Annotated in this window: 56 protein-coding genes (2 of these 56 cut by a window edge); 19 read left to right on the top strand and 37 right to left on the bottom strand. The window is 60.5% G+C overall.

Annotated features, from left to right (window positions below; all coding sequences use genetic code 11):
* Nucleotides 1-839 carry the 5' portion of an AraC family transcriptional regulator gene (locus AC0IXA_RS18365; protein ID WP_471814234.1) on the bottom strand. Its footprint begins 88 nt before the window's first position, so 839 of the gene's 927 nt are visible here — the first part of the coding sequence; the start codon lies at nt 837-839; the stop codon falls past the left edge of the window.
* 87 nt (nt 840-926) lie between these two features.
* Between AC0IXA_RS18365 and AC0IXA_RS18360 the strand changes: the two genes are divergently transcribed.
* On the top strand, nt 927-1895 hold the full coding sequence (locus AC0IXA_RS18360) for an oxidoreductase (protein ID WP_471814232.1): 969 nt from the start codon (nt 927-929) through the stop codon (nt 1893-1895).
* Between the two features lie 179 nt (nt 1896-2074).
* On the opposite strand, the gene AC0IXA_RS18355 is transcribed toward AC0IXA_RS18360, so the two are convergent.
* A complete protein-coding gene (locus AC0IXA_RS18355; protein WP_024012581.1) occupies nt 2075-2950 on the bottom strand; it encodes a LysR family transcriptional regulator in 876 nt (291 codons plus the stop codon).
* Nucleotides 2951-3048: 98 nt separating this feature from the next.
* Between AC0IXA_RS18355 and AC0IXA_RS18350 the strand changes: the two genes are divergently transcribed.
* The 4 genes from AC0IXA_RS18350 to AC0IXA_RS18335 all read left to right on the top strand — a co-directional run bounded on the left by AC0IXA_RS18350 (nt 3049) and on the right by AC0IXA_RS18335 (nt 6998).
* The gene (locus AC0IXA_RS18350; RefSeq protein ID WP_024012582.1) at nt 3049-4218 is read left to right on the top strand and encodes a mandelate racemase/muconate lactonizing enzyme family protein; all 1170 of its coding nucleotides are present in this window, start codon (nt 3049-3051) and stop codon (nt 4216-4218) included.
* Between the two features lie 102 nt (nt 4219-4320).
* A complete protein-coding gene (gene dctA / locus AC0IXA_RS18345) occupies nt 4321-5628 on the top strand; it encodes a C4-dicarboxylate transporter DctA (RefSeq protein ID WP_071171927.1) in 1308 nt (435 codons plus the stop codon).
* A gap of 141 nt (nt 5629-5769) precedes the next feature.
* Entirely contained in the window at nt 5770-6201 is a 432-nt protein-coding gene (locus AC0IXA_RS18340; RefSeq protein WP_016774314.1) for a MarR family winged helix-turn-helix transcriptional regulator, read from the top strand.
* Nucleotides 6198-6998, top strand: a complete 801-nt coding sequence (locus tag AC0IXA_RS18335) for an NADPH-dependent F420 reductase (RefSeq protein WP_471814249.1) — start codon at nt 6198-6200, stop codon at nt 6996-6998. Before AC0IXA_RS18340 ends, AC0IXA_RS18335 begins: the two co-directional genes overlap by 4 nt.
* Here AC0IXA_RS18335 and AC0IXA_RS18330 read toward each other — a convergent pair whose 3' ends face one another.
* The 7 genes from AC0IXA_RS18330 to AC0IXA_RS18300 all read right to left on the bottom strand — a co-directional run bounded on the left by AC0IXA_RS18330 (nt 6999) and on the right by AC0IXA_RS18300 (nt 14746).
* A complete protein-coding gene (locus AC0IXA_RS18330; RefSeq protein ID WP_336341343.1) occupies nt 6999-7424 on the bottom strand; it encodes a DUF1850 domain-containing protein in 426 nt (141 codons plus the stop codon).
* Nucleotides 7421-9448 (bottom strand): TRAP transporter permease, encoded by a 2028-nt coding sequence (locus AC0IXA_RS18325; protein ID WP_471814228.1) that lies wholly within the window; start codon nt 9446-9448, stop codon nt 7421-7423. The genes AC0IXA_RS18330 and AC0IXA_RS18325 overlap by 4 nt, the downstream gene beginning before the upstream one ends.
* 71 nt (nt 9449-9519) lie before the next feature.
* Nucleotides 9520-10470, bottom strand: coding sequence for a TAXI family TRAP transporter solute-binding subunit (locus tag AC0IXA_RS18320; RefSeq protein WP_471814226.1), 951 nt, complete (start codon nt 10468-10470; stop codon nt 9520-9522).
* 80 nt (nt 10471-10550) lie between these two features.
* Entirely contained in the window at nt 10551-11834 is a 1284-nt protein-coding gene (gene dctM / locus AC0IXA_RS18315; RefSeq protein WP_073475087.1) for a C4-dicarboxylate TRAP transporter large permease protein DctM, read from the bottom strand.
* Nucleotides 11831-12463: a TRAP transporter small permease gene (locus AC0IXA_RS18310; protein WP_110599141.1), complete on the bottom strand. Its 633-nt coding sequence runs from the start codon at nt 12461-12463 to the stop codon at nt 11831-11833. The genes dctM and AC0IXA_RS18310 overlap by 4 nt, the downstream gene beginning before the upstream one ends.
* Nucleotides 12464-12525: 62 nt before the next feature.
* Nucleotides 12526-13521 (bottom strand): C4-dicarboxylate TRAP substrate-binding protein DctP, encoded by a 996-nt coding sequence (gene dctP, locus AC0IXA_RS18305; RefSeq protein WP_471814223.1) that lies wholly within the window; start codon nt 13519-13521, stop codon nt 12526-12528.
* A 199-nt stretch (nt 13522-13720) separates the two neighbouring features.
* Complete coding sequence (locus AC0IXA_RS18300; protein ID WP_471814221.1) at nt 13721-14746, bottom strand: LysR family transcriptional regulator; 1026 nt, start codon at nt 14744-14746, stop codon at nt 13721-13723.
* Between the two features lie 26 nt (nt 14747-14772).
* Between AC0IXA_RS18300 and AC0IXA_RS18295 the strand changes: the two genes are divergently transcribed.
* Both AC0IXA_RS18295 and AC0IXA_RS18290 read left to right on the top strand, forming a co-directional pair.
* Nucleotides 14773-15513 carry an SDR family oxidoreductase gene (locus AC0IXA_RS18295; protein ID WP_471814219.1) on the top strand — a complete coding sequence of 247 codons (741 nt, stop codon included), beginning with the start codon at nt 14773-14775 and terminating at the stop codon, nt 15511-15513.
* Between the two features lie 28 nt (nt 15514-15541).
* Nucleotides 15542-16624 carry an alkene reductase gene (locus tag AC0IXA_RS18290; RefSeq protein ID WP_471814217.1) on the top strand — a complete coding sequence of 361 codons (1083 nt, stop codon included), beginning with the start codon at nt 15542-15544 and terminating at the stop codon, nt 16622-16624.
* Between the two features lie 130 nt (nt 16625-16754).
* On the opposite strand, the gene AC0IXA_RS18285 is transcribed toward AC0IXA_RS18290, so the two are convergent.
* From AC0IXA_RS18285 to xylA, 6 genes are all read right to left on the bottom strand, one after another.
* Nucleotides 16755-18116, bottom strand: coding sequence for a purine-cytosine permease family protein (locus tag AC0IXA_RS18285; RefSeq protein ID WP_471814215.1), 1362 nt, complete (start codon nt 18114-18116; stop codon nt 16755-16757).
* Between the two features lie 13 nt (nt 18117-18129).
* Entirely contained in the window at nt 18130-18804 is a 675-nt protein-coding gene (locus AC0IXA_RS18280; protein WP_122746501.1) for a cysteine hydrolase family protein, read from the bottom strand.
* A gap of 521 nt (nt 18805-19325) precedes the next feature.
* Nucleotides 19326-20462, bottom strand: coding sequence for a sugar ABC transporter permease (locus tag AC0IXA_RS18275; RefSeq protein ID WP_471814213.1), 1137 nt, complete (start codon nt 20460-20462; stop codon nt 19326-19328).
* Nucleotides 20463-22019 carry a D-xylose ABC transporter ATP-binding protein gene (gene xylG / locus AC0IXA_RS18270; protein ID WP_110599153.1) on the bottom strand — a complete coding sequence of 519 codons (1557 nt, stop codon included), beginning with the start codon at nt 22017-22019 and terminating at the stop codon, nt 20463-20465. It lies immediately after the preceding gene.
* Nucleotides 22020-22176: 157 nt separating this feature from the next.
* Nucleotides 22177-23178, bottom strand: a complete 1002-nt coding sequence (gene xylF / locus AC0IXA_RS18265; protein WP_016774327.1) for a D-xylose ABC transporter substrate-binding protein — start codon at nt 23176-23178, stop codon at nt 22177-22179.
* Between the two features lie 147 nt (nt 23179-23325).
* The gene (xylA, locus tag AC0IXA_RS18260) at nt 23326-24642 is read right to left on the bottom strand and encodes a xylose isomerase (protein ID WP_041480538.1); all 1317 of its coding nucleotides are present in this window, start codon (nt 24640-24642) and stop codon (nt 23326-23328) included.
* Nucleotides 24643-24931: 289 nt separating this feature from the next.
* On the opposite strand from xylA, the gene AC0IXA_RS18255 reads away from it, so the two are divergent.
* Nucleotides 24932-26107, top strand: coding sequence for a XylR family transcriptional regulator (locus AC0IXA_RS18255; RefSeq protein WP_252877919.1), 1176 nt, complete (start codon nt 24932-24934; stop codon nt 26105-26107).
* A 12-nt stretch (nt 26108-26119) separates the two neighbouring features.
* Here AC0IXA_RS18255 and AC0IXA_RS18250 read toward each other — a convergent pair whose 3' ends face one another.
* The gene (locus tag AC0IXA_RS18250) at nt 26120-27286 is read right to left on the bottom strand and encodes an MFS transporter (RefSeq protein WP_016774330.1); all 1167 of its coding nucleotides are present in this window, start codon (nt 27284-27286) and stop codon (nt 26120-26122) included.
* Nucleotides 27287-27381: 95 nt separating this feature from the next.
* Between AC0IXA_RS18250 and AC0IXA_RS18245 the strand changes: the two genes are divergently transcribed.
* On the top strand, nt 27382-28275 hold the full coding sequence (locus AC0IXA_RS18245; protein WP_471814210.1) for a LysR family transcriptional regulator: 894 nt from the start codon (nt 27382-27384) through the stop codon (nt 28273-28275).
* A 48-nt stretch (nt 28276-28323) separates the two neighbouring features.
* On the opposite strand, the gene AC0IXA_RS18240 is transcribed toward AC0IXA_RS18245, so the two are convergent.
* Nucleotides 28324-29100 carry an SDR family oxidoreductase gene (locus AC0IXA_RS18240; RefSeq protein ID WP_130927615.1) on the bottom strand — a complete coding sequence of 259 codons (777 nt, stop codon included), beginning with the start codon at nt 29098-29100 and terminating at the stop codon, nt 28324-28326.
* Between the two features lie 208 nt (nt 29101-29308).
* Here AC0IXA_RS18240 and AC0IXA_RS18235 point away from each other — a divergent pair, with 208 nt between their 5' ends.
* Nucleotides 29309-30217, top strand: coding sequence for a LysR family transcriptional regulator (locus AC0IXA_RS18235; RefSeq protein ID WP_130903314.1), 909 nt, complete (start codon nt 29309-29311; stop codon nt 30215-30217).
* A gap of 10 nt (nt 30218-30227) precedes the next feature.
* Here AC0IXA_RS18235 and AC0IXA_RS18230 read toward each other — a convergent pair whose 3' ends face one another.
* A complete protein-coding gene (locus tag AC0IXA_RS18230; RefSeq protein ID WP_471814207.1) occupies nt 30228-31667 on the bottom strand; it encodes an HD domain-containing phosphohydrolase in 1440 nt (479 codons plus the stop codon).
* A gap of 88 nt (nt 31668-31755) precedes the next feature.
* Here AC0IXA_RS18230 and AC0IXA_RS18225 point away from each other — a divergent pair, with 88 nt between their 5' ends.
* Both AC0IXA_RS18225 and AC0IXA_RS18220 read left to right on the top strand, forming a co-directional pair.
* Nucleotides 31756-32529 carry an alpha/beta fold hydrolase gene (locus AC0IXA_RS18225; protein ID WP_341637778.1) on the top strand — a complete coding sequence of 258 codons (774 nt, stop codon included), beginning with the start codon at nt 31756-31758 and terminating at the stop codon, nt 32527-32529.
* Between the two features lie 26 nt (nt 32530-32555).
* Entirely contained in the window at nt 32556-34100 is a 1545-nt protein-coding gene (locus tag AC0IXA_RS18220) for a GMC family oxidoreductase (RefSeq protein ID WP_341637777.1), read from the top strand.
* Between the two features lie 35 nt (nt 34101-34135).
* Here the strand turns inward: AC0IXA_RS18220 and AC0IXA_RS18215 are convergent, their stop codons facing one another.
* Nucleotides 34136-35077 (bottom strand): aromatic alcohol reductase, encoded by a 942-nt coding sequence (locus tag AC0IXA_RS18215; protein ID WP_471814204.1) that lies wholly within the window; start codon nt 35075-35077, stop codon nt 34136-34138.
* A 93-nt stretch (nt 35078-35170) separates the two neighbouring features.
* Here AC0IXA_RS18215 and AC0IXA_RS18210 point away from each other — a divergent pair, with 93 nt between their 5' ends.
* Nucleotides 35171-35629: a winged helix-turn-helix transcriptional regulator gene (locus tag AC0IXA_RS18210; RefSeq protein WP_016774338.1), complete on the top strand. Its 459-nt coding sequence runs from the start codon at nt 35171-35173 to the stop codon at nt 35627-35629.
* Between the two features lie 11 nt (nt 35630-35640).
* On the opposite strand, the gene AC0IXA_RS18205 is transcribed toward AC0IXA_RS18210, so the two are convergent.
* From AC0IXA_RS18205 to AC0IXA_RS18185, 5 genes are all read right to left on the bottom strand, one after another.
* Nucleotides 35641-36054 (bottom strand): PaaI family thioesterase, encoded by a 414-nt coding sequence (locus tag AC0IXA_RS18205; RefSeq protein WP_130888041.1) that lies wholly within the window; start codon nt 36052-36054, stop codon nt 35641-35643.
* A gap of 131 nt (nt 36055-36185) precedes the next feature.
* Nucleotides 36186-36815: a DUF3885 domain-containing protein gene (locus AC0IXA_RS18200; protein WP_341637774.1), complete on the bottom strand. Its 630-nt coding sequence runs from the start codon at nt 36813-36815 to the stop codon at nt 36186-36188.
* 48 nt (nt 36816-36863) lie between these two features.
* A complete protein-coding gene (locus AC0IXA_RS18195; protein ID WP_341637773.1) occupies nt 36864-37805 on the bottom strand; it encodes an AraC family transcriptional regulator in 942 nt (313 codons plus the stop codon).
* Between the two features lie 18 nt (nt 37806-37823).
* Nucleotides 37824-38648: an oxidoreductase gene (locus tag AC0IXA_RS18190; RefSeq protein ID WP_471814201.1), complete on the bottom strand. Its 825-nt coding sequence runs from the start codon at nt 38646-38648 to the stop codon at nt 37824-37826.
* 186 nt (nt 38649-38834) lie between these two features.
* Nucleotides 38835-39167: a hypothetical protein gene (locus tag AC0IXA_RS18185; RefSeq protein ID WP_073475050.1), complete on the bottom strand. Its 333-nt coding sequence runs from the start codon at nt 39165-39167 to the stop codon at nt 38835-38837.
* Nucleotides 39168-39376: 209 nt separating this feature from the next.
* Between AC0IXA_RS18185 and AC0IXA_RS18180 the strand changes: the two genes are divergently transcribed.
* Together AC0IXA_RS18180 and AC0IXA_RS18175 are read left to right on the top strand one after the other, a co-directional pair.
* On the top strand, nt 39377-39763 hold the full coding sequence (locus AC0IXA_RS18180; RefSeq protein WP_016774345.1) for a MerR family transcriptional regulator: 387 nt from the start codon (nt 39377-39379) through the stop codon (nt 39761-39763).
* A 70-nt stretch (nt 39764-39833) separates the two neighbouring features.
* Nucleotides 39834-40226: a carboxymuconolactone decarboxylase family protein gene (locus AC0IXA_RS18175; protein ID WP_016774346.1), complete on the top strand. Its 393-nt coding sequence runs from the start codon at nt 39834-39836 to the stop codon at nt 40224-40226.
* Nucleotides 40227-40285: 59 nt separating this feature from the next.
* Here AC0IXA_RS18175 and AC0IXA_RS18170 read toward each other — a convergent pair whose 3' ends face one another.
* The 3 genes from AC0IXA_RS18170 to AC0IXA_RS18160 are packed head-to-tail and all read right to left on the bottom strand — an operon-like array spanning nt 40286 to nt 43068.
* Nucleotides 40286-41287, bottom strand: a complete 1002-nt coding sequence (locus AC0IXA_RS18170) for an NAD(P)H-quinone oxidoreductase (RefSeq protein WP_471814199.1) — start codon at nt 41285-41287, stop codon at nt 40286-40288.
* 1 nt (nt 41288) lies between these two features.
* Nucleotides 41289-41621, bottom strand: coding sequence for a carboxymuconolactone decarboxylase family protein (locus AC0IXA_RS18165; RefSeq protein ID WP_024012615.1), 333 nt, complete (start codon nt 41619-41621; stop codon nt 41289-41291).
* A 10-nt stretch (nt 41622-41631) separates the two neighbouring features.
* Nucleotides 41632-43068 (bottom strand): NAD-dependent succinate-semialdehyde dehydrogenase, encoded by a 1437-nt coding sequence (locus AC0IXA_RS18160; RefSeq protein WP_471814197.1) that lies wholly within the window; start codon nt 43066-43068, stop codon nt 41632-41634.
* Nucleotides 43069-43279: 211 nt separating this feature from the next.
* Here AC0IXA_RS18160 and AC0IXA_RS18155 point away from each other — a divergent pair, with 211 nt between their 5' ends.
* Entirely contained in the window at nt 43280-44206 is a 927-nt protein-coding gene (locus AC0IXA_RS18155) for a LysR family transcriptional regulator (RefSeq protein WP_281119402.1), read from the top strand.
* Nucleotides 44207-44276: 70 nt separating this feature from the next.
* Here the strand turns inward: AC0IXA_RS18155 and AC0IXA_RS18150 are convergent, their stop codons facing one another.
* From AC0IXA_RS18150 to tspO, 3 genes are all read right to left on the bottom strand, one after another.
* Nucleotides 44277-44528, bottom strand: coding sequence for a DUF2790 domain-containing protein (locus AC0IXA_RS18150; protein ID WP_016774351.1), 252 nt, complete (start codon nt 44526-44528; stop codon nt 44277-44279).
* Nucleotides 44529-44749: 221 nt separating this feature from the next.
* Nucleotides 44750-45733, bottom strand: coding sequence for an alpha/beta hydrolase fold domain-containing protein (locus AC0IXA_RS18145; RefSeq protein ID WP_471814195.1), 984 nt, complete (start codon nt 45731-45733; stop codon nt 44750-44752).
* On the bottom strand, nt 45730-46173 hold the full coding sequence (gene tspO, locus AC0IXA_RS18140) for a tryptophan-rich sensory protein TspO (RefSeq protein ID WP_039758892.1): 444 nt from the start codon (nt 46171-46173) through the stop codon (nt 45730-45732). The genes AC0IXA_RS18145 and tspO overlap by 4 nt, the downstream gene beginning before the upstream one ends.
* Before the next feature lie 163 nt (nt 46174-46336).
* Here tspO and AC0IXA_RS18135 point away from each other — a divergent pair, with 163 nt between their 5' ends.
* A complete protein-coding gene (locus AC0IXA_RS18135; RefSeq protein WP_016774354.1) occupies nt 46337-46573 on the top strand; it encodes a hypothetical protein in 237 nt (78 codons plus the stop codon).
* Nucleotides 46574-46615: 42 nt separating this feature from the next.
* Here the strand turns inward: AC0IXA_RS18135 and AC0IXA_RS18130 are convergent, their stop codons facing one another.
* Both AC0IXA_RS18130 and AC0IXA_RS18125 read right to left on the bottom strand, forming a co-directional pair.
* Entirely contained in the window at nt 46616-47527 is a 912-nt protein-coding gene (locus tag AC0IXA_RS18130) for a magnesium transporter CorA family protein (protein ID WP_471814192.1), read from the bottom strand.
* Between the two features lie 3 nt (nt 47528-47530).
* The gene (locus tag AC0IXA_RS18125) at nt 47531-49111 is read right to left on the bottom strand and encodes a RimK family protein (protein ID WP_471814190.1); all 1581 of its coding nucleotides are present in this window, start codon (nt 49109-49111) and stop codon (nt 47531-47533) included.
* Between the two features lie 94 nt (nt 49112-49205).
* On the opposite strand from AC0IXA_RS18125, the gene AC0IXA_RS18120 reads away from it, so the two are divergent.
* Nucleotides 49206-50300 (top strand): GNAT family N-acetyltransferase/peptidase C39 family protein, encoded by a 1095-nt coding sequence (locus tag AC0IXA_RS18120; protein WP_400503836.1) that lies wholly within the window; start codon nt 49206-49208, stop codon nt 50298-50300.
* 10 nt (nt 50301-50310) lie between these two features.
* Here AC0IXA_RS18120 and AC0IXA_RS18115 read toward each other — a convergent pair whose 3' ends face one another.
* On the bottom strand, nt 50311-51882 hold the full coding sequence (locus AC0IXA_RS18115; protein ID WP_160768932.1) for a sensor domain-containing diguanylate cyclase: 1572 nt from the start codon (nt 51880-51882) through the stop codon (nt 50311-50313).
* Between the two features lie 160 nt (nt 51883-52042).
* On the opposite strand from AC0IXA_RS18115, the gene AC0IXA_RS18110 reads away from it, so the two are divergent.
* Nucleotides 52043-52474, top strand: a complete 432-nt coding sequence (locus AC0IXA_RS18110; protein ID WP_471814188.1) for an HhH-GDP family DNA glycosylase — start codon at nt 52043-52045, stop codon at nt 52472-52474.
* Between the two features lie 23 nt (nt 52475-52497).
* Here the strand turns inward: AC0IXA_RS18110 and AC0IXA_RS18105 are convergent, their stop codons facing one another.
* The 4 genes from AC0IXA_RS18105 to AC0IXA_RS18090 all read right to left on the bottom strand — a co-directional run.
* Nucleotides 52498-52638: a hypothetical protein gene (locus AC0IXA_RS18105; protein WP_281880950.1), complete on the bottom strand. Its 141-nt coding sequence runs from the start codon at nt 52636-52638 to the stop codon at nt 52498-52500.
* 12 nt (nt 52639-52650) lie between these two features.
* Complete coding sequence (locus tag AC0IXA_RS18100; protein WP_471814186.1) at nt 52651-53013, bottom strand: hypothetical protein; 363 nt, start codon at nt 53011-53013, stop codon at nt 52651-52653.
* Nucleotides 53006-53887, bottom strand: coding sequence for a manganese catalase family protein (locus AC0IXA_RS18095; RefSeq protein WP_471814184.1), 882 nt, complete (start codon nt 53885-53887; stop codon nt 53006-53008). The genes AC0IXA_RS18100 and AC0IXA_RS18095 overlap by 8 nt, the downstream gene beginning before the upstream one ends.
* Before the next feature lie 219 nt (nt 53888-54106).
* Nucleotides 54107-55596: the 3' portion of a class I SAM-dependent methyltransferase gene (locus AC0IXA_RS18090; RefSeq protein WP_281119407.1), read on the bottom strand. 49 nt of this gene lie beyond the right edge of the window; only the last 1490 of its 1539 coding nucleotides appear in the window; its start codon lies off the right edge, out of view; the stop codon is at nt 54107-54109.

Below are 55596 nucleotides of genomic sequence, written 5' to 3'. Positions count from 1 at the left end.
AGATAGCCCAGTGACGCGGCGACAGTGGCCACATTGTCCCGAGCATTGCGCAAGCGGAACGCGGCCACGCGCATCCGCCAGCGCGTGGCGTACTCAACCGGCGCTACACCCATGCAATTTTTGAATAACGCGGCGAAACCCGATCGCGACATGCAGGCCATCTCGGCCATTTGCGTGAGTCGCCAGGCCTTTTCCGGAGCAGCGTGAATGGCGCGCAAGACGCCGGCAATCGCCGGTTCCCGCAGTCCGCCCAGCCAGGCCAGTTGTTCGGCATCCGCGCTGTTGATGTGGTGGCGCAACGCATGGATGAAGATCAGCCGCAGCAGGTCGTTGCACATCGCCTGCGAGCCGGCCTGATGTGACGGCCACTCGCGGCCAAGTTCATCAAGCAGCCAACCGAACGACGAGGCGCCTGCGGTTTCGGCACGAATGATCAGCGAGGCGGGCAGCACATCGAACAGCTCGGTTGCGCCGGGGGCCGACAGCGACACGCTGCCGCCCAGCAACTCAACGTCCTCGCCGACGCCAAAGGTTGCCGAGGCGCCGTCATGGGCGAAAACATCCGCTGCGTTAATCGCTTCGACATCGGCGCCGCTGGCCAGAATGAACGGCGTGCGCGACACCACAAAACAGTCGCCGGCCTGCAACAGGCGCGCCGGCATGCCTTGCATGCGCAGCCAGCATTCGCCTCGTCGCACAACGTTGAATTTAAGTTCGATGGGTTGGAAACGCAGCGCCCAGACACCGCCCGCTTGCAAGCGAACCGAGCAGGCTGCGCGCAGTTCCGAGAGTGCCAATACGGCAGAAAGTGGATCGCCAGCAGGATTTTGGATGATCACGACAGAAACCTGGATTTATCAGACTGGTTCGTCCGGAGAGCTTAGCCAAGAATGAAGGCCTTCGATAGCTCACTCAGGATTACGCCCATGGCCACGCTTCAACAACCTGTGCAATCACCGTTCAACGCCGCCAGCACAGCGGCTGAAGTCATGGCGGGCATCGATCTGCGCGGGCAGCTCGCTGTGGTCACCGGCGGCTATTCCGGCCTCGGTCTGCTGACGGTGAAAAGCCTCGCGGCGGCTGGGGCGCAGGTCATTGTGCCGGCCAGAGATACGGAGCGGGCAGAGGTGGCATTGGCCGGTGTTGAAGGTGTCCGCGTGATGCCCATGGATCTGATGCAGGCTGACTCGGTGGCAACGTTCAGCCAAGGCCTGGTCAGCGCGGGTCAGCCAGTGTCCTTGCTGATCAACTGCGCCGGAATCATGGCCGCCCCGTTGCTGCGCGATGCCGATGGCCATGAAAGTCAGTTCGCGACCAACCATCTCGGTCATTACCGCCTGACCTGCGGCCTCTGGCCCGCGCTGGTAAGGGCTGGGCAGGCGCGGGTGCTGTCGGTGTCCTCGCGCGGGCATCAGATTGCCGGGGTCGACTTTGATGACATTGATTTCTCGCAGCGGCCGTATGACAAATGGCTCGCCTATGGCCAGTCGAAAACGGCCAATGCCTTGTTTGCCATCGCACTCGACCAGCGCGGACGGCGCCATGGCGTTCGCGCGTTCTCGTTGCATCCCGGGCAGATTCTGACGGATCTGGCACGGCACCTCAGCACAGCGGAACTTGCCGCATTCGATGCGCTGGATGAGCAGGGCCGGCCACGGCTCGATGCGCAGAATGGGCTGAAAACGCTGGAGCAGGGCGCGGCGACGGGGTTGTGGTGCGCGACCAGTGCATTGCTTGCGGATTTGGGCGGCGTGTATTGCGAAGACTGCAATGTTGCGCCGGTCAATGAACCGGAAGCAGGCCGCAAGGGTGTTGCGCAATGGGCGGCGGATGCTGAGCTGGCTGAGCGACTTTGGGGGTTGTCGGAGCAATGGACGGGGCTGACGGTCGCATAAATCGAGTCAAAGGCCAAAAGCCCCTCACCCTAACCCTCTCCCGGAGGGAGAGGGGACTGACCGAGGTGTTTAGTGGAAATTCGCCGACCTGAAATACCGGGGCGAACTCAGTTCTTGAACAGCTCCCAAAGCGGCTCCCTCTCCCTCGGGAGAGGGCTGGGAGGGGCTGCTCGATAGAGTTACTCCCCCAGCTTCGCCCAGAATTCCTCGGCCGACGGACTGATCGGAGCCGTCGGGCGAGTCAGGTGTATTTCCAGGGGAATATCCCAACTTTCATCCAGTGCCCTGACCAGACGCCCGTCAGCCATTTCCTGTTCGGTCAGGCTTTTCGGCAGCCAGGCCACGCCTTTGCTTTCCAGCGCCATCGACATCAGCACTGCGGCCAAGTGGCTGCTGAACAATGGTTTCAAGTGCAGATAATCAGCCTTGCCATGCAACCTGTGGGCGACGATTCGGCCCAGGCCGGATTCGTGGGTGTAGGCCAGATAAGGCAGGGTTTCAGGCGACGTGCCGAACTGGGCTGAAGCGCTCGCCAGCGGCACAAGTACGTCCTCGCCAACCTTCTTGCCAATGAACTGATCAGGCGCCAGTAATGGCGGAACGTCGGGGTGGCGATGGCATAGCAGGAACTGCACCTGGCCATGAATCAGCATCTGTTCGCACACGGCCATGCTGTCGGAATGCAGGCGAACCGCATCGATCGGCGCGCCACTTTCGGCGCTGCGCAACCAGCGTGGGAAGAAGGTGAATGACAGCGAATGAGTGGCGGCGAACTGCAAGGTTTTCGCCGCCATGCCAGCCACTTCCTGGGCCTCGGAGCGCATGCGGTAAAGGCGTCTGGCCGCTTCCTGGGCGCTGGGCAGAATCTGCCGGCCGGCCTCGGTCAACGTCGCACCTTGCGGGGTGCGCACGAACAATTCCACACCCATCCAGTTCTCCAGCGAGCGCACTCGGCGACTGAACGCCGGCTGCGTCACATGGCGCGCTTCGGCGGCCCGGACGAAGCTGCCGTATTCGGCTAGCGCTGAAAAATCCTCAAGCCAAACCAGTTCCAAGGGCAATGCCTCCTGTGCATAGGGCGCGGCATTAATAGCATTGGGCGGGTGTCGTCGCAACGCATAACGTTGGGTCACCACAACAAGAGGAACCCGTCATGCGTATCGTCGATATCCGTGAAAAAACCGTCTCCATTGCTTCCCCGATCGCCAATGCCTACATCGATTTTTCGAAGATGACCTGCTCGGTCGTTGCGGTCATTACCGACGTGATTCGCGACGGCAAACCGGTCATCGGTTACGGCTTCAACTCCAACGGTCGCTACGGCCAGGGCGCGTTGATGCGCGATCGCTTTCTGGCGCGGATCACCGAGGCCGACCCGGAAACCCTGATCGATCACGAGAACAATAACCTCGATCCGTTCGCCATCTGGAAAACCCTGATGACCAACGAAAAACCGGGCGGGCATGGCGAGCGTTCAGTAGCGGTCGGCACCATCGATATGGCGGTGTGGGATGCGGTGGCGAAGATCGAAGGCAAGCCGCTGTATCGCCTGCTTGCCGATCGTTATCGCAACGGCGTCGCCGATGACAAAGTCTGGGTTTACGCGGCGGGCGGTTATTACTACCCGGGCAAGGACCAGAGCAAACTCAAGGCCGAAATGCAGAGCTACCTGGATCGTGGCTACGACGTAGTCAAGATGAAGATTGGCGCGGTGCCGCTGGACGAAGATATCCGCCGCATCGAAGCGGTGCTCGAAGTGGTGGGCGACGGCCAGCGCCTGGCCGTCGACGCCAACGGCCGCTTCGATCTGCAGACCGGTATTGCCTACGCCGAAGCGATCAAAAAGTACAACCTGTTCTGGTACGAAGAAGTCGGCGACCCGCTGGATTATGCGCTCCAGGCTGAGCTGGCCAATCACTACGAACTGCCGATGGCCACCGGCGAAAACCTCTTCTCTCACCAGGACGCCCGCAACCTGTTGCGCCACGGCGGCATGCGCCCGGACCGCGACTACCTGCAATTCGACTGCGCGTTGTCCTACGGGCTCGTTGAGTACATGCGCACCCTGAAAGTGATGGAAGAGCTGGGTTGGTCTTCGCGCCGCGTGGTGCCACATGGCGGTCACCAGATGTCGCTGAACATCGCCGCCGGTCTGCACCTGGGCGGCAACGAATCGTACCCGGACGTGTTCCAGCCATTCGGCGGGTTTGCCGATGGTATCCGCGTGGAAAACGGCTACGTCGGACTGCCGGATATCCCGGGCGTCGGCTTCGAAGCCAAATCTGCGCTGTATGCCGTCATGCGCGAACTGGGCGAGGGCTGATTCGGTTTCATCTGCGGCCTCGATTTCCGAGGCCGCATTTTCAGGCGTCATCCTCGACGCCAAAGCCACATGCCCACCACAACAATAAAATGAGGTGCTTCCGTGGAAACTTCAAAATCACGCTGGTACAGCCAGCTCTATGTGCAAGTGCTGATCGGCATCGTCATCGGCGCTGCCATCGGTTACTTCGTGCCCGACATCGGCGCCAAGCTGCAGCCGTTTGCCGACGGTTTCATCAAGCTGATCAAGATGCTGTTGGCGCCGATTATTTTCGGCACCGTGGTAGTCGGTATCGCCAAGATGGGCAGTATCAAGGAGGTCGGCCGCATCGGTGTGAAAGCGCTGATCTACTTCGAGATTCTTTCCACCATCGCTCTGGTGGTCGGCCTGATCGTAGTCAACGTGGTTAAGCCCGGCGCCGGCATGAATATCAACGCCGGCACCCTCGATGGCAGCGCTGTCAACAAATACAGCCAGGCGGCGAGCGAGCAGGGCGGCCTCGTCGAATTCTTCCTCAATATCATTCCGCACACCTTCCTCGGCGCTTTCTCCAATGGCGTCATGCTGCAGGTGATTCTGTTGTCGGTGCTGATGGGCGTCGCCTTGGTGCAAATGGGCGAAACCAGCAAACCGCTGATCAACACCATCGATCTGTTCCTGCAAGGCCTGTTCAAAATCGTCGCGATGGTCATGCGTCTGGCGCCGTTGGGCGCGGGGGCTGGCATGGCGTTCACTATCGGTAAATACGGCATCGGCACTCTGCTGTCGCTGGGGCAGTTGCTGGTCGCGCTGTACATCACCACGCTGATCTTCATCGTCGTGGTGCTGGGCGCGGTGGCGCGATGGTCGGGCATGCCGCTGATGCAGTTTCTGCGTTATTTCAAGGATGAAATCCTGATCACCCTGGGCACCTGTTCGACCGAAGCGGTGCTGCCGCGAATGATGGTCAAACTGGAAAAGCTCGGCTGCAAGAAATCCGTGGTCGGCATGGTCCTGCCGACGGGCTACACGTTCAACGCGGACGGCACCTGCATTTACCTGACCATGGCGGCGATCTTCATCGCCCAGGCGACCAACACGCCGCTGACCTTCATGGATCAGATGATCCTGCTCGGCGTGTTCCTGCTGACCTCCAAGGGCTCGGCCGGTGTGGCGGGAGCAGGGTTCGTGACCCTGGCGGCCACGCTCACCACCATTCACTCCATACCTCTGGTGGGCCTGGTGTTGCTGTTGGGCATCGACCGCTTCCTAAACGAGGCGCGAGCGGTGACCAACCTGATTGGCAACGGCATCGGCACCATTGCCATTGCCAAGTGGGACAACTCCTTCGATGTCGAAGCGTGCGAGCGGGAAATCGCCGCCATGAAGCACGATAAGGCTGCACGCAAGGCGCTGCTGGCGCACAAGTAAACCAAGCGTGGCGATCAGCACCTCTGTTGGCGATCCGGATCGCAGATAGAGGTGCTGAACGACACCGCACGGGCTGCCTGGGTTGACACCCCTTTCGTACTCATGAAATATATAGTGCACTATACAATAGCGAACTATGAAATGAGCTCGAACCGAAATCACGTGGGAACGCAGCTGTCGTTTGCACTCTACGCCGCTGCCAACCGTGTCGTGCGTTTGCACAAGCCGTATCTGGAACCACTGGGCTTAACCTTTCCGCAGTATCTGGTGATCCTGCAGCTTCTGGATGGCGCGCCATTGTCTGTGGGCGAACTCGGCACTTACCTGGCCATGGACGCGGGAACCATCACGCCGCTACTCAAACGTCTGGAAGGCGCCGGATTGGTCACGCGCAAGCGCGATCCGGCAGACGAGCGCCGCGTGCTGATCGACCTGACGCCCGAAAGCCGGGCCATGGAAGACGATATCAGAGCCATCACCGGCAAGATCAAGACGGCCTGCCAGCTTGATGAGCAGGGGATTGAGGCGCTTCGTCTGACGCTGGATGCGCTTGCCCATCCGGCGGCTGACTGAGCCCACCAGTCCAAAAGCGCGCTCAACCAGGCGATAACACACGTAACAGAGAGGGTTTTGAAATGAACATCGGAATTATCGGCGCCGGCCACATCGGCGCAACACTGGCGCGCAAGCTGGCTGCGTGCGGTCATAAGGTCAAACTGGCCAATTCGAAAGACCCGCAAACCATTCAGGCACTCGCTGAAGAAGTCGGTGCCAAGGCTGTCACCAAAGAGCAGTCCGTGTCCGATGTCGATGTGATCATCCTGTCGATTCCCTTCGCCCGATACCCTGATTTGAAGCAGACGCTGAGCCAGGTTCCCGAGCAAGTCGTGGTCATCGATACCTCCAATTACTACCCGCAGCGTGATGGGGCGATCAAGGAAGTGGACGACGGCAAGCCTGAAAGCGTCTGGGTCAGCGAGCAGATCGGCCGCCCGCTGATCAAAGCGTGGAATGCCGTACTCGCCGCTACGCTGGCCGATCAAGGTCAACCTGCCGAATCCGCAACTCGCATCGCCTTGCCAGTCGCCGGCGATGATGTGCGTGCCGAGGCGATCGCGCAGGATCTGGTCGAAGAAACCGGATTCACCGCGCTTGCTGCGGGCGGCCTTCAGGACTCCTGGCGTCAACAGCCCGGAACCCCGGCTTACTGCACCGAACTGACCCTGCCGGAACTGAAACAGGCGCTTAAAACTGCGGACAAGGCCCGCGCGCCGCTGAACCGCGATGCCTTGATGGCCCGATTCATGGCGCCCGGCACTGAGTTCACCCGCGAGCAGATGGTTGCGATCAATCGGGAAATGACCGCTTGATCAGAAATGAGCGGCTTGGCCTTCATGCGATGGCGATAGCGTGGTCATCTCACACCCCCACAACTGCAAAAACGGCTCGCTGACAGTGGCCGGCCCAACCCATCGGCTGACCAGTTCGCACTTGCCATCCATGCATAACTGGTAATCGCCGGCCTGCGGGGTTCGGCCCAATTGCAGTGGTTGCAGCGGCGGCAAGTGGCGTCGGAAATGCCAACTGCCGTTCTCCAGCCGGGCATCGTCGGGTATCTCCATGCCAGCGCCGTTGCCGCGAACCCTGGCCTGCTCAAGAACCAGCCCTTGGGCCGTGACGCGGTAGTCTTCCTCCCAGCGGATCTTTTCGATGCTGTGGTTCCATGCCAGGGTGAAGTTCGCTACCGGCAACTGTGCCCAGATACTGCCGGCCAGACCCAGGCACAAGCCGATCATGCATTGGCCGTTGCTGCGCGCCGCGAGCGCCAGACGTGTTGCACGATTACCAGAATCGCGAGTGCGAAGCCGATTTCATCGGTCACCGGCAGTGCCACGATCAGCAGGGCGCCGGCGCCGAGACTGAGCACCCGTTCCCAGATCAGCATTTTCTGTTGCAGAAAACCGGTCGACGCCATGCCCCAGAGACCAACCGCCAGAAGAGTCTTGATCAGCATGTAGGCAGTCGCCCACAAGTTGTCGCCTTGCAGCATCAGTGCCGGGTTGTAGACCGCCATGAACGGGATGACGAAACCGGCCAGCGCAATGCGCACGGCCCACAGGCTGATCTTGAAGCCGCTTTCCTTGGCGATCGGCGCGGCGGCAAAACAGGCGAGGGCGACCGGCGGGGTCAGGTCGGCGAGGATGCCGAAGTAGAACACGAACATGTGCGACACGATCAGTGGCACGCCCAGCTCCAGCAGCGCGGGCGCGGCGATCGAGCTGGTGATGATGTAGTTGGGAATGGTCGGAATGCCCATCCCCAGCACCAGGCAGGTGATCATCGTCAGGATCAGCGACAGCAGCAGGTTGTCGCGGCCGATGGCGAGGATGTAGCCGGCAAACGTCGAAGCGACGCCGGTGAGCGAAACGATACCGATAATGACGCCGACCAGTGCGCACGCGATGCCCACCGGTACCGCGTGGCGGGCGCCCTCGACCAGCGCGTGCAGGCAGATCAGCAGCGTGTCGCGACCGCCCTTGATGAAAGCGCAGACCAGCACCAGGACGGCAATGACCGCGAAAATCACCGCGATGCCAAGCTGGAAAAAACCTGTGCAGAGCACGCCCAGGGCAATCCAGAACGCACAACGCAGGCCAAAACTGTGCACGCGGAAAATGATCGCCGAGCCGAGAATCACGATGGCAGTCAATGCCAGGCCGACCATGCCCGAGAACAGCGGTGTGCGCCCGGAAAACAGCAGGTAAACCAGGACCAGCAGAGGAATCAGCAAGTACCAACTGGTTTTCACTGCGCCCCATGCGCTCGGGCATTGGTCTTTGGGCAGGCCCTTGAGGTTGGAGCGCTTGGCTTCCAGATGGACCATCCAGAATACTGAACCGAAATACAGCAGGGCCGGTATCAGCGCCGCCTTGGCGATTTCGACGAAGGGCACATTGATCGTCTCAGCCATGATGAAGGCGACCGCGCCCATCACCGGAGGCATGATCTGGCTGCCCATGCTTGAGGTGGCTTCCACGCCGCCAGCGAACGCGGCGCGATAGCCAAAGCGCTTCATCAGCGGAATGGTGAATTGCCCGGTGGTCACGACGTTGGCGATCCCGGAGCCGGTAATTGTCCCCATCAATGCCGACGAGGCCACGGCCACTTTTGCCGGGCCTCCCAGCTTGTGACCGAACAAGCCCATGGCGAAGTCGGTAAACAGCTTGATCATGCCGGCTTGCTCAAGAAACGCGCCAAACAGGATGAACAGGAAAATGTAGGTCGCCGACACATACGTCGGCGTGCCGTACAGCCCTTCGGTGCCGAACGACAGCTGATTGATGATCTGGTCGAAACCGTAGCCGCGATGGGCCAGTTCGCCGGGCAGGTATTCCCCGAACAGGCCGTACGCCAGGAACAGCCCGCAAATCACCGGCAGCGCAATGCCCATGACCCGTCGCGCGGCTTCGAAGACCAGGGCAATCAATACGATGCCGATCATCAGGTCGGCCGAGGTGAGGTCACCGGAGCGCTGGATCAGATCGGCCTCGAACACCCATTGATACAGCGCGGTGGTGATGGCGGCCAGGCTCAGCAGCCAGGCCAGCGGTTGCCACGGACGGTCTGTGCCGCGTGCCGGATAACTGAGAAACACCACCCACAGCAGGAAACCGACGTGCACCGCACGCAGCACCTGGCTGGAGAGAGGAGAAAAGGCTGCGGTGACGATCTGGAAAATCGAGAACAGCAACGCTACGTAAAACAGGGTTTTCGGCCAGTCCCGTGGGTTCGCGGAAATACCGTGATGCTCGTCACTCATTGGCTGCCTTCCTCATGACCACGCAAAGGAATCGACGCTGCAGTGGCCGTCACGCCACTGCGCACAAGCGCTTATAAAGCGCCTTTTTCCTTGTAGTAGCGCTCGGCGCCGGGGTGCAGCGCGATCGGCAGGTTTTTCGCAGCCGCTTCCAGCTTGATGTCCTTGGCCGCCGAATGGGAGTTACCCAAGCGCCCCAGGTTGTCGAACAGCAGGCGGGTCATGTCATAGATGACGTCATCCGGCAGGTCGGCGCGGGTCACCAGAATATTGGTGATTGCCACGGTGGGCACGGCTTCGGCCTGGCCGTCGTAGGTGTTGGCCGGGATCATTGCGCTCTGATAGGCCGGATTGCCGATTTTTGCCACCACTTCGCTCGGGATAGCCACGTAGTTCAGCGGCATCACCGACGACAGGTCGCGAATGGCGGCCATGCCCAGTCCCGACGATTGCAGGGTGGCATCCAGTTGCCGGTTCTTGATCAATTCCACCGATTCGGCAAACGGCAGATATTGCACCTTGCCCATGTCCTCGTAGGTCAGGCCAGCCGCTTTGAATATCGCCCGCGCATTCAATTCAGTGCCGGATTTAGGGGCGCCGACCGAGATGGTCTTGCCCTTGAGATCGGCGAGGGTTTTGATCCCCGACTCTTTGCTGGCGACGATTTGAATGTAATTGGGATAGGCGCCGCCCAAGGCGCGCAATTTGGTCAGCGGGGCTTTGAAACCGGCGTCTTCCACGCCGTTTTTGGCGTCGGCCACTGAGTCGCCCAAAGCCAGGGCCAATTCGCCGCGACCGGCCTGTAGCAAATTGAGGTTTTCCACCGACGCTTTGGTGGCCTGCACCGATGTCTTCGAACCGGCAATACCGTCGCTGTAGATTTGCGACAGACCGACCCCTATCGGGTAGTAAACCCCACTGGTTCCGCCGGTGAGGATATTGATGAACACGGGCGCGGCCTGCGCAGCACTGCTAAGGGTCAGCGTGGCGGCGGCCAGCAGGGCAAAGCGTGTTTTGACTCGCATGGGGGCACTTCTCCGTCTTGTTATGGTTTTAAGCAGAGTGATTGCACTTTAGTCGATCCCGGCTGAACGTGATCGCGACTTCAGTTCATCCCCAGCCAGTTCGGCAGCACCAGTGAGATCCACGGCACGTAAGTAATCAGGATCAGGAACAACAGCAGAATCGACAACCAAGGCATCGCGGCTTTGACTGTGGCGGGCAAGGACATGCCGGTCACCGCCGAGGTCACGAACAGGTTCAGGCCCACCGGTGGCGTGATCAGGCCGATCTCAAGGTTGACCACCATGATGATGCCGAGGTGAATCGGATCGATGCCCAGTTTCATCGCGATGGGAAAAAGAATGGGCGCCAGGATCAGGATGATCGCTGACGGTTCCATGAACGCGCCGGCAATCAACAGCACAATGTTGACCATCAGTAGAAACGTCACCGGTGTCAGCCCGGCTTCGATCACCCAGGCAGTGATTTGTTGAGGTAACTGTTCGGTGGTCAGCACGTGGGCGAACAGCATGGCGTTGGCAATGATGAACATCAGCATGATGCTCAGTTTGGCCGAGTCGAGGAGAACCTTGGGGGTCTCGCGAAAGGTCAGATCCTTGTAAACGAACAGAGCGATGAAGGCCGAATAGACGGCGGCCACGGCGGCGGCTTCGGTCGGGGTGAACATGCCCGAATAGATGCCGCCGAGGATGATCACCATCAGCAACAGGCCCCATATAGCTTTGCGTGCCGTACTCAGAAACTCGCGAAGCGTCGCACGCGGCAAGGCGGGGAGATTTTTCTTCACCGCAACGATGTAGATCGCCACCATCAATGCCGTGCCCAGCAGCAGGCCCGGTACCACGCCGGCCATGAACAGCTTGCCCACGGAAGTTTCTGTAGCGGCGGCGTAAACCACCATCACGATCGACGGCGGGATCAGGATGCCCAGCGTACCGGCGTTGCAGATGATCCCTGCGCCGAACGCCTGCGGATAGCCGGAACGGACCATCCCGGCAATCGCAATCGAGCCCACCGCAGCGACCGTGGCGGGACTTGAACCGGAGAGGGCGGCGAACAGCATGCAGGCCAGCACCGCCGCGATGGCCAGGCCGCCGCGAATATGCCCGACACAGGCGTTGGCGAAGTCGATCAGCCGGCGGGCGACGCCGCCGGTGGTCATGAAGGCCCCGGCCAGCAGGAAAAACGGAATGGCCAGCAGCGTGTAGTGTTCCGAGGTCTCGAACAGTTTGATCGCCAGCGAGCGCACCGAGTCGGGACTGAAGAAAATGATCGTCAGGGAGCCGGCCAGGCCCAGTGAGATGGCGATCGGCACGCCGATGAACATCAAGGCGAACAGGGCCACGAACAGGAAGGCAATGGTCATGGCTTGTCTTCCTCGTGTTCGGCAAGTTTCAGCGCGTCGGCCGCCTCATCGGCCAGCCCGAGGCCGGTCTGACGATTGAGCAGGATGCGCAGGAGAATTTCAGCGAAGCGGATGAACACCAGCGCGAAGCCCAGCGGCACGATCAACCCGATATGCCACTGCATGACGCCGAAATGGCCAAGATCCTCGGCACCGATACCGGCGTTCATCAAGGTTTCGATCCATTCGAAGCTGGCGACGGCGAGCAGCCCCGCGTAGGCCAGACAGCACAGGCAGGCGAGGATGCCGATGTAACGCTGTACCGATCTGCGCGCCAGTTTGACCAGTGCGTCGACACCGATATGCCCGGCGGTGCGCACGCCATAAGCCAGGCCGAAAAAAATCAGCCAGCCGAACAGCGCTTTGGTCAGGGCAGTGCTCCAGGTCATGGCCTGCGCCATGCCCATGATCTGATCGCCAACAGCGAACAGCGGAACACTGGCCGCCGGCCAATGATCGGCGAGCCAGTAAAACAGGCTGTAGAAGTTATTGAGGATCACGTAGACAAACGTGACGAGGGTCATGGCCGCCAGAAGGAAGACGATGAAGCCTTCCTCGAAGTGTTCCCAGATTCGCCGAAGCGCTTTCATGGATGGCATCTCACGTCGAGTGAAGACGGGCAGGCGCCGACGCAGCGGCGCCTGCCTTGCGATTATTGCGCCTGGTTTGCGGCTTCGGCGGCAGAGATCAGCTCAGCGCCGATTTCGCCTTCGAACTTCTTCCACACCGGTTTCATCGCGTCGCGCCATTGCGCACGTTCTTCTGGCGTAAGCGTGATGATTTCCGTGGTTTTGGCGGCAAGGATGCGCTGCTTGTCACCCTCGTTCAGTTGCTGGGCTTCCTTGTTCACGTGGGTGGTGACTTCCACGACGATCTTGTCCAGTTCGCTGCGCACGTCGGGTGGCAGGCCGTTCCAGAATTTGGTGTTGGTGATCAGCATGTAGTCCAGTACACCGTGGTTGGATTCAGTGATGTATTTCTGCACTTCATGCATCTTCTGGCTGTAGATGTTCGAGTAAGGATTCTCTGCGCCGTTGACCACACCGGTCTGCAGGCCTTGATATACCTCGGCAAAACTCATCTTGCGCGGATTGGCGCGCACCGCCTTGAATTGCTCCTCCAGCACCGCCGAGGCCTGCACCCGGAACTTCAGGCCGCGCGCATCCGCCGGTACACGCAGTGGCTTGTTGGCCGACAGTTGTTTCATGCCGTTGTGCCAATAAGCCAGGCCGGTGATGTTTTTGCTTTCCATGGATTTGAGCAGGCCCTGACCCTGCGGGCTCAGTTGAAAGCGGTCGACAGCGTTGATGTCATTGAAGAGGAAGGGCAGGTCGAACAACTGCACTGACTTGGTGTACTGCTCGAACTTGGCCAGCGACGGCGCAATCATCTGCACATCGCCGAGCAACAGCGCTTCCATTTCCTTGCCGTCACCAAAGAGCGAGGAGTTGGGATACACCTCGACCTTGACCTTGCCCGGCAAGCGTTCCTCGACCAGTTTCTTGAACAGCAACGCACCTTGCCCCTTGGGCGTCTGGTCAGCGACCACATGCGAGAACTTGATGATAACCAGGTCTGCCGCCATGGCCGGGTTCATGCTGCTTACCGCCAAAGCGCAGGCAAGTGCGCTGAACAGAGATCTGAGCATCTGGGTGATTCCTCTTGTTTTTATTGTGATGACCGCTCGACGCGCTGAACGCGTTCAAGTGCCGAGACATGTTCAAGTCTAGGCAGAAATATCTGATTTGCCGGGGAATTGGCGAGAAAGGGTAAAACACCAACGAAAGGTCGAACTCTGATCCGCGCATTGAGCTCCGGCATGATGCATCCAGCCGAGCGAGCTCCCTTCAATGTTTCACCGCATTCTCGATGACCTGATCCCAAGGCGGCGTGGCAGGGAACAGTTCAAGCAGAAACGCCGTGAACGCTTTGACATTCGGGCTACCGCGACGGCTCTCCGGCCACAACGCGGTAATGGCGAAGCGTTCGACGGTGAACTGTGGCAGCACCGGGACCAGTTCGCCCCGACGAACATACGCCGCCGCGACGTAGTACGGCGAAATACCGATGCCGCCGCCGGCAGCCAGCACCGCCGCGACCGCATCGCTGGCATCAACGGTGAAGGCCGCGTCGGGTGCCAGTTCCAACTGTCTGTCTCCGGCCAGATACGGCCAGCGCAAAGTCTGCCCGGTGCTTTGATAGCGGAAATTCACGCACTCGTGCTCGGCGAGATCCTCGGCCGTAAGCGGAGTACCCTTGCGCTGCAAATAGTCCGGCGAGGCAAACGCACCGATTCGATGTGGCCCAAGCGGCCGAGAGATGAGACGTGAGTCGGCAAGATTGCCAACCCGAACCGCGACATCAATGCCTTGCTCGATGAGGTCGGCATATTGATCGCCGAGCCGCAGATCGACCGTCACATTTGGATATTGCTCGCGAAACCTCGGCAGGGCTGGCGCGAGGATATTCAATCCGATGGGCAACGGCGCTGTGACTTTCAATACCCCCGAAGGCTCGGCGCGGGAGGCGACGGCGGCCTGATCGATGTCTTCGACTTCGCGCAGAATCCGCAGCGCCCGTTCGTAAAGATCACGGCCTTCCGGGGTGAGTACCAGCGAGCGGGTGGTGCGGGTAAACAGCATCAGCCCGAAATGCTCTTCGAGTCGTTGCACGCTTTTACTGATGGCCGACGGCGACACCGACAATGCTCGAGCGGCAGCCGTGTAGCTGCCCAGCGAAGCCGCGCGTGCAAAGGCGATAAGCCCGGTTAAACGATCCAATCCAATTTGTGCCTTCATGGCACTAGTAAAGCGACTTTCGGCCCAATTATCAATGTGGCTTCCGAACCGTAGTCTTTGTCCATCGAACGCCATTCAGGTGTTCCAGACGGAGACTCAGCATGAACATCAGCCAAAACCTGCCATCCACACTCAACGACAAAACCGTGGTCATTTTCGGCGGCACTTCCGGCATTGGCCTTGCCGCTGCGGTGCAAGCGAAAGCCGTCGGCGCCAAGGTCATCGTCATCGGTTCGAACGCCGCACGTGCCGAGCAGGCCGCCAGCGAACATGGGCTCGATGGCTGGCGCGCGGCCGACGTGACTGATAGCCAGGCTCTCGAAACTGCCCTGGCCGATATCCCTAAGGTCGATCACCTCGTTCTGCTCGCCGGCTCGTTTGTGGCTGGCACCGTGCTCGCGGCTGATCTCGATTATCTGCACCGCGCGTTCGATGAACGCATCTGGGCATCGATCAATGCGATTCGGGTTCTTGGCGACAGGCTGGCAAGAGACGGCTCGATCACGTTTATCTCCGGCTCTCTGGCTGATCGCCCGAATGCCTACGGCACCGCCGTGCTCGCCGCCGCCTCGGCAGCGATGGAAGCACTGGCTCGCGGTCTGGCTCTGGAATTGGCACCCGTGCGGGTCAACACGCTGTCGCCCGGCCCGATCAACACCCCGATTCTCGGCAAGGCACTGGGCGAGGGGCGTGATGCGTTCGTCGCTTCTCTTGAGCAGGTGCTGCCCCTGCATCGCCTCGGCACAGCCGCAGAGGCGGGTGCGGCAGCAGTGTTCCTGATGAGCAACACCTTCATGAACGGCGCCGTACTAAACATCGACGGCGGCGCACGCCTGGTTTGACCCAGCCCACTTTTTTGAGAGCCTGAACATGACATCGTTATTCGATTCCCTGCGCCTCGGCGCGCTCGATTTACCCAACCGTATCCTGATGGCGCCGATGACCCGCGCGCGCGGCACTCGCGAACACGTCCCGACCGAGATGATGGTCGAGTATTACCGCCAGCGCGCCAGCGCCGGCCTGATCATTTCCGAAGCGATCGGCATCAGCCAGCAAGGTCTGGGCTGGCCGTACGCGACGGGCATCTGGTCGGCCGAACAGGTCGCCGGCTGGCGTAAGGTCACCGACGCAGTGCATGGCGCTGGTGGCCGGATCATCGCGCAGCTGTGGCACATGGGCCGGGTCGTGCACCCGAGTTTCCTTGGCGGCGGCCAGCCGGTTTCCGCATCGGTCACCACCGCGCCGGGGCAGGCGCATACGTATGCAGGCAAGCAGCCGTATACCCCGGCGCGCGCGTTACCGCTGGAAGAAATCCCCACATTGCTGGAAGACTTTCGACAGGCGACCCGCAATGCAATCGAGGCGGGTTTCGATGGCGTGCAGATCCACGCCGCCAACGGTTATCTGATCGACCAGTTTCTGCGCGACAGTGACAATTTCCGCAGCGATGCCTATGGCGGTTCGGTCGACAACCGCATCCGCTTGCTCAAGGAAGTGACCGAGGCGGTCGCCGAAGTCATCGGCGCCGACCGCACCGGCGTGCGCTTGACCCCAAGCAGCTATGAACAGGGCATCCGCGACAGTGATCCCGAAACACTGTTCATCCGCGCCGCCGAAGTGCTGTCATTGATCGGCATTGCTCATCTGGAAGTCCGCGAACCGCCGCTGGACGGCACCTTCGGCAAGTCCGAACGACCACCGCTGGCCGGGGCGATCCGCGAAGTGTTCAAAGGCGTGCTGATCCTCAATTCGGATTACGGTTTCGCCAGGGCTCAAGCGCAACTGGATGCCGGATTCGCCGATGCGATTGCGTTTGGACGGCCGTTTATTGCCAATCCAGATTTGCCGCTGCGATTCGCTCGGCAGTTGCCATTGGTGGAAAGCGAAATGAGCACGTGGTTCAGCCAGGGCAGGGAAGGGTATGTGGATTATCCGGGGCTGGATGGCATTTGAATTGAGCATCAGTGCCAGTCGCCAAGGCAGTGCATGCCTTGGCGCGCTGGTCCGAAGGGGGGCTGACGTCTGCGCTGACAGACCTCAGCCCCTATCTCCGGGTTATGGAAAGCAGATCTGCTCTGCTCAGTCAGACTCCCGTTGCCTTGATCAACAGCGAACCGCGCCGGCGCATGAGGGCGTAGTAAGCGCACGCAGGGCACAGCAAGCCAACGGCCCACGCCAGGTCGACGCCTTGCAGGCTGGTGGCAACAGGCCCGACGTACATCGAGGTGTTCATGAACGGAATTTCCAGAGCAATGGTGCAAAGGAATACTGCGATTGCTGTCCCGTTCACCCGACCGTAGATACCTGCCGGATCGAAGATGTCGGTAATCCGGTAAACGCCTTTGCGCAGCGCGTAGTAGTCGACAAGATTGATCGCCGTCCAGGGGATCAGAAAGTAGCTCATGAAAAAGATGAAATTCAGGAAGAACTGCAGAAAATCGTCCTGCGCCAGAGTGCATAAACCGGTAGCGGTCGTGCAGATGATCAGCAGGAATCCCGCACGTACAGACGGAGTGATTTTGAGCGCAGAGAAAGGCTCGATCATCGTGACCGTCGACATGAAAGCGCCATACAGGTTGAACACGTTGATGGCGATCTGGCCGTAAAGCACGAATGCCACCATCAGCAGCGTGCCTCCTCCGAGCAGGCCTATCAGATGCAGCCCGACGTTATCGGAGAACCCCACCATGCCTTTGGCCAGTACGGCGCCTAACAACATCATCCAGCTTCCGCCGATCACGGTACCGGCATAGCTGTACCAGAACACTTGGCGAGTGGAAGTGTCGCTCGGCAAATAGCGAGAGTAATCCGCCACGTAAGGTGCGTAGGACAATTGCCAAGTGACCGCGATGCTGACGGAGGCGAGGAAGCTGACCAGATTGAAACCCTGCGCGGTCCATTGGCCGGTCTCTATCGGCAGCGCGAGGGCGAACAGGGTGGCGATGCCGAACACCGCAATCGAAATCAGCGAAAGCAGCTTCTGCACGCGATGAATCAATTGGTAGCCGAACAGCGCGACCAGAAAGCATGCCGCGCCCAGCAGAGCGATGTTGCCAGCGGTGCTCAACGGGCTCAGGTCGCTCACCGCCTGAGCAGCCAACAGCGTGTTGCTGACGAAAAAGCCCAAGTAAATAAGCATGACGAACAGCAGCGGGACGATGGCGCCGAAAACCCCGAATTGTGCCCGGCTCTGGATCATCTGCGGAATGCCCAGTCTCGGACCCTGCGCGGAGTGCGAAGCCATGAAGATTGCACCAATCAGCGAACCGATAAGAATCGATAGCGCACTCCAGAAAAGATTGAGTCCCAGGCTGATGGGCAACACTCCAGCCGCTACCGTGGTGATGTTGGCGTTGGCACCAAACCAGACGAAGAACAGGGAACGTGGCCGACCGTGACGCTCGCTCTCAGGGATAAAGTCGATGCTGCGTTTTTCAACTTTCATGTCTGTTCTCCGTTCAGCAGGCGTCGACGAGGCGGCGTTGAAAGCGCGCTACGACTTGTGGGAATTCATCTGGCTGGAAGGCGAGGTGATCGGGTTCGGCGGTTCGAAGCGATGTTGCCGGCTCGTTGTTCCAGCGTCTCGACAACTGCTCGGTGGTGAAGAGCTCCAGCCCGTACAGCCAGTTGGAAAGGATGAACAGTGCCGAGTAATGCGCTCCCTCTGTAGTCGCACTACAGGCGTCAGCGACAAGGCTGATCTGGAAGTCGTGCTGATAGGCGTCGAACAGACTGCTCATGACACACACATCCGTCAGCACGCCGATGACCACCAGGTGCTTGATGCCTCGGCGGTTGAGCATCTGAGCCAAACGGGTGCCGTGGAAGGCGCTGTAGCGGCGTTTATCGATGACGACGTCAGCGTCTCGAGGTGCCAGGGCGTCAATGATCTCGATCGCAGATGTGCCGGCGCGGTAAGTCGTTGGCCTGCCTTGGTCGTCTACCGGTTCGCCCAGCGCCAGATCGCGGCCCGGAGCGTCGTTGACATGGCGGGTATAGAAAATCGGGATATGCAACTGGCGAGCGCGATCGATCAGGGACGCGGCGTTATCGACCACTTGATCGAAGCGTTCGAGCGGGAAGCCATCTTCCTTTTGCATATCGATCACAAGCAAGGCGGTGTCTTGGTTCATCAGGTTTGTTCCGGATGCAGAGCGCCGGGCGAGCCGGAGGGACTCACCTGGAAACTCGGTAATGACGGTGCGCAGCGATCCGCCAAGGCGGAAACTGCGAGAGATCGAGAGAGACTCTCGTGGGGAGTTACCTGACTATCTGCCAGAAACCGTTTTGCTTCGCGCTCACGCAGGATGGCAGCCGCGGCAGCACGATGGAGGACGAAGAGCGGAATCGACGGAGATAACGCGCCATGGCTGCACACGGCAACGCACACGCCGCGCTTGAAGAGCGGGTGTGAGCGTCGCCGAATTGTGCGGAGGATACAGGCATGGCCATAGACCTTGAGCGCGATATGCACTGGAGGAGCAAGATACGGGCCAAGCTGTGCAAGGCCCTCGAAGCCATTGAGCCAGAGCGGACCAAGCGTTTGAAACAGCGTTTTTTGGTATCTGGTATTCCATAATATTGTGTTACGTAGCGTAGCAGCGGCTTGCGTTCTTGCTCCCTTTTGAAGCAGATCCCTCCAGGTTTGCCGCGATCAACGCCGCGCCGTGCGCGTACTCACATCCACCCAGACCGCCAACACCAGAATGCTGCCCTTGACGATCATCTGCCAGTAACTATCCACGTCGAGCATGGACATGCCGTTGTCCAGACTGGTGATCACCAGCGCGCCGAGGAGGGCGCCGTAGACGGTGCCGGAGCCGCCGCGCATGGAGGTGCCGCCGATAAAGCAGGCGGCGATGGCGTCGAGTTCGCCCATGCTGCCGGCGGACGGTGAGCCGGCGGCGAGGCGTGCGGTGTTGACCACGCCGGCGAGGGCGCACATCACGCCCATGATGCCGAAGATCCAAAGCTTGACCGCCTGCACATTGATGCCCGACAGGCGCGTGGCTTCCATGTTGCTGCCGACCGAATAGACCCGGCGGCCGAACACGGTCTGGCTGGTGACGTAGCTGAACGCGCCGAGCAGAATCAGCAACAGCAGCACCGGCACGGGAATGCCGTCATAGCTGTTGAGGGTCTGAACAAAACCGGCCAGCACCGCGCCGATCACCAGCACGCGCACAACATCACGCACCAGCGAATGCGCCGCCAGGCCATGCAGGGCGCGATTGCGTCGTTGTTTCCAGGTCAGGAACACCGTCAGCACAAACAGCAGCACACCCAGGCCAGTGCCGATCGCGTGGGGCAGATATCCCTGGCCGACGTAGACCAGCTCCGGCGATACCGGGGCGATGGTGGTGCCGCCGGTGATCCCCAGCAAAATCCCGCGAAACGCCAACATGCCGCCCAGGCCGACGATAAAGGACGGGATGCGCAAGTACGCCGCCATGTAGCCGTTGGCGAGGCCGATCATCAGGCCGCACAGGGCGACCAGACTCAGATTCGCCAGCAACGGAATGTGATAGACCACGTCGAGTATCGCCGCGAGGCCGCCGAGCAGGCCGAGCAATGAGCCCACCGACAAATCGATCTCGCCACTGATGATCACCAGCACCATGCCGCAGGCGAGGATGCCGGTGATCGACATCTGCCGCAGCAGGTTGGAAAGGTTGCGCGGGGTGAGGAAGCCGCCCTCGGTCTGCCAGCTGAAGAACAGCCAGATCAGCACCACGGCAAATACCAGCGCGAGCATCTTGTAGCGGGTGAACAGTTGTTTGACCTGATTCATTTACGCGGTTTTCCGATCATTATTGTTATGGCTGCCGGGCTGGCTGAGGGCGGCGGCGAGTACTTGTTCCTGGGTCAGCTCATGGTTGACGAAGTCGCCGCGCAACTGGCCTTCGCCGATCACCAGCACGCGGTCGGAGACGCCGAGCACTTCGGCCAGTTCCGATGAAACCATGATGATCGACACGCCTTCGGCGGCCAGCGCGCCCATCAACTTGTAGATCTCGTACTTGGCGCCGACGTCCACGCCTCGGGTCGGCTCGTCGAGAATCAGCACGCGCGGTTTGGCCAGCAGCATTTTCGCCAGCACGGCTTTCTGCTGGTTACCGCCCGACAGGCTGGTGATCGGCAGGGACGGACTTGCGGTCTTCAGATGCAGACGGGAGATTTCCCGGTCGATGCAGCCCAGTTCGGCTTCGGCATCGATGCGGGTCATTTTCGAATAGCTCTCGAGCACGGCGAGGGTGATGTTCTGACCGACACCGAGATCCGGAATGATGCCCTGGCGCTTGCGATCTTCGGGCACCAGGCACAGGCCGGCGCGGATCGCTTTCAGCGGCGTGCGCGTGTCGATCGGTCGGCCGTCCAGCCAGACTTCGCCCTCGTGGCGTCCGGGGTAGGCGCCGAACAGTGCGGTGACCAGTTCGGTGCGACCGGCCCCGACCAGCCCGGCAATGCCAAGAATCTCGCCGCGCTTGAGGCTGAAGGAAATGTCATCGACCCGTTTACGCTTGGGGTTGTCGACGTCGTAGCAGGTGATGTGGCGCGCCTCGAAAATCACCTCGCCAATCTCATGCGGCTCGCTGGGGTAGAGGTTGCTCATTTCGCGCCCGACCATCTGCGTGATGATCTGTGGAATGTCCATGTCGGCCATGGCGGTGGTGGCGATGTGTTTGCCGTCGCGGATCACCGAAATGGTGTCGCACACGGCGGCGACTTCATCGAGTTTGTGCGAGATGTAGACGCAGGCGACCCCCTTGGCTTTGAGGTCGCGGATGATGTCGAGCAGCACTTCGATTTCCGAGCGGCTCAGGGCCGAGGAGGGTTCGTCGAGGATCAGCAGACGCGCCTGTTTGTTCAGGGCCTTGGCGATTTCCACCAGTTGCTGATAACCGCCGCCGTACTGCGAAACCGGCAGCGACACGTTCATATCCGGCACTTTCAATTCACGCATCAAGGCTTCGGCGCGGTGGATCATCGCCGGGTAGTTCATGCGCCCGCCGGGCAGCGTCAGCTCATGGCCCATGAAGATGTTTTCCGCCACCGAAAGGTCCGGCACCAGGGTCAGTTCCTGATGGATGATGACGATGCCGGCGGCCTCGGTTTCGCTGATCGATTGCGCCCGGAGCGGTTGCCCGTCCCAGAGGATTTCACCGTCCCAGGTGCCATGGGGATAGACCGCCGAAAGGATCTTCATCAGCGTCGACTTGCCGGCGCCATTCTCGCCGCACAGGCCCACGCATTCACCGGGCCGGACCTTGATGTCGATGCCGTTGAGCGCTTTGACACCGCCGAAGGTTTTGACGATGCCGTTCATTTGCAGCAGATAGTCGGACATGGAAAAGGCTCGTATACCAGGAACTCAAACACCACTGAACCTGTGTGGGAGCGAGCCTGCTCGCGAAGGGGCCTTTTCAGCCAGAGCTTTACTGACTGACACTCCGCTTTCGCGAGCAGGCTCGCTCCCACAGGTCTGATCAAGATTTACGACCGGATCACTGCCCGGCAATCTGCGCCTTGGTGTAGAAGCCATCCTGTTCGAGCAAGTCGATGTTGTCCTTGGTCAACGGCGTTGGTGTGAGCAGGATGGTGTCGACCTTTTTGCTGCCGTTGTCGTACTGCGAGGTGTAGGCCGGTTTTTCGTTGCGCGCCAGTTGCACCGAGAGCTTGGCTGCTTCGGAGGCGATGAGTTTCAGCGGTTTGTAAACGGTCATGGTTTGCGTGCCGGCGATCACGCGTTTGACCGCTGCGAGGTCGGCGTCCTGACCGGAAATCGGCACCTTGCCGGCCAGTTGCTGCGCGGCCAATGCCTGGATGGCGCCGCCAGCGGTAGCGTCGTTGGAGGCGACGATGCCGTCGATTTTGTTGTTGTTACGGGTCAGGGCGTTTTCAACGATGCTCAGCGCTTCGGTCGGGTTCCATTCCTTGACCCACTGCTGGCCGACGATCTTGATATCGCCCTTGTCAATGGCCGGTTGCAGCACCTTCATCTGGCCTTCACGGAGGATCTTGGCGTTGTTGTCGGTGGGCGCGCCACCCAGCAAGAAGTAATTGCCCTTGGGCGCCGCTTTCAGCACGCCGCCGGCCTGCATCTCGCCGACCTTTTCGTTATCGAAGGAGATATAGGCGTCGACATCGGCGTTGAGAATCAGCCGGTCGTAAGACACCACTTTGATCCCGGCTTTCTTCGCCTCGGCCACGGCGTTGGTCAGCACTGTCGCGTTGAACGGCACGATGACGATCACATCGACGCCGCGAGAGATGAGGTTTTCGATCTGCGAAATCTGCTTCTGCTCGTTGGCGTCCGCCGATTGCACGAAGACTTTGGCGTCCATTTTTTCCGCCGCCGCGACGAAGTAATCGCGGTCGCGCGACCAGCGTTCCAGACGCAAATCGTCAATGGAGAAACCGATTTTCGGGTGGGTAGCGTCGGCCATTACCGGCAGGGCCAACAACGCCAGGGCACTGGCTAACAGCGTACGTTTCAAGTTCTTCATGGTGGTGCGTCCTTTTATTTTTGTTGGAAAGACACGGCCTGACGATGAATCGGGCTGGTAGAACTGTAGAGAATCTGCCGACGCAGCAGGCACAGAATTGTCGTGCAATTGTCACAGCGCCGTTGCGTCGGCAGCCTCGCTTGGCGATCAGCGATACAGGTAACGGTTGACGATGTTTTCGAGCATTTCCTGGCGGCCGCTGACGGCTTGTGGGTTCAGCTCGTTGGTGAACGCGTGCTCGGCCAGTGACTCGAGATTGAAGTCGCCCGCCATCACCGCTTGCCCGAACGGCTGACGCCAGCCGGCGTAGCGTTGGTCCTTGAGGGTTTGCAATTGATCGTTCTCGACCATCGCGGCGGCGCGTTCCAGCGACAAGGCAAGAACGTCCATGGCGCCAACGTGGCCGTGGAACAGGTCGATCTCGTCGAGGCTCTGCCGGCGCACCTTGGAGTCGAAATTGAAGCCGCCATTCTTGAAACCGCCGGCCTTGAGGATTTCATAGGTCGCCAGGGTCATTTCTTCGACGCTGTTGGGGAACTGGTCGGTGTCCCAGCCGTTCTGCGGATCGCCACGGTTGGCGTCGATGCTGCCGAAAATCCCCAGCGAGGCGGCAGTGGCAATTTCGTGATGAAAGCTGTGGCCGGCCAAGGTCGCGTGGTTGGCTTCGATGTTGACCTTGATTTCCTTCTCCAGGCCGTACTGCTGGAGGAAGCCGAACACCGTGGCGCTGTCGTAATCGTACTGGTGCTTGGTCGGCTCCTGCGGCTTGGGTTCGATCAGCAGGTCGCCGGTGAAACCGATCTTGTGCTTGTGCTCGACCACCATGCGCATGAAGCGCCCGAGTTGTTCGCGCTCGCGTTTCAGATCGGTGTTGAGCAGGGTTTCGTAGCCTTCACGACCGCCCCACAGCACGTAGTTGGAACCCTTGAGCCGATGGGTGGCGTTCATCGCGCTGAACACTTGCGCGGCGGCGCAGGCGAACACTTCCGGATCGGGATTGCTCGCAGCGCCGGCGGCGAAACGCGGATTGCTGAAGCAGTTGGCGGTGCCCCAGAGCAACTTGATACCGCTCTGTTCCTGATGTTGCTCAAGGCGGTCGACCATTTGCGCGAAGTGTTCGCGGTACTCCTTCAGCGAGTTGCCTTCCGGGGCGACGTCCGTGTCGTGAAAGCAGTAGTAATCGATGCCCAGTTTGCTGAAGAACTCGAACGCGGCTTGAGCCTTGCCGATAGCCAGTTCCATCGGTTCGCCACTGCGTTGCCACGGGCGTTTGAAGGTGCCGGCACCGAACACATCGGAGCCCGGCCAGACGAAAGTGTGCCAGTAGCAGGCGGCCATGCGCAGGTGTTCACGCATGGGTTTGCCGAGGATCAGTTTGTCGGCGTCGTAGTGGCGGAAAGCGAGGGGCGAATCACTGTTCGGGCCTTCGTAGCGAACCGGCTCGATATTGGGAAAATACTGCATGGACCTTGTCCTTGTTGTTCTTGGCGGTGTCTCGATACTAGCAACGGCCCCGTGCCCGCTGATTATGAAAAGCCTCAACTGCGAGTGCGATTTTGCGTATTGAGCTTCAGCGCTCGCAGGCCTAGTCTGTGTCCATCGTCGCCGCGACATGGCGGCCTGGAACAGTACAAAAACAATTTGAGGCCGCTTTCGCGAGCAGGCTCGCTCCCACATTGAACTTGTGTCGTTCACAAAACCGTGTGGGAGCGAGCCTGCTCGCGAATGGCTTGACGCAAAATCCGGATACTGAATGAAAAGCCTACCGCCCGTGCACCGCATCGCCCTGTTGTTCAACGGCAGCAAGATCTACGACCGTGGAATCATCAGCGGCATCGGCAACTACCTGAGCAGCACCCGCGCTTCCTGGGACCTGTTTCTGGAAGAGGACTTTCTCTGCCGCTTGAAAGGCATCGAGCGCTGGCAGGGCGACGGGATCATTGCCGACTTCGATGATCCGCTGATTGGCGAGGCGCTGGCCGACATTCATTTGCCGGTGGTGGCGGTGGGCGGTTCCTACGAGGATGCACGCGCTTATCCAAAAGCGATTCCCTACGTTGCCACTGACAACAACGCATTGATCACGCTGGCTTACTCGCATCTGGTCGAGGCGGGGTTGCAGCGCTTTGCCTGTTTCAGCCTGCCGGAAGCGCAGGCCAATCGCTGGGCGCAGGAGCGGGAAAAAGCCTTTCGCAAACTGATGCAGCGCGACGGCCTGCACGCGGAAATCTATCGCGGCATGGGCACCAGCGCACCGCTGTGGGACAGCGCCGTCGAACAACTGATCGCCTGGCTGCACAGCCTGCCGAAACCGATCGGCATCATCGCCGTCAGCGACGCCCGCGCCCGCCAGTTGCTGCAAGCCTGCCTGACTGCCGGCATCGCCGTGCCGGAGCAGGTCGCGCTGATCGGCATCGATAACGACCCGCTGACCCGCAGCCTGACTCGCGTACCGCTGAGTTCAGTGATTCAGGGCACCGAAACCATGGGCCGCACCGCTGCGCAATTGCTGCACCAGATGCTCCACGGCATGCCGTCCACCGGCACGCAGATTCTGATTCCGCCGGACGCGGTCAACGTGCAGGTGTCGAGCTTGCATCAACCACTGGGCAATCCCTACGTCATGCAAGCGCTGCTGTTCATCCGCCAATATGCCTGTCAGGGCATCAAGACCGCGCAGGTGGCGGGCTATGTCGGGGTGTCGCGCTCATCGCTGGAAGCGCATTTCCGCGCCGAGCGCGGTTGCAGCGTGCATGACGAGATTCTGCGTTTCAAACTGGCGGCGGCTACCAGCGGTTTGAAGAACACCGATGCGGCGATTGCCGACATTGCCCAGGCCTGCGGCTTCAAGTCTGCGCAATATCTGCACACGGTGTTTCGTCGCGAGTTCGGCTGCACGCCCCGCGAATATCAGCAGGGCGGGGCGTAGCGCTGCGAAGACTTACGCCAGCGCAGCGGCACTGGCTCTGGAGCGCCAGGCGAACGTCAGCACCATCAGCAGGCCCAGACCAGCCATGGCCGCGCCGGCCAAGGAAATCGCTGGATAACCCAGCCCGGCATTGATCACCGCGCCACCCAGCGCCGCGCCGATCGCGTTGCCGAAATTGAACGCACCGATGTTCACCGCCGAAGCCAGATTCGGCGCGTCCTTGGCCGCTTCCATCACGCGCATCTGCAGCGGCGGCACCAAAGCGAAGCTGGCGATACCCCAGATCAGAATGGCGACGGCGGCCGGCAGCGGCCAGCGCATCAGCACCGTGAACGCCAGCAACACCACAATCAATGCGCTCAGCGACACGATCAGGGTGCGGTCGATCGAACGGTCGGCAGCCTTGCCACCCCACATGTTGCCCAGCGTCAAACCGATTCCGAACAACACCAGCATGGCGGTGATGAACGCGGCTGAGGCGTGGGTTTCGCTGCTGAGAATCGGCGCGATGTAGGTGAACACGGTGAACATCGCACTCGAGCCGACCACGGTCAGGGCCAGTGCGGCCAACACCGGACCGCGGCCCAATACTCGTATTTCCGCCAGTGCACCCGCGCCTTGCTCTGCTTTCAGATTGGGCAGGGCGAACCACAAGGCGATCATGGTCAGCACGCCGAGACCGGTAATGCCCCAGAACGCCGTGCGCCAGCCGAACAGCTCACCAAACCACGCCGCCAGCGGCACGCCGCCGATAGTCGCCAACGTCAGGCCCATGAACATCGCCGCCACTGCGCCGGCGCGTTTTTCCGGCGCGACCACACTGGCGGCAACCACCGAGCCAACCCCAAAGAATGCGCCGTGATTGAGCGAGGTGATCACCCTGGCGACCATCAGGCTGTAGTAGTCGGTAGCCAGCGCCGACATCAGGTTACCCAGGGTGAAAATCGCCATCAGCCCGATCAGCAGATAGCGCCGCGGGATCTTGCCGGTGGTCAGAGTCATCAGCGGCGCGCCGAGCAGAACGCCCAAGGCGTAGGCACTGACCAACAACCCCGCAGCAGGAATGGAAACGCCGAGATCGGCGGCGATGCCGGGCAACATGCCCATCGGCGCGAACTCGGTGACGCCGATGCCAAAGGCGCCGACAGCGAGTGCAACAAGTGGTGGATTGATACGCATGGAAAGTCTCCTCATCTATGCCGCCAATGCTACGATCCATCGTTTTCAGGCGGTAGATGGCGATTCTGGCAATCACCTTTGCGTAAGAGGCACGAATGGACTTCAACGGCAGGTCAGGGGAAATGAGCGTGTTCGTCACCGTGGCGCAGGAGGGCAGCCTCTCAGCGGCTGCGCGTGCGTTGGGGCTGACGCCTTCGGCGGTCAGTCGGATCATCGCCCGCGCTGAACAACGACTTGGCACCCGCTTGCTGCTGCGCACCACCCGCGCGCTGACGTTTACCGCCGAGGGCGAGGCCTTCCTGCGCGGTGCCCGGCGAATTCTCGCCGACATGGACGAGGTCGAAGGGGCCATTACCGATCAAGGCGTACCCAAGGGTCGCTTGCGCGTCAGTGCCGCCCTTGGCCATGGACGGCTGGCCATTGTGCCGCTGGTCGCAGCCTTCACCGCCCGTTACCCGAACATCGTCGTCGACCTCAGCCTCGGCGACGAAGTAGTCGACATCCTCGCCGGCCAGGCGGACGTCGCCATACGCTTCGGCCATCTGCCCGACAGCCCGTTGACCGCACGCCGACTCGGCCACACCGGCCAAGTCGTGGTCGCATCGTCCGACTATCTGAAACGTCACGGCACACCTCTCGAACCGGAAGACCTGCTCAAGCACAACTGCCTGCGCTTCAACTTCCGCCGCGCCGAAGCCAACTGGCCGTTTATCCGCGACGGCAAGGAGTTCTCGCTGAAAGTCAGCGGCAACATCGAATGCAGCAGCGGCGAAGCACTGGCCCAGTTCGCCAGACTCGGCGCCGGAATTGCGCGGATTGGCGAGTTCACCGTCAGGGAAGACTTGCAGCGCGGCGCGCTGATCCCGCTGCTCCAAGCGTTTAACCCGGGCGATGAGGAACCGATTCATGCGGTGTTCGTGGGCGGCGCGGCGATGCCGGCGCGGGTGCGGTTGTTTGTGGATTTTTTGCTGGAGCAGCATCGGATGTAAGCGTGCCGGTCGGATTCAGCGAGTCATCCCTGACCCGCAAACTGCCGGCTAGATTGTCGGGATGGTCCCGCCGTCGATCACAAATTCACTTCCTGTGATCGAAGCCGCTCGTGGCGACGCCACAAACCCGATCAGCTCAGCCACTTCAGCTGGCGTCGATGGGCGGCCGAGCGGAATACCGCCCAAGGCTTGCATGATGATGTCCTTGCCACCCTGATAGTCAGTGCCTGCCTCCTGCGCGAGTCGCTCGGCCAATGCCACCGATGCTTCGGTTTCGACCCAGCCCGGGGAAACCCGAACCACACGGACTCCTTTGGGCGACACCTCTTTCGACAGGCTCTTGCTGTAGGTCGACAGCGCAGCCTTGGCCGCCGCGTACGCTGTGGTGGATTCCGGCAGTGGCAGTCGACTCTGGATGGAGGTGACATGGATCACCACGCCATCCCGACGCTCGAGCATGCCCGGGAGCAGGGCGCGATCGAGGCGCACCGCTGGCAGCAAATTCAGATTGAGCTCGCGTTGCCACTGCTCCTCGTCCAGCGCTGCAAAACCACCACCGGGGGCCGACGAGCCACCCAGGACATGAACCACTATGTCGACGCCGCCCAGTTGCTGTTGGACCGCTGCGATGAGTACGTCACAACCTTCCCGGGTCGAAAGATCAGCCGCAACCAGCAGTGCGCCCGGCATTTCGACGTCCACTTGCCGAGCCGAAGTGATGACCTTTGCGTCCTCGGCCAGGAACCACTCGACCACTGCTTTGCCGATTCCCTTGGTGCCGCCAGTGACGAGGACCCGCTTGCCAGTCAATCCTGAATTCAGCATGGCGAGATCTCCAGCGCTCGGAATTGATGGATCGCGTCGTAGATTTCTTTCTCGTCGATGACCGTGACATACGTCTGCACGACGGCGGGATGTTGAAGGTTCATTGGCTGACTCCTGATTGATTAACTGGAGTCATCTTGCTGGGCCGCAGATAGTTTGTTCAACTGGGACAAACTTTAATGACCTATCCCGAAAATCAGGACAATCCATGGTTCAGGATCGCTTGGCCCTCAATGAACTGGACGCCGTCATAGCCGTGGCGCGAAGGGGGTCGTTTCGCCAGGCCGCCATTGATCTCGACGTCTCCACCACCGCGCTGAGCAACACCATTGCGCAACTGGAAGCGCGCCTCGAATCGCGACTGTTCAACCGCACGACCCGTAGCGTCGCCATCACCGAAGCGGGGAGAGTGTTTCTCGAACAGGTGGGGCCAGCCTTGCAGGACTTGCGCGCGGCACTGGATGCAGTGCGATCGCAGAATGCCGGACCCTCGGGAACGCTGCGCATCAATGCCTTTGCCAGCGCTGCGCGTTCGGCGCTGCTGCCACTGGTGATCGAGTTTTTGCAGCAGCATCCGAAAGTCCATATTGACCTTGTAACCGAAGGCCGGCTGGTGGATATCGTGGCTGACGGCTTCGATTTCGGCGTGCGCTCGGCAGGCCTTGTGCCCAACGATGTGATTGTGGTGCCTGTCGGCCCGCCGCAACGTTACGCAGTGGTCGGTTCGCCGGGGTATTTTGCACAACACGGCAAACCGCGCACGCCGTCCGATCTGCCCGGGCATCGATGCATCCGCGTGCGACTGCCGAACGGGGCGATTTTCCCTTGGTATTTCGAACGGGACGGAGAAGTTACCCGTCTGGATGTGAACGGTCCGCTTACGCTGGATGAATCGAGCGTGGTCAAGGTCGCGGTGCAGGCGGGCATGGGGCTGGGCTTTTTCATGGAGCAGGACGTTCGTGACGAAATCCGCACCGGCGAGTTCGTGCAGGTACTCGAGGACTGGACCCCGCCCCGAGACAGGTTGTGCCTGTACTACCCGAACCGCCGCAATCCCTCTGCGGCCGCCAAGGCATTCATCGAACTTGCTCGCGCCAGGCAGGCTGATCAGGCGTGACCGGGTGGACTCAGGCGATCAAGCCCAGTGTCAGCCCCTTCAGAGTGGCGGCTGCCCGGGTCGAGCATTGCAGTTTGCGAAAGATGCTTTCCATGTGCGTGCGCACCGTGCTCGGACTGATAGCCAACAGTTGCGCGACTTGTTTGTTGCTGGCGCCACGGCTGATTTCCAGGAGAATGCGGCACTCACGGGCTGTCAGCAGCGAAGGCTTGGGTTGCCGCACGCGGCGCTCGCCACTGGCGGCAGCAATGACCGCTTCGCAGACATCGTTATCGAACAGACCACGGCCGGCATCCTGTTTGAGTAGCGTGGCTGCTGCGGTTTCGTCGTGGGCTGATCGCCAGGGCCGGGCTTGCCTCAACGCCACCCAGGCGACCGAGGTGGCGAACAGCCGATGTTCGGCATTCAGTGCATCACCCGCCAGCCCGCGAAAATAGCCGCTGCCGTCGAGTCGTTCATAAGCGTGGGTGGCTATCTCGGCGGGCGCGGCCAATTCCGCTACCGGTCGGAGCGCCTGTTGCGTCCAGTAAGGCACCAGGCGCACTCGCTCTGCCGCACCGTAGGGCAGCGGCCCTGGGCTATTCCAAAGATGATTGGAAACGGCTGCGCGGCCGAGACCGTAAATCAGCGCGGACTTGCCAATGTCTGTCAGCGTCGGTTCACCCAGCCCCCACAGGCGCGCAGCTTCCATGGCGACATGGGCGACCTGACGCGAATGCCCGGCCAGCCATGGCAGCTTCAAGTCAATGATGTCTCCGACCAAAGTCAGTGAGACATGACGCTGCTCAGGCGCGGGTTCAACTTTTGTGCAAAGCGTTTCCAGATCCGCCAGCCAGTCCTTGGCATTGGCCACCAGCAACGACACCAGCGATGCGGGGTAGCGCCGATCCGACTGCTCGCTGATCCAGCGCAGCGCCGCGCCCAGGCCATGGGCGCGGGTGAGAATGTCCAGATCACCCGCCATGACCACCTGATAGGCGACTTCCGGGATGTGCTCATGGCTTACGCCCAGCGGTCGGCCAGTGCCGTCGTAGGTTTCGAACACCCGACACAGGCCCGCTTCGACGGCGGTTCCGAGCTGGAGGGTTTTGGCGATTGCACCGGACACTTCACAGTGCACCACCGCCAGCGGGGTTGCCTGATGCACCGCGTTCATCTGCTCACTGCCCAGGGTCAGATCGAGCATTGCGCGGCGACCATCGACGTCGTCGCCCAGCAGGTCGGCAAAGCCTTCGGCGTTGGCCGTGCACCCAGACCAGCGCAGCAAGGCAATCTGCTCTGCAACCTGCAAATGCTCACCGGCGCCGTGGCATGCCTGCGCGAGCATCCGCGCCAAAGCGGCAACTCGCCGGGAGTGACCGAGCGGTTGCCCCATGCTGAGGTCACCGACCTGAGCGATGGTTGCCAGTGCGCCGTCCAGTGAGATGTCCAGTTGCAAGCCACTATCCATGAAAAATGCCCCGGGGTCGGATAATTGACCGATGCCCACATCGCAGGCCGGCCAGCACACTCTGAACTCCCGAACTGGAGCTCATCCAATGAAAACAATCAAATCGAAATTCGCAACCGTCGCCTTTGCCCTGGCCAGTACGTTCATGGCTGGCGCCAGCCACGCGCAGGATACAACGCCTTCGGTGGTGATCGTACACGGCGCCTTCGCCGACGGTTCCGACTGGGCCAAAGTGGTGCCACTGCTGCAAGCCAAAGGCGTGGCCGTTACCGTTGTGCAAAACCCGCTCACCTCGCTGGCCGACGACGTTGCCGCCACGCGCCGCGCGCTGAACAACCAGCAGGGCAAGGTGGTGCTGGTCGGTCACTCGTGGGGTGGCACGGTGATCACCGAAGCCGGGAACGACCAGAAAGTCAGCGCGCTGGTGTATGTCGCCGCCTTCGCGCCAGAGGCCGGGCAAACCAGTGGCGAACAGGGCAAAGGCGCGCCCACGCCGCCGGGCATCAGTCAGATCAAGGCCGACGGTAACGGCTTCCTCTATCTGACCCCCGAAGGCATGGCCAAGGGCTTCGCTCAGGATCTGCCGGCCGCGCAAACTGCCGTCATGACTGCCACGCAAGGGCCGATCAAGGCCTCGGCTTTCGAAGATAAAACCACCGTTTCGTCCTGGAAAACCAAGCCGTCCTGGTACTTGCTCGCTACCGAAGACCGGATGATTCATCCCGACGTCCAGCGTGCTGCCGCCAAGCGTATCGGCGCGAGCCTTGAAGAGGTGCACGCCAGCCATGTCCCGCAGCAGTCGCAGCCGGCGCAAGTCGCGGCGGTGATTCTCAAGGCCGTGCACAGCGTTGCTGAACAGTGATCGCGGCATCGAAGGGGAGCGGGCGTATGGACCATCGAAGCGCTCACGACTACGATTTCATTGTCTGTGGTGCCGGCACGTCGGGCTGCGTGGTCGCTGCGCGGCTTGCCGATGAGTCAGGCGCACGGGTTCTGCTGATTGAGGCCGGCGAAGACTATTCGGGCCCCGAGGTGACAGAACCGGCGCAATGGCCGCTGAACCTCGGCTCTGCGCGCGACTGGGCATTCGAGGGGCAATCCGATCCACGCTTGAACGGTCGACGGCTACCGTTGAGCATGGGCAAGGGGCTCGGCGGAGGTTCGAGCATCAACGTGATGGTCTGGTCGCGCGGCCATCGCTGCGATTGGGAGCATTTTGCTGCCGAGTCTGGCGACCCGGCCTGGGGCTACGCATCGGTACTCGATTACTACCGCAGGATCGAAAACTGGCAAGGCAGCCCGGACGCCACCCGGCGTGGTTCAGGTGGGCCGGTACATGTCGAGCAGCCGGCCACACCTCAACCCCTTGCGTTGGCAACGCTGGAGGCGGCCGGCGATCTGGGCATCCCCCGATTCGACAGCCCCAATGGCGAGATGATGGAAGGCGCAGGTGGGATCGCTGTCACCGACTTGCGCATCAAACAGGGCAAGCGCGAGTCGGTTTACGACGCCTACATCCGGCCACGCCTGCACTTTCCGAACCTGACGGTGCTGACCGGGGCGTTGGTGACCCGCGTGTTGCTGGTCGGCACCCGGGCCGTCGGTGTCGAAGTGTTGATCGCCGGCGAGCGGCGGCGCTTTCATGCCGCAGCTGAAGTCATCCTGTCCATGGGCGCGGTGCAATCACCGAAAGTGCTCATGCAGTCGGGCATCGGCCCGGCGGATGAACTGCGAAAACACGGCATCGCACCGGTCGTTCATTTACCCGGTGTCGGCGAGAATTTGCAGGATCATCTGGCTTTCGGCTGCACGTGGGAATACCAACAACCCCAGGCGGTCGCTGGCAGCGGATGCGAAACCACCTTGTATTGGAAAAGCGACAGCCGCCTGGAAGCTCCGGACCTGTTGCAGTGCCAGTTGGCATTCGCGGTACCGTCTCCGCCTGAGGTCGCCATCGAGCCGCCGGAGCATGGCTGGACCATGTTCGCCGGGCTGGCCAGACCTGCCAGTCGCGGACGCTTGCGGTTGTCAGGTGCAGGGCCGCTGGATGCACCGATCATTGAGCCGAACTCGCTGAGTGAACCCGAGGACATGGCCGCAGCCCATGCGACGATCGAACTGTGCCGCGCACTCGGCAACAGCCAGGCCTTCAATGGGCTGATCAAGCGCGAAGTGGTGCCCGGGCCGAGAGAACGCCGCGCTATGGAACAGTTCATCCGCAACTCGGCGATGACCTACTGGCACCTGTCGTGTACGGCAAAAATGGGCCGCGATGCGCTGTCGGTGGTTGACCATCAATTACGCGTATACGGGATCGACGGGCTGCGCGTTGCAGATGCTTCGATCATGCCGCGCATTACCGTTGGCAACACGATGGCGCCGTGTGTCGTTATTGGTGAGCGGGCAGCGGAGCTGGTGCTTGCGGGAGTATAAAGCGCCCACAACGCCCCGCTGCGCAAAATCTGCTTTCACTCGTTCGCAAGATTTTCCCGCGCCCACTGCTCGGCCGTCGTGACCTGTATCGCCCGCTGCTCATTGAACGTGCCCGCTTTCGGCCACGCCACACCTCGACCTTGGGCAAACACCGCGCGGTATTTCTTGATGTGGTGAGTGGGGTCTTTTTCCAGTTCCTCCATCAGGTGTGGCACTGTCCAGACGTTACGCTTGAAGGGCCGTCCGAGCACGCGTTCGAGAAGGCCCGCGACCTGTTCATAGGTCAGCGTGTCGCCCGACAGATACACGATCTCGTTGCGAAAACGCGGTTCGAAGAAAACGATTTCTGCAGTCAGTTTGCCGATGTCGTCCGGGGTCGTCAGCGTCACGCCGGTGTCCAGGCTGCCCAGGGCGTTAACGGTGTCGTTGTCGAAATCAACGACTTCAAACACCGGCTCGAAGAGGAAACTGGTAAACATGCCGGTCGAGATGATCACCCATTCGGTTTTGTCCTGCGCGCGCAGCAGTTCGCGCACGTCGAGCTGAGCATCGAACAGATCCTGCGGACTGCCCCGGCCGATCACTTCGAAGTCCACGCCAAACTGCCAGGGAAAGTAGCGTTTGATGCCCGACTTGAGCGCAGCGGTCGCCAGCTTCATCGGCGTCTCGCGACCAGCGACCATGCCGGCGCAGCCGATGACGGTATCGAAAGGTGCGAAGACTTCGGCCAGTTGGTCGATCGAATCGTTGACCAGATCTGCCGCCACCATCTGCACGCCGAGACTGCGCAGTTCATCGATTTCGGCTTTCTTTGCCTGCACCTGACTGTCGATCGTCGAGGCCCTGAGCAGGACGCTGATCGTGCTGCCGGGCGAGCGCTTTGCCACTCGCGCAAGGTTGCGCAAAACCGGCAGGCCGAGCTCGCCTGCGCCCAGGACAAGAATGGATTGCGGGGAAGGGTGGTTCGATTCGGTCATGATGTCTCCTGAGATCTGCATGTAAGATCGGCAAATGCTGGCACGATCGGGCAGCACTCAGAAGAAGGCACACGCGTGATACCAGGTGAAGAAATGACTGATCAGCAAGCGCTCAGTGAGGCAGAAGCAATCTGCCAGACGCTCAGACGAGACGATGATGGCGTGCGCCGCGAAGTGCTTGCGCACGCCGGTAGTCGCTGGTCTTTGGGCATCCTGCATGCCTTGGGGGTGTACGGCACGATGCGTCACGCCGAGATCAAACGGCAGATGACCGGCGTGACTCAGCGCATGTTGACCAAAACCCTGCGTGCGCTGGAACGCGACGGCCTGCTGACCCGGCGCGAGCTCGACCAGGTGCCGCCACACGTCGAGTACGAGCTGACGCCATTGGGCATGGGCTTGCTGGTGCGGATGTCGCCGATCTGGACTTGGGTGGTGGAAAACGTCGAGGGTTTCCGCCAAGCGCGACGCACGTTCGATAGCCAGGTCGGCAAGAAACCCTCATGGCAAATTCCTGTTCCAGCGCGGGATGATTCTGAAGCGTCAGACTGAGGTTTCGCGCTTCAGCTCAGCGGCACCGCGAACACGGCACTGGCGCGCGCAACCGTTCGCTCACCGACGTGCAGACTGACGCCAGCAAACGCCAGTTGGCGGCCCTTTTTGGAGTGTTCAAGACGCACTTCGAGCCACTCGTTGATTTGCACCGCACCGAGATAATCCAGGGTCATGCTCGCGGTGATCAACGGCTGCGGCGGATCGCTGGAGAAGGCCATGGCGTAGCCCATGCCCACGTCCGCTAGTGTCGCCAATACACCGCCATGCAAAGTGCCACGGCCGTTGGCGTGGCGGGAGTCGGTCAGTAAGCCCAACTCCAATTGCAGGCCATGGCCTCTGGCGTAGATCGGGCCGAGCAGATCCAGCAACGGACTGCTGCGGGTGAATGGAGTGAAACCTTCGGGAATGGCCGTGGTGTTCATGATCCCATCCTGATGCAGGTGGCTGACCTGTGTGATTGGGCGAGGAAACGCAGGAGGGGGCAAGCACTATGCGGATGGGGAATTTGCTGCGATAAGTGCTGTACACGGAACTGACCAACGATAGCGTTCACCTAACGTTTAAGCCTGCCGAATGTGGCTTCCATCGCTGCCCGGTCATGGTCGAGCAACCAGGCATGATGTCGTTGATAAAGCTGCAAAAGTAGTTCGGTGTTGGCTCCAACCACGTCCATGCCTCTGTCATCATAAGGCAAGATCATGACTCGCTTGGGCAGATTGAACAGGTAGACAGCACAGTTCGCACGCGGTTGGATAGCACCGAAGTCCTTGGCCAATGCGCACCAGAGTAATGCTTGAATGCTCGCGACAGACGCTTCGAAGGCGACGTTGACCCAGTATTCCGGTTCTTCCTCGGTTAACCATTCCTCGTTGTCTATTTCTTCGCTCCAGATGCACAGCGCTGATGGAGTATCGATTCCAGCAGATTTAAGGGCGCGAAGAGTGCTGCGGTGGGCGAATCGATTGCGACCGGAATGAATGCGCAGGCATGCGACAAACGATGCGTCCCCTTGGAAAATGTCGCCGCAGATGGTTATGGATTTGCGCATAGCGGTCAGGAATTGCTCGATCATTCCGCCCGTTTCGGAGAGTTCGAAACGCAATCCTCCCGGCCAGGAATAGAAAAGCGGACGGGCGAATGCCTGGGGTCCAAATGCTTTTTCGATCTCAGCTCTCAGATTCACTTTCTTCCCTTCAATGTGGATTTCTGTTTGTTCAAGACGCGGATGAAGTCAGTGCGAAGACACAAACGGCGAAGCAGTCGTCGGTGCCGGCAGCGCATAGGCCTGTTTCATCCACGCAACTTCCGCCAGGGGTGTGCGGCCGAAGAGGCGTTTGAAGTCGCGGCTGAATTGCGAGGCGCTTTCGTAGCCGACCAGAAATGCAGTTTTTGCCGCAGTCAGGTCGTTACGCAGCATCAGCAATCGCGCCTGGTGCAGCCGCGTCGACTTCAGATACTGCATCGGCGAGGAATCGGTAACCTTGCGAAAGTGCAGATGAAAATTCGGCACGCTCATCTGCGCTTCCTCGGCCAGGGTTTCTACGTCGAGATGTTGGTGAAAACAGCTGTGGATCTTGTGGATGGCGCGGGTCACTTTGCCGAACTGGCCTTGTTGGGCGATGGCGGCGCGCAGGGTGCCACCTTGTTCGCCGGTGAGGATACGGTAGTAGAGCTCGCGCAGCATCGCCGGGCCGAGGATTTGCGCGTCGGCATCGTCGCTCATCACTTCAAGAAAACGCAGGGTTGACCGGCGCAGCGGTTCGTCGAGAGGCGAGGCGTACATGCCCATCGGCTGCGCTGTGGGGAAATCCCACCGCTCGTCCACTTGCTGGATCAGCTCGCCAGCCAAAGCGAAATCCAGGCGCACGTACACCGCGAGCATTGGCTCGGCTTCGCTGGCGTCGGTTTCCATGGTGAAGGGTACCGGCACCGACACCACCAGATAGTGCTGAGCGTCGTAGACGTAGACTTCATCGCCGAGATAACCGCGTTTACGCCCCTGACAAAGGATGACGATGCCCGGTTCGTACAACACCGGCGTGCGGGTCAGCGGTCGGTTGGAACGCAGGAAACGCACATCGTCCAGCGGGCTCAGGTTGTAACCTTCCAGCGGGGCGAGCTGGCTCATTAGCTGGACCATGCGCGCTGTGAGCGGGTCTTTCGGTTTCCGCATTGAGGTTCTCCGCGTTGCTCAGCCATCCGTCGAGCGGCTAAGCGCTGCCCATTGCTCAATACTCTCCGCCGTCTGCTGCAACTTGTCACGCACCAGCACCAGCGCATCACTGCCCAATAGCAGGTGAGCCGGCGGGTTTGGACTGTCGATGATCGTCAGCATGACCCGTGCAGCTTTCTGCGGGTCGCCCAGCTGATGGCCGCTTTTCTCCTCCCGGGCCTTGCGTACCGGATCGAAGCTTGCGTCGTAGTCACTGATGCTACGCGGCGTGCGCTGCATCGAGCGGCCTGCCCAGTCGGTGCGAAATGACCCCGGCGCCACAGCGGTGACAAAAATATTGAAGGGCGCAAGCTCCTTGCTCAAGGTGTCGGAGATGCCCTCCAGAGCGAACTTGCTGCCGCAGTAGTACGCGATCCCGGGCATGGTGATATGGCCGCCCATCGAAGTGATATTGAGGATATGCCCCGCGCGGCGCTGGCGGAAATACGGGACGAACGCCTTGGTCACCGCCACCGCGCCGAACACGTTGACGTCGAACTGGCGGCGCATTTCCTCCAGCGATGACTCTTCGAGAATCCCCTCATGGCCATAACCGGCGTTGTTGACCAGCACGTCCACCGGGCCGTGACGATCCTCCACAGCCGCAACCACCCCATCGATGGCATCGAACTCGGTAACGTCCAGCAGCACCCCATGCGCGCGCTCGGGCGACAGCGCTTCGAAAGCTGCCAGCGCGGACTCACTGCGCACTGTGCCGATAATCCTGTGACCTTGAGCGAGCGCTTCCTTGGCCAGCGCCTGGCCGAAGCCGCTGCTGACACCGGTGATGAAAAGAGTCTTCATGGATTTGTACTCCAGCAGGCAATTGGAGAGGCCATGCTAGGGCGGATAACGCTGGCGGACGATGCCGAATCGGATCGAAGTATTGCCTGTTCCTATCAATAGGGTTTTCCAGGTCTTGCCTCAAAAGACGGAAAAGTCCTGCAGGTCTCAAACCCGCAGGACTTTTCCTGTCTCGGCAACACGCGCTTAAGCTGCGCGACGACCCGCTGTACGGTCCGATCCATCAGCGGCGAGGGCCTCACCCAGTGGGGTGCGGTCTGAGCCGTCGGCAGCGATGGCCTGGCCTTGTGGGGTCTTGTCATAACCGTCCTCAACCAGGCCTTGTTCCTCGAGGCGGTTGCGGCCGTTTTCAGCCAGAGCCTGGCCCTGCGGCGTACGTTCCGAGCCATCGGCAGCAACAGTCTGCTGTGGTTCGTTGACCTGGGTGAAGAAACGATCTTCCTGATTGCTCGGTACGGCGAATGCGCTGGCGCTGAGGGCGAAGGTGGCGACGGCGATCAGTTGGCTTACAGTTTTCATGGCGGTGACTCCGGTCAAATTTCGATTGAGGTCCGGGTCGTTCAGATCAGTCTCTGGTTAACCCGTTGCAGTGGTGTGTTCTGCATGGGTTCAGATTAGGGGGCAGGGCGGTGTCGGCGTTAGGCGGATACTGTCGGCGATTTGCCTGATTCTGCTCGATGGAAAATAGCCATTGACTTAGAGCGCGCTCAAACCTTTACGGTGATGACATGAATCCAGAACTGACAATTTCAAAGTTGGCCAAACGCCTTGATTTGAGCGCTCACACGATCCGCTATTACGAGCGCATCGGGCTGTTCGATCCGGTTGGGCGCGGTGGCAATGGCCACCGGGTGTACGCCGAGAAGGATGTGCTGTGGGCCGAGTTTCTGCTCCGGCTGAAGGCGACCGGAATGCCGATCCAGCAAATGCTGCGGTATGCCGAATTGCGTCGATCTGGCGACTCGACCCTGGCAGAACGCCGCGAACTTCTCGAGCAGCATCGCCGGGACGTGCAAGCGCAGATCAGCCAGTTGAGCCAGTCCCTGGAGGTTCTGGATAACAAGATTCAGATCTACCACCAACTCGAGCAAAAGGAGCATCACCATGATCCGTAAACTTCCCGGATTCAATCGTTTGCTGTCCGCCACATTGATTGGCGCCAGCGTGACCAGTGTCGCAGCGCCGGTGGAGATGACCGATCGTCGAGCGCGCGGAGAAGCCGCTCTGACGCAGATTACTGGCGGACCTGGTCAGGCAGTGGTTGATTCATTGAAAGATACTGCTCCAGAGCTAGCGGACTGGATTCTGAGTTTTGCCTACGGCGATGTCTTCGCCCGCCCCGGCCTCGACCACTGCACCCGTGAGCTGGCAACCGTTGCGGCACTGACCGCACTGGGCAATGCCCAGCCACAACTGAAAGTGCATATCGGCGGCGCCCTGAACGTCGGGTGCACACCGGAGGCGGTGGTCGATGTGATCTTGCAAATGACCGTATACGCAGGGTTTCCCAGTGCCTTGAACGGTATAACGGCTGCGCGTGAAGTCTTTGCTGCTCGCGGGATCAGTGTTAAGTCTTGAGTGCGCTGGCCGCTGACCTTGCAACAGGACGGTGCAAGGCCAGATTTGATCGACCTGCCTTAACGCAAATCCTCGGTCTGTATCGTCAGAATAATCTTCCCGACATTCTGCGAAGACTCCATCCGCCGATGGGCATCGGCTGCGCGGGATAGCGGGAAGGTGCTGTCCACCACCGGTTCCAGACTCGCAGCGCCGGCGAAGCGTTTCAGCCAGTGGTCGCGAAAGCGCTGGATCATCGCGTGCTTCTCCGGCTGGGTGCGCGACTTCATCACCGTGCCGATGATTTGCAGATGTCGGTAGAGGATGTGCTCCAGCTCCACGTCGACCTTGCCGCCGCCACCAAGAGTGCCGACCTGCACCAGGCGGCCGCCGTGGGCCAGCGAGGCGATGTTGCGGGCGAAGTAGGGCGCGCCGATAAAATCAATGATCACATCGACGCCGCGCCCTTGGGTTTTGTCGGCGATGACTACGGCGAAATCCTCGGTCTTGTAGTCGATGGCCACGTCGGCGCCCAAGTGTTCGACACGTGACAGCTTGCCGCCCTCGGTGGTCGCGTACACCGTGGCGCCTGTGGCGTAGGCCAGTTGCACGGCAGCGGAACCAACGCCGCCGGCGGCGGCATGGATCAGCACCGAGTCGCCTGACTTGAGTCGGGCCAGGTGCAGCATCGCTTCGTGGGCGGTGACAAACACTTCGGGAATCGCCGCGGCGTGCACATAGTCGAGCTGCGCCGGAATCGGCATGGCCATGCGGTAGTCGATGCGCGCCAGTTCGGCGTAGGCGCCGCCGCCGACCACGCCCATCACCCGGTCGCCGACGGCGAATCCGCTGACCTCGCTGCCGGTCTCGAGCACTTCCCCGGCAATCTCCAGACCGATGATCAACGAGTCGCCGAAGTTCGCATGGCCGTAGCCGCCGGTTCGGTGAGTCAGGTCGGCACGGTTCACGCCGGCCGCATAGACACGCACCAGCAGGTCGGTCGGGCGTACTTCAGGGTTGGGCGCTTCGCCGAGTTGCAGCACTTCTGCCGAACCGAATTCTTTCAGCTTGATGGCTTTCATCTCAGCGTTGCTCCGTGTCGGCAAGGGTGGCATTGGCGATGGCCGAGGCGGTGATGGCGCCCGGGAAACCGACGTAGAAGGCCAGGTGAGTGATCGCCGCCGATAACTCTTCATGGCTCACGCCATTGCTGACAGCGCGGCGCAGGTGCGCGGGCAATTCTTCACAGTGGCCGCCGGCAATCAGCGCAGCGACAGTGATCAGGCTGCGGTCGCGGGGTGACAAGGCGGGGTCACTCCAGATCTGCGGGTACAGCGTTGAGTCCACGAATTGCGCCAGTTTCGGGGTGAAGGCGCGGGCGGCTTCGCGTGGGCTGCTGAAATCGATAGTCGACATGGAAATCCCCTTAAACCTGGCTGATGAATTTGTTGGTGAGATAGTGCTCTATGCCTTCAATGCCGCCTTCGGAACCGTGGCCGCTTTCCTTCATGCCGCCGAAGGGCAGTTCGGTGGCGACGATGCGGTACTGGTTGATGCCGATCATTCCGGCTTCCAGGCCATCGGCGACGTCGATTGCGGTGCGCGCATTGGAAGTGAACGCGTACGCCGAGAGGCCGTAGGGCAGGCGGTTGGCTTCTTGCAGGCCGTCGCTCATCTCATCGAAAGGCATCAGTATCGCGATGGGGCCAAAGGGTTCTTCGTGCATGATTCGCGCACTCATCGGCACATCGGCCAATACGGTGGGCTGAAAGAAGAAGCCTGCGCCCGGCAACGCTTCGCCACCGGCCAGCACCCGTGCGCCTTTCTCGACGGCGTCGGCGATCAGTTGCTCCATCTTCGCCAGTTGCCGTGGGTTCGCCAGAGGGCCGACCTGGGTTTGCGGATCCATGCCATCGCCGATTTTCAACGCTTGGGTGGCTGCGACGAAGTGCTCGACAAACTCGGCGTAGGCCTCACGTTGGATCAGGAAACGAGTAGAGGAAATGCACACCTGGCCGGTGCCGCGAAAGCGATTGGCGACGCCTTCCACAGCAGCCTTTTCGATGTCGGCGTCGGCAAACACCAGCACAGGGCCGTGGCCACCCAGTTCCAGGGTGATCGGCTTGACGCCTTCGGCAGCGCGGGCCGAGAGCAGCCGACCGATCGGCACCGAACCGGTGAAGGTCACTTTGCGAATGATCGGTGAGGCAATCAAATGGCTGGACACTTGATCCGGCACACCGAACACCACTTGCAGCACGCCTTTGGGCAAACCGGCATCGTCCAGCGCCCGGGCCAGGGCCAGCGCGGTGGAAGGGCTTTCCTCGCCGGGCTTGAGCACCACACTGCAACCGGCGGCCAGCGCTGCCGAGAGCTTGCGCGCCGGGGTGATGGCCGGGAAATTCCACGGTGTGAACGCTGCCACAGGGCCGATCGCCTGGCGTTTTACCAATTGCAGTACACCCGGACGATTGGCCGGTACGACACGGCCGTCGATGCGTCGTGCGCTTTCGGCGAACCACTCGAAATATTCCGCCGCACGGGTCACTTCATCGAGGCTTTCGCGCAGTGGCTTGCCTTCTTCCAGCGTCATTTGCGCAGCGATGTGCGGGGCGCGTTCGAGGATCAGGTCGGCGGCGCGCTTGAGGATTTTTGCGCGCTGGTCCGGCACGGTCTGGCGCCATTGGTCGAAGCTCAGTCGGGCCACTTCGAGGGCGTGATCCAGGTCTTCGGCGGTGGCCAGTGGCACCTGGCCGATTTCCTCGCCGGTTGCCGGGTTGACCACGGCGGCGGTCGCGCGGTCCTGGGCGGTGAGCCATTGACCACCGATGAAGAGATAGAGCGGATCGTAAGGAGTGTTCATGGATGTCGCCTTCATGGTTGAGGATTCATTCGGCGCCTTGTACGCAGCGGTTCAGGCGTCCCGTGGAATCCAGTCTATGGAAGGCGTGCCGTTTGATTTAGCCGGCCACGAGGGAATCATTGTTGTCCCAGAAGGTAATATCGAGCCCAGGAGCGAGCGTGTAGCATCCGACGTTATCCGCAGTGAGTGGCAGGTCTACAGGACGATCAGGATGGACAAACTTTCAAACATGTCGGTGTACATCAAGGTAGTCGAGATGGGCAGTTTCACTGCCGTGGCCAACCATCTCGACTCCACCGTCGGTAACGTATCGCGTGCGGTCTCGGCGTTGGAAAACGTGCTCGACACCCGCCTGTTGCAACGCTCGACCCGGCGTCTCTCGGTGACCGACGCGGGCCGGCGGTTTTATGAGCGCTGTGTGAAGATTCTCGCTGACCTGGAAAGCGCCGAAGCCGAGGCGAGCAATGCCGCCTTGCAACCACGAGGGACGTTACGGGTGCACTGCGTGCCCGGACTGGCGCGGCAACTGGTGACCGGCGCGGTGCTGGAGTATCGCCAGGTGTTCCCCGAAGTGACCGTTGATTTGATGCTCTCCCAACGCATGCCCAATCTGCTTGAGGATCAGTTGGACGTGTCCATTCTGATCGCGCGAACGCTGCCGGATTCGGCGTATGTCAGCCAGAAGATCGGCGTCAGTCACTGCGTACTGGTGGCCTCTCCGCAATACCTGGCGCGGCATGGCGCACCCGAAACGCCGGAGCAGCTTTGCGATCATCAATGCCTGCTGCTCGGTACCGTGGATTACGTGCGCGATGAATGGCAGCTCAAAAGCAAGGCGGGCGATGCGACGTTCATCCCGAGCGGGCCGAGTTTCAGCGTGAACGATATGGACGCAATGGCCGTGGCCATTCGCGAAGGGGCGGGGATTGGTCTGTTGGCAGGCTTCACGGCGATCGACGATTTGCGTACCGGCAGGCTGGTGCGGGTGCTGCCCGATTACCACACCTACGAGCGCAATGTTTACGCGGTCTACACGTCTCGCCAGTTTGTCGATGCGAAGATCACGCGATTCATCGATACCTTGAGAACCCGGGTCGGCGCGCAGTTGGCGAGCACTGCTCAGGCGCTTATCGATTGAAGCGGTAAAGGCATTTGCGTCTCAGCGAGCCAACTCTGAGACGCAATGGGTGTGCGAGGTATTGGCCTGATCAGCCGTTGCTGCAGCCGCTGCCCATGACCTCGTATTGCAGGATGTGCTGCTTGCCTTGGGAATCCTGATAAGTCATGTGCACCGGCACTACGGCGCAGACATCCGGCACGGGATCTTCCGAGATGATTTTGGCGACGTCGAGGTGACTGGCGTAGGTGTATTGCTCGACGGGTGGCGTGGTAGTCGATTCCTGAGCCATGACCACCGAGCTGAAGCCGAAGAGTGCGAGGACGAGCATTGAGACTTTCATGGAGGATGTTCCTTTGCTGAAGTTGAGTGTGTTGCTGGAACGAACTCTATGCGGCGGCTGGCGGGGGAAACAGGCGCGGATCGGGTAAAGACTGTTTACGGTTTGAACCACAATCGGCATGGGGTGAACGATCGCGCAGGGTTCAGCGCAAACAAAAAAGGCGCCGGTGAGGGCGCCTTTTGCTTATCTCGGTTTTTTACGGCTCGCCATGCAATCGGCAGCTACGAAAGCACTGGGCTGATTTCGGCGGATTTCGCTGAGTAGCTTGCCACTCGTGCCGAAATCCACTGCCTGCTGTAAGCCAGCACATGGTCAGCAGTGGCGGTGGGGAAGTGGATGAAGCCATGCGGACACTCCGGCAGCACGTACATCTCCACCGGCGCCGCGTGTTGCCAGCGCTCGGCGATGAGCCGCGTGTCATCCAGCAGCGGATCGAGGTCGCCGGCAAACAGCAGCGCTGGTGGCAGTCCGCTGAAATCGCCGTACAGCGGCGACAGCGGTGGCTGGCGTCGTTGTTCGTCGCTGATGTCCGGCGTGAGCAGGCGCAACGCGTCAACCATGCCGGGGCCGTCGAGCACCAGAGTATCGGCGGGTGCGGTGCGCACGCTGGGTGTGCCGGTCAGATCGTAGACGCCGTAATACAGCAGCGCGCCGCAGATCCGTTGCAGCAGTTGCGGCGAAGACTTGAGCGCGAGCAGGGTGGCCGCCGCCAGATGTCCGCCGGCCGATTCACCGACGACGACCACGGGCAGTCCGGCAAATTCGCCATCGTTCAAGATGCCGCGAGTGGCCCGTAGACAGTCCTCCAGCAAGCCCTCGATTGGCGTCGACACCGCCAGCCGATAATCAACCGACACCACCGCCACGTCGCAGGTGTTGACGATGGCGATGTTGAAGTTGTCGTTCATCTGCGCATTGCCGATCACCCAGCCGCCACCATGGAAATCCAGCACCACGCCTTTGGCTTTGCCCTTGGGGCGGATGATGCGCACGGGCACCGTGTCGATGATCTTCCGTTCGGCGCTCAGCCCATGCTGGCGCAGCTTGCCGTCGCCGCCGAGCTGACCCGCCCGCAGCAACGCCTGAATCAACCGTGGAGTGAGCCGATTGCGGATCTTGAAGCGCGGCAGCCAGGCGAGCTTTTTGTTGAACCCACGCACCTGCGCCAGCTCGCGCTCGCCTTGCGGCCATGGAAAATCGCTCACAGGCGATTCTTCATCAGGATCGAGCAGTTCAGCGCCAGCGCAACGCACAGCCACGCCAGGTACGGGAACAGAATCAGCCCGGTGACCACGTCCAGTTGCAGGGCGAGCACGACCATCACCGCGACCACCACCCACAGCACTGCCAGAATCACCAGCGCCGCCAGCACCTGATGCGCGCCGAAGAACACCGGCGTCCACAGCGTGTTCAGGGCGATTTGCGCAGCCCACAAGGCCAGCACCGTTTGGCTGCCGGGGATCAGGCTCAAGCGATAACCGGCCCAGGCCAGCAGCAGGTAGATGATCGTCCACGCTACGGGAAAGGCCCAGTTGGGTGGGGTGAAAGAGGGTTTGGTCAGCGATTCGTACCACGGGCCGGGTTTGAACATCACGCCAGTGGTTGCCGCCGCCGCGCAGGCCAGAAGGAAGATGAAAAAGGTCATTGCCAGTCCTTAGCTGTGATCAGCTGTTATGGAGAGTTAAGAAGAGGACGCTTCGCTGTGCAAAAAGTTTGTTTGCAAACGCAAAATGGCAGTCAGGTTGAACTAAAAGCTGACCGACGCGTCAGGATAAACACTGCCTTTTCCCACCGACGCGGACGACATCATGTACACCTATCACATCGAATACCGTTTCAATGGCGAGCCTCGTACTTATCTGCTCGAACTCAAGGAAGCGCAACTGGCCGAGCACGACGCGGCGATGCATCTGCTGGAACTGCATCTGGGCGATGCCGAAAACAGCTTGGTCATGCCCACGGCGGATTCGACGCCAGAGCAGATTCTCGAGCAGGCAGAGCGGGTAGGGATTACACATATCCGGGTGGTCAGCCGGACCAATTGACCTTCGGATGCGGCGCAGGCGTTGGCAGAATGTGCTCTGAATTCAGGCCATGCGCCGCAATACCTGCACCATCCCCGCGCCCACGAGGCCCATGCAGGCGATCAGCACGGGAAAAGACATCCACCATGGAACGCCGGACGTCATCATGCTGAACTCCGACATGCCACCGATGCTGGCGATCAGGTTCAAGGGAAGGAACACGACGTTGATCAGCGTCAGCTTTCGCAGCGCGCGGTTCATGCTGTTGTTGGCAAGATTGCCGTGGGATTCGATGAGGTTGGCGAACACCTTGGCGTGAATTCTGGCCTGCTGGAAGCTTTGTTCGTTTTCCACGATCAGATCGTTCAGCGCAGCCAGCTGACCGTCGCTGAAGCCCTGACGCTGACCGTGGTTGCGCAGCAGCGTCAGCACCGCTCCGTTACTTTGAATCGCGTTGACGTAGTACACGAGGCTTTCGCTCAGGTTGTACATCTGCGCCAATTGCTGATTGTCCATCGCCCGGGTGAACTGCTGCTGAATCTCCCGAGCGATCTGTTTGACCACGCGCAAATGCCCGAGATAGTGGTGAACGCTTTCAGCGAGTAACGCCATCAGCACGTCCAGCGGCCCGGTCATTTGCGCATCGTGCTCCAACCCCGAGAGCAGCGAGTTGCTCGCGCAAATAACCACCAGGCGTTTTTCGCTCAGCACCACTCCAAAGGACGAAACGTTGAATGCGCGCCCGTCGAAGCTTTCCGGGCGCTTCCAGATCATAAACAGGTGATCAGGCTTGACCTCAATGCGGGCAACTTCGTCAGGGTCCAGCGACGACTCTATCACTTGTGCGCCAATGCCCAGGCGTATGTGCAGATCCAGTTGCTCGGCTGCGTCGGGGGCGACACACAGCCAGACAGTCGCCTGTTCTCCAGAGATCCTGTGGAGGGCGCCGCAATCAATGCCATAGCCTTCAATCATTGCTCACCACGCTTGGCCACGGTGTTTGAGCTCAAGCCTTTGGGTAAAAGCCTGCAATACGCGCCGGTACAATTCGTCGCCCAGCACGGCGTCTTCGATGCCGGCGTCGAGGTTGGGATTGTCGTTCACTTCGATCACCAGCACCCGATCACCCGCCTGCTTGAGGTCGACGCCGTAGAGGCCGTCGCCGATCAGCCGCGCAGTCTGTACGGCGAGCTGCACGACTGCCGGCGGAGCTTGCTCGACGGGCACCGCCTCGCACATCCCGTTGATCTCGCCGGGCAGCGCCTTGTGGTTGTAAATCTGCCAATGCCCCTTGGACATGAAGTATCTACAGGCATAAAGCGCCTCGCCATTGAGCACGCCGACGCGCCAGTCGTACTCGGTGTAGCAGTACTCCTGCGCCAGCAGCAGCACCGAGTGTTCGAATAACTCCTGCGCGGCCGTGGCCAGCGCTTGTGCATCGGCGACCTTGATCACACCGCGTGAAAAGCAGCCATCGGGGATTTTCAGTACCAACGGGAAACCGAGGCGACGCCCTGCGTTTTCGAGTTCCTGCGGACGATCCTTATAGAGGATTTCCGTTGCCGGCATGCCCAGCCCGCGACGCTTGAGCAGGTCGGCCAGATAAACCTTGTTGGTGCAGCGCAGGATCGACGACGGATCGTCAATCACCACGAGGCCTTCGCTTTCGGCCTTCTTGGCAAACCGATAGGTGTGATCATCCACTCGCGTGGTTTCGCGAATGAACAGCGCGTCGAATTCAGCTAGACGCGCGTAGTCTTTCTTCTCGATCAACTCGACATCGATACCCAGCTGTTCGCCCGCAGCGATGAAACGCTGCAATGCCTCGGAGTTAGAGGGCGGCAGGGCTTCGTCAGGATCATGGAGGATGGCCAGGTCGTAGCGGGCCACACGTTTGGAAGCGGGCTGACGCCACGTTCTGCGATTGAACGCATCCAGTGCGTCAGCGAAGACATGCTGCTGTTCGTCGCGAAGCTTGTGCAGCGCCCCGGCCTTGATGCCTGCGATCTGCCAGCTCTCACCACGGCGGAATTCCACCAGCAGGATAGGGCAGGGGAACGCCTCGAACAGCTGACGGCCGATCTCTTGCAGCGGCTCGATCGAGGCCTTGCCGAAGTACAACGACAGCGTGAAGGCCTCGGTTTCGCCGTACGGGTGGTTCGCCAGCGCCCGCTCCAAGGTGCGCTCCAGATCATTCAGCCCGACCCCGTAAAGCGCTTTGCGCGCCAGCTCGCTGACGGTGCGTACCGAGGGGAAAACCTTGTGTCCGCGCGCTTCGGCCAGCAATGAGCAGTAATAGCCCTGACCGAGGTATTTGTAATTGCGGCAGAGGTTGATGACCTGGGTGCGATGAGGAAAATCGTCGCTGTGTTCAAGGTAATCCTGCGCCAGCATCAGGCTCTCGCTGGGCAGGTAATCAGCCCAGTCATCCTTGCGTTCGACCAGGATGAGCAATCGACTTCCCGAGGGCTTGATACTGGGAGGTTCCTCGCTGAGGGAGATTGTCGAATGCTCGGTTTTGTCTAATACTTCGTTCACGTTGGCTTGCACCGCTGACATGAGTAATGAATCCCTGTTGAAGAAGACGCCGCTTCAATAAATCACGGGCCTTTCGGTCTGTCCCGGTTCGTTACTCAAACTTTACGGTGCGGTCATGTCTTTTGATTTTCGCTTTGCATCCACGGACGATATCGACGATCTGGTCGAATTGGAGCGGGTGTGTTTTACCCTCGACCGGTTGAATCAGCGCAACTTCAGCTGGATGCTCAGTCGAGCCAATGCCGCGTTGATTGTCGTCACCTCGGGCGCAATCCTCTGCGGTTATGCACTGGTGCTTTTTCACCGAGGCACCTCTCTTGGACGCCTGTATTCGATTGCGGTCAGCCCTGCGTGGCGCGGACATGAGCTTGGCCAGCGTCTGCTGGAACAGGCCCAGGCCTGCGCATTGGCGCGCAACTGCGCATGGCTGCGTCTGGAGGTGCGCGCTGACAACAGCGCTGCCATCCGCCTCTACGAAGCCAACGGCTATCAGCGCTTTGCCAGCGTCGAGGACTACTACGAAGACCACTGCGAGGCGTTGCGCTACGAGAAACGCATCCTGCGCGAAACACCTGCCCCCGCACGTCAAGTCCCGTATTACCAGCAAACCACCGAGTTCACCTGCGGCGCCGCGTGCTTGCTGATGGCCATGTCTGCCATCGACTCGAGCCGCGCCATGACCCGAGCGGAGGAAATCCAGCTGTGGCGCGAGGCAACCACCATTTTCATGACGGCGGGGCACGGTGGCTGTAGTCCTCAAGGCCTAGCATTGGCGGCCTGGCGGCGCGGTTTCGATGTGCGCCTTGAGGTCAGTCACGCGGGCTCGCTTTTTCTTCACGGCGTACGCAGCACGGAGAAGAAGTCGATCATGAAACTGGTCGAGGATGGGTTTGCCCAGGAACTGGCTGCCACGCAAGTCGAGCAGGTTCTGGGTGATTATCTGCAGATCGGCGCTGCGTTGGCGGCCGGATACAAACCGCTGGTGCTGATCAGTAGCTACCGATTCACCCGCTTGAAAGCGCCGCATTGGGTCATCATTACCGGGTGCGACGAGGACTTCGTCTACTTGCACGATCCTGATGTCGACCACAGCAAACTCAAGCGTGGCCTGGACTGCCAACACTTGCCGGTCAGTCACCAGGAATTTCTGCGCATGACGGTGTTTGGCGTGCAGCGGGTTCGCGCAGCCGTGATGCTACGCTCACGTTGAGGAACGATGGCTAGGCGCCGAGCACTTCCTCGCCGATACAGTAGCGATCCCTGCCTTTCTGCTTCGCGGCATAAAGCAGTTTGTCAGCCGACTCGATAAGAGTGGCGGGGCTCACTTCTTGTTCGGCCGGTTTGCCAACCGCAATACCTGCGCTGGCGGTGACGTGACCCAGCGGATGGGCTTTGTGCTCCATCCGCAAGGATCGAATGGCCTCAAGAATTTCCTGCGCCACAAGCGCCGCCCCGCGAATATCGGTGTTGGGCAGCAGCACTGAAAACTCCTCGCCACCATAACGCACGGCAAGATCACCCGGTCGCTTTACTGCTTGCGCAATCGCCTGGCCGACGGCGCTCAGGCAATCGTCACCCGCCGCGTGCCCGTAGCTGTCGTTGTAGAGCTTGAAGTGATCGACATCGATCATGATCAGTGAGATCGACGAACCCTGGCGTCTGGCCAGGCGAATTTCGTCAATCAAGGCAGTGTCCAGTCGGCGACGGTTGGCCAGCCCGGTCAGGCTGTCGGTCAACGCCATGTCCTTCATGGCCTGATGTGCCCGGCGCAGATCCTTTTCCATCACCATGCGTTGACGCAGTTGCCTCAAGACGATCAGTCCGAAGACCGTGAACGCGGTAATCACCGACATCAACACGAAACCGGTTTTGATCAGGTCCCAGCGCCACGGCGCAATGATCGATTCGCGGGAAAGGCCGGTTTCGACCACCAGCGGGTATGTGCTTAAAGCTCTGTAGCCATACAGACGCTGGGTGCCGTCGACGACCGCTCGGACCTCGGCGATCCCTTGACTGGAAAAGGGCAGGTAGTTCTTGAACACCTCACTGTCGGCGAGGCTCTGACCGATGACCGAAGCGATGAAAGGACGACGCACGAGAATGGTGCCGTTGCGCAGCGCCAGCACCAGGGCACCCTTGTCGTCGATCTTGAAATCGCCGTAATAGTCGACGAAATAACTGACCTTGATCGTCCCCAGCAGCACGCCGGCGAAGGAGCCGTCCGGGTTATTCAAGCGGCGGGAAATCGGGATGATAAGGTCGTCTGTGGATTTGCTCTTGACGACATCACCGATACGCACGTTTCGATCAGTGTTGGCGCGGTGATATTGGAAGTAGTCGCGGTCGGCGTTGTTCGCAGGGTCCGGGATCATTTCCTTGTCGGTGACGATCCATTTGCCGTCCGGGCCGTAGATAAACAGTCCATGCAACTGCGGCATCAATTTGGCCTGCTGCACCAGCAAGTTGTGGATGCGCGGCACGTCAATGTTTTGCAAGCCATCACCTTCGACTCGCTCGCCCAGGGCGGCGGTCAGCACATCGACCTGGCGGATGGCGTCTTCGGCATGTTGCGCGGTTGCCCGCGCGAGGTTGGTGACCGAATCACGCGCCGACGAGAAGGCTGCATGATAGTCACGCCAGGTTCGCCATCCCTCCACGCCGAGAAACGCCAGAATGACCGTCAGCATGAAGATGACTGTCAGGCGGAAAGCGGCGATCTCGCTGGCAGCTTTGATGGGAGCGGTTTGTGCGGCGTCATGCCCCCGGGTTTTGGGCATCTTACGACCGAGCATTTGAGGGTCCTTATGCTTGTCATCTCTCATCTCTTGAAAGATGACCATCCTTTTCCACCTGGAATTCAATTTACTGCCTTGGCCATGCTGTCGCGATTGGATCGTTCCAAGCCGTGCCGGGTCAACATCTGTAATTGAAGCGCGCCTTGAGGTGAGACTTGTGAGCGAAATCATCACCGCCGGAGACTTGAACATCGATCTTCACAATGCCAACGAAACCGGCCTGTTCAAATGGCTGCTGGCGAGTTTTCTGATGGGCAAAAGGATTCAGGGCGCCATCGCCGCCAAGGCGTATCAAGTCATAGTAGAGCAGCATCACCAAGACACCCCGCAAAAGCTCGCGCAGTGCACACACCGTCAATTGGTGTCGATGCTGGGGCAGGCGCGTTACGTTCGTTACGATGAAAGCACGGCGTCGCGATTACTCGCGCTGGCCAACAAGCTCAACAGCGAGTACGCCGGCAAGGTGACTAACATCGTGGCGGCGAGCGCGGATCGTAAGGCGCTGGAGAAGCGCCTGTCCGAGTTCGAGGGGATAGGGCCGAAGACCGTTGAGATCTTCATGAGGGAAGCGGCGCCGGTGCTGTTTTGAATGCCCCGATAGCGAACCAAGGCTCACATCGCAAAGAAGGTTCCCGCCAGTTCGCTCATCAGGATCAGCGTTCCGCCGGCGAATATCGCACAGCCCAGCAGAAACTGGAGTCCCGGAGCGACGCTCAGGTTTGAGGGGAAACTCAGGTTTTTATAAGTTCTCATGTCGCGCTCCTGTTACCGATGAAAACTTTCAGCGCCGTCGATGGAACGGTTGCGCTGCGCCAATACGCGCTTGGCGACCACCGGCATCGTGGGCAAGGCGTCGTCGACGGCTGGATGTGCGTCCGCTGGCGGTACGGCAGTCTCCTCAGCGAAATTATTCGGCAGCAGGGTGCCCAGGCCAAAAACATTCACCGCCATGCTGACTTTCAATCCTCGACAGGCCTGTTTGCAGTCCAGCTCAAAACCGGCGTATGCGTGCTCCATCAAACGTTGAAAATGTTCAGAGGTCAGTGCCAGGACTTTGCTGTTTTTCATGTTGATCACCTTGAGCAAGTGGCGACCCAGATCCGGGGCCGCCGAACGGGGTTCAGACATCTTTGCCTTGCACGTAACCGGAGCCCAGATCAGCACCGGTCACCGGCTCGCTGAGTGGGTCGGACGCCGTGCGGATCTTCATGGCTTCCAGGACCTCTGCGTCGTCAGCAGGGAGGCTGACAGTCGCCAGACCGTCACCCCCGTCAACTGCCGGCTCTGGAGTTTCCACATATTCCCAAACGCCGCCCTCGTTCCACGGACCACGAACGTTGGTCTCGCCAGACATGTTGAAGTACTTGTTGGTGAACTCCGGCATGCCCGGCAGTTTGCCCTGCGGGAAGTTCGGCTGGATCGAATGCAGGGCTTTTTCGAAGGACTGTTGATGGGCTATTTCCCGCGTCATCAAAAAGCCCAGCGCCTCTTTGACGCCCGGATCATCGGTGATGTTGATCAAGCGTTCGTAGAGAATTTTCGCCCGCGCTTCGGCTGCGATGTTGGAGCGGAAGTCGGCGGTCGGCTCGGTGATCGAGTCAACGTAGGCCGCCGTCCACGGTACGCCAGCCGAATTGACCAGAGGCGCGCCTGCGCCATAAAGCAGGCTGGTGATGTGCGAGTCATTACCGGCGCCATTCAGCGCGCGGTACAGCTCACCTTCCTCCTGAACGCCCTCGGCGAGTTGACCTTTGGCGCCTTTGTTGAGCATGACAATGATCGAGCCGACCACCTCCAGGTGACTCAATTCCTCGGTGGCAATGTCCAGCAGAAGGTCTTTGCGCCCCGGATCTTCTTCAGCCAAGGCTTGGGTGAAATAGCGCGCTGCCGCGGCCAGTTCGCCATTGGCGCCCCCGAATTGTTCCAGCAGCAGATTGGCCAGACCCGGGTTGGGCTCGGCCACGCGAACGGTGTACTGAAGTCGCTTGTTATGTATGAACATTCAAATTTTCCTCAGACCAGGCTATCGCGCCTTGCCCTTGTGGGCGTTGGCGCATGCATAGTTTGTGAGGAGGGCGCGCAGCAGAAATTTCGTTTTTTGCCGAGTGGCAGGACGGGCGGCAGAGCGCGGAAAGTTCCGCAAACAGGACGGTTGGCTTAGCCACGTACCTCGAACAATGTGGGAGCGAGCAGGCTCGCTCCCACCTTGGTTCGTTTGCAATCAAGCGATTTTAAGCGCCCTCAGCACAGGCAGCGTTTGCTCGGCAAACACCTGCGCCTGTGCGGTCAACGCAGCGATATTGGCTTCGGCAGTGAGCAGCGGTTGGCCATTGTCGACCAGCACTTCACCTTGTTCGCTGATCACCCCCCACGCCAGTTGCGCCCATTCGGCCGGCTGCTGTTTGCCTTGCTTGATCGAGATCAGGAACAACTGCTGGAAGCGGCTGACCGTCACCCCACCACCGGTGACCGGGCTGGCCAGGGTCTGGATGTTGGCGCCGTACAGCGAGCGTTTGCACAGTTGCAGATTGAGCGCGGCGCAGCGACCGCTGACCTGCGACTCGGCGGCCTCGCTCTGGCACGGAGCGACAGCGCCCATACCGATCAGCACGGCCAGGGCTTGTTCGAGGTCGTCGTAAGCCATCGCAGTCTCGGAGAGCAATTGGCGCATGGATTTGGCCGCATAGTTCTGCGCCGCCAAGGCATCGAGCACCGGGCCGTAGATTTCCGCTTGCAGGGTCGCTTCGCCGGCAGGACCGGTGACCGAACCCGCAACAGTTTCCCAGGGTTGCAGCAACGCGAAACGGCTGTGCAGCATTCTCGCCCGGCGTTCGGCAGCGGACAGCCGCGTCGCGCCACGCACGTACAGATCGCGGCGGAAGTGCTGGTTGACGAAGTAGTCCCGCGCTTGCTCGCGCATGATCGGATGTTCGATGGTTTCCAGAAAGTCCATGCCTTCGGCGCTCAGGTTGAGCGGGTCGATTGAGTCCAGCGGCACTGCCGTGGTGGCGTAGTCGAGTTTGGCCGGGGCCAGCGCGTCGACCATGTCGGCGAAGTACATGCAGTTCCAGTCGCGGTTGAAATATTCGTGGGCGACGTAGTGACGATCCTGGCCCTTGATGCTTTGCAGCCGCGCGCCGAGACTCGGCGCCGCAGCGGCATACTTCGGATTGGCCGCGAGCAGCGCTTCGGAAAACTCCAGTGCGGCGTCAATACGCTCATCGGAGCGCGCCGAGGCATTGGCAAAGCGGTCATGCAGGCTGAACAGATTGCGCAGCGGCGCCGACGGCGACCAGCCGGGGAAGCAGTTGTAGCTGACGTAGAGCATGCCGCCCGGTTTCAGGTGGCGGCGGGCGAATTCGACGATCAGCTTCTGGTTGTCGCGGCTGACCCAGGTCCAGATACCGTGCAGGCTGATGCTGTCGAACTGCGGCAGATCATTGCGCGCCAGCAGCTGTTCGAAACTGTCGTCGTACAGGCGGGCGCCGTTGTTGGCGGCAGTCGCGAGGTCGATGGCATGGGCCGCCATACCCGGATGAAAGTCCGTACCGACAAACGAGCCCGGGTTGGCGGTGGCGTGGATGTTGATCGACACGCCCTGACCGAAGCCCAGTTCGCAGTGCACGCCGTCGTTGCTTTCCAGCGTGGCGAACCCGCGCAACAACAGGCAGTAACGCAGGAACACCGGATTGATCTCCCGGCTATAGCTGT

Source organism: Pseudomonas sp. AC083, from assembly GCF_979253165.1.
Note: the sequence above shows the minus strand (reverse complement) of the source record. Positions and strands in the feature narration are given on the sequence as shown.

Coding starts and splice junctions, on each gene's coding strand:
- AC0IXA_RS18360 (WP_471814232.1), top strand. CDS start 927: ATGGCCACGCTTCAACAACCTGTGCAATCACCGTTCAACGCCGCCAGC.
- AC0IXA_RS18350 (WP_024012582.1), top strand. CDS start 3,049: ATGCGTATCGTCGATATCCGTGAAAAAACCGTCTCCATTGCTTCCCCG.
- AC0IXA_RS18340 (WP_016774314.1), top strand. CDS start 5,770: ATGAGCTCGAACCGAAATCACGTGGGAACGCAGCTGTCGTTTGCACTC.
- AC0IXA_RS18330 (WP_336341343.1), bottom strand. CDS start 7,424: ATGATCGGCTTGTGCCTGGGTCTGGCCGGCAGTATCTGGGCACAGTTG.
- AC0IXA_RS18325 (WP_471814228.1), bottom strand. CDS start 9,448: ATGAGTGACGAGCATCACGGTATTTCCGCGAACCCACGGGACTGGCCG.
- AC0IXA_RS18320 (WP_471814226.1), bottom strand. CDS start 10,470: ATGCGAGTCAAAACACGCTTTGCCCTGCTGGCCGCCGCCACGCTGACC.
- dctM (WP_073475087.1), bottom strand. CDS start 11,834: ATGACCATTGCCTTCCTGTTCGTGGCCCTGTTCGCCTTGATGTTCATC.
- AC0IXA_RS18310 (WP_110599141.1), bottom strand. CDS start 12,463: ATGAAAGCGCTTCGGCGAATCTGGGAACACTTCGAGGAAGGCTTCATC.
- dctP (WP_471814223.1), bottom strand. CDS start 13,521: ATGCTCAGATCTCTGTTCAGCGCACTTGCCTGCGCTTTGGCGGTAAGC.
- AC0IXA_RS18300 (WP_471814221.1), bottom strand. CDS start 14,746: ATGGCGTTCGATGGACAAAGACTACGGTTCGGAAGCCACATTGATAAT.
- AC0IXA_RS18295 (WP_471814219.1), top strand. CDS start 14,773: ATGAACATCAGCCAAAACCTGCCATCCACACTCAACGACAAAACCGTG.
- AC0IXA_RS18290 (WP_471814217.1), top strand. CDS start 15,542: ATGACATCGTTATTCGATTCCCTGCGCCTCGGCGCGCTCGATTTACCC.
- AC0IXA_RS18285 (WP_471814215.1), bottom strand. CDS start 18,116: ATGAAAGTTGAAAAACGCAGCATCGACTTTATCCCTGAGAGCGAGCGT.
- AC0IXA_RS18280 (WP_122746501.1), bottom strand. CDS start 18,804: ATGAACCAAGACACCGCCTTGCTTGTGATCGATATGCAAAAGGAAGAT.
- AC0IXA_RS18275 (WP_471814213.1), bottom strand. CDS start 20,462: ATGAATCAGGTCAAACAACTGTTCACCCGCTACAAGATGCTCGCGCTG.
- xylG (WP_110599153.1), bottom strand. CDS start 22,019: ATGTCCGACTATCTGCTGCAAATGAACGGCATCGTCAAAACCTTCGGC.
- xylF (WP_016774327.1), bottom strand. CDS start 23,178: ATGAAGAACTTGAAACGTACGCTGTTAGCCAGTGCCCTGGCGTTGTTG.
- xylA (WP_041480538.1), bottom strand. CDS start 24,642: ATGCAGTATTTTCCCAATATCGAGCCGGTTCGCTACGAAGGCCCGAAC.
- AC0IXA_RS18255 (WP_252877919.1), top strand. CDS start 24,932: ATGAAAAGCCTACCGCCCGTGCACCGCATCGCCCTGTTGTTCAACGGC.
- AC0IXA_RS18250 (WP_016774330.1), bottom strand. CDS start 27,286: ATGCGTATCAATCCACCACTTGTTGCACTCGCTGTCGGCGCCTTTGGC.
- AC0IXA_RS18245 (WP_471814210.1), top strand. CDS start 27,382: ATGGACTTCAACGGCAGGTCAGGGGAAATGAGCGTGTTCGTCACCGTG.
- AC0IXA_RS18240 (WP_130927615.1), bottom strand. CDS start 29,100: ATGCTGAATTCAGGATTGACTGGCAAGCGGGTCCTCGTCACTGGCGGC.
- AC0IXA_RS18235 (WP_130903314.1), top strand. CDS start 29,309: ATGGTTCAGGATCGCTTGGCCCTCAATGAACTGGACGCCGTCATAGCC.
- AC0IXA_RS18230 (WP_471814207.1), bottom strand. CDS start 31,667: ATGGATAGTGGCTTGCAACTGGACATCTCACTGGACGGCGCACTGGCA.
- AC0IXA_RS18225 (WP_341637778.1), top strand. CDS start 31,756: ATGAAAACAATCAAATCGAAATTCGCAACCGTCGCCTTTGCCCTGGCC.
- AC0IXA_RS18220 (WP_341637777.1), top strand. CDS start 32,556: ATGGACCATCGAAGCGCTCACGACTACGATTTCATTGTCTGTGGTGCC.
- AC0IXA_RS18215 (WP_471814204.1), bottom strand. CDS start 35,077: ATGACCGAATCGAACCACCCTTCCCCGCAATCCATTCTTGTCCTGGGC.
- AC0IXA_RS18210 (WP_016774338.1), top strand. CDS start 35,171: ATGACTGATCAGCAAGCGCTCAGTGAGGCAGAAGCAATCTGCCAGACG.
- AC0IXA_RS18205 (WP_130888041.1), bottom strand. CDS start 36,054: ATGAACACCACGGCCATTCCCGAAGGTTTCACTCCATTCACCCGCAGC.
- AC0IXA_RS18195 (WP_341637773.1), bottom strand. CDS start 37,805: ATGCGGAAACCGAAAGACCCGCTCACAGCGCGCATGGTCCAGCTAATG.
- AC0IXA_RS18190 (WP_471814201.1), bottom strand. CDS start 38,648: ATGAAGACTCTTTTCATCACCGGTGTCAGCAGCGGCTTCGGCCAGGCG.
- AC0IXA_RS18185 (WP_073475050.1), bottom strand. CDS start 39,167: ATGAAAACTGTAAGCCAACTGATCGCCGTCGCCACCTTCGCCCTCAGC.
- AC0IXA_RS18180 (WP_016774345.1), top strand. CDS start 39,377: ATGAATCCAGAACTGACAATTTCAAAGTTGGCCAAACGCCTTGATTTG.
- AC0IXA_RS18170 (WP_471814199.1), bottom strand. CDS start 41,287: ATGAAAGCCATCAAGCTGAAAGAATTCGGTTCGGCAGAAGTGCTGCAA.
- AC0IXA_RS18165 (WP_024012615.1), bottom strand. CDS start 41,621: ATGTCGACTATCGATTTCAGCAGCCCACGCGAAGCCGCCCGCGCCTTC.
- AC0IXA_RS18160 (WP_471814197.1), bottom strand. CDS start 43,068: ATGAACACTCCTTACGATCCGCTCTATCTCTTCATCGGTGGTCAATGG.
- AC0IXA_RS18155 (WP_281119402.1), top strand. CDS start 43,280: ATGGACAAACTTTCAAACATGTCGGTGTACATCAAGGTAGTCGAGATG.
- AC0IXA_RS18150 (WP_016774351.1), bottom strand. CDS start 44,528: ATGAAAGTCTCAATGCTCGTCCTCGCACTCTTCGGCTTCAGCTCGGTG.
- tspO (WP_039758892.1), bottom strand. CDS start 46,173: ATGACCTTTTTCATCTTCCTTCTGGCCTGCGCGGCGGCGGCAACCACT.
- AC0IXA_RS18135 (WP_016774354.1), top strand. CDS start 46,337: ATGTACACCTATCACATCGAATACCGTTTCAATGGCGAGCCTCGTACT.
- AC0IXA_RS18130 (WP_471814192.1), bottom strand. CDS start 47,527: ATGATTGAAGGCTATGGCATTGATTGCGGCGCCCTCCACAGGATCTCT.
- AC0IXA_RS18125 (WP_471814190.1), bottom strand. CDS start 49,111: ATGTCAGCGGTGCAAGCCAACGTGAACGAAGTATTAGACAAAACCGAG.
- AC0IXA_RS18120 (WP_400503836.1), top strand. CDS start 49,206: ATGTCTTTTGATTTTCGCTTTGCATCCACGGACGATATCGACGATCTG.
- AC0IXA_RS18115 (WP_160768932.1), bottom strand. CDS start 51,882: ATGCTCGGTCGTAAGATGCCCAAAACCCGGGGGCATGACGCCGCACAA.
- AC0IXA_RS18105 (WP_281880950.1), bottom strand. CDS start 52,638: ATGAGAACTTATAAAAACCTGAGTTTCCCCTCAAACCTGAGCGTCGCT.
- AC0IXA_RS18100 (WP_471814186.1), bottom strand. CDS start 53,013: ATGTCTGAACCCCGTTCGGCGGCCCCGGATCTGGGTCGCCACTTGCTC.
- AC0IXA_RS18095 (WP_471814184.1), bottom strand. CDS start 53,887: ATGTTCATACATAACAAGCGACTTCAGTACACCGTTCGCGTGGCCGAG.